Raw genomic sequence first — 53538 nt, 5'->3', positions numbered from 1 at the left:
CGGCGCCGACGGAGCAGGTGGCGATGTTGATGCGCCCGCCGTCCAGGCCCTTCATCGCTATCTTGAAGCCTTCGCCCTCGCGGCCCAGCAGGTGGCTGGCGGGGATGCGCACGTTGTCAAAGCTGATGGTGCGCGTGGGCTGGCTGTTCCAGCCCATCTTTTCTTCCTTCTTGCCGTAACTGATGCCCGGCAGGTGGGCCGGAACGACGAAGGCGCTGATGCCGCCGGCACCCGATTGCGCATCGCCCGTGCGGGCCATGAGCACCAGGACGTCGGTCGAGCCGGCGCCGCTGATGAAGGCCTTGGCGCCGTTGATGACGTATTCATGTCCGACCCGTTCGGCGCGGGTCTTGATGGAAGCGGCATCCGAGCCGGCGCCGGGCTCGGTCAGGCAGTAGCTGGCCAGCTTTTGCCCGCTGGTCAGCGGCTCGCCCCATTCGGCGCGCACTTCATCCGTGGCCCAGGTGCCCAGCATCCAGGTGGCCATGTTGTGAATGGTGATGAAGGCCGTGGTGCTCGGGTCCACGGCGGCCATTTCCTCGAACACCAAGGTGGCGTCGAGGCGGGGCAGCGCCAGGCCGCCGGCGTTCTCGGGCGCGTACAGGCCGCAGAAACCCAGCTCGCCCGCCTTTTGAATCGCCTCGCGCGGGAAGATGCCCTCGGCGTCCCAGTGCGCGGCGTGCGGCGCCAGCTCCGCCTGCGCGAACTGCCGCGCCGCGTCGGCAAAGGCGCGCTGGTCTTCGGTCAGGTCAAAGTTCATGCGCGAAGGTCTCCTCGGATACTCATGTTTTTGTAGCTGCCAGCGCTTGTCCAGTAAGCGCTGGAGGCCGATTTGGTGCCCAACGGCAAAACCTGGGCGCGCACCCAGGCCAGCAGACGCTGCGCAAGGGCCGCCCCGCAGCACTGGCGTCGTCCCCCTTCCAAGTCGCGCAGCGACGCCAGGGAAGGGGGAAGGCGCGACAGCGCCTCAGGGGGATGTCACTTCAGACTAATCGTCGTATTGACGCCATGGTGCAGCGTGCTGTCGTCAAACCAGCGGGCGGTGACGGTCTTGGTCTGCGTGTAGAACAGCACGACCTGCTTGCCGTAGGGACCCAGGTCGCCCAGCTTGGACGCGCGGCTGCCCGTGAAGGAAAACAGCGGGACCGGCACCGGCACCGGCAGGTTGATGCCGACCTGGCCGACGTCGATCTCTTCCTGGAACATGCGCGCGGCGGCGCCGCTCTGCGTGAAGATGGCCGTGCCGTTGCCGTTGGGGTTGGCGTTGATGAACTCGATGGCCTGCTCCAGGTCGTCGGCTTCGACGATGGCCAGCACCGGGCCGAAGACCTCCTGGTCATAGATCGTCATGCCGGGCTTGACGCCGCTGAAGATCGTCGGGCCGACGAAGTTGCCCTTCTCGAAGCCTTGCACCTGCGGGTTGCGGCCGTCCAGCTCCAGCGTGGCGCCTTCCTGCACGCCGCGCTCGATCAGGCCCTCGACCCGCTCGCGCGCCTGGCACGAAATCAGCGGGCCCAGGTCCGCGCCCGGCGTGGTGCCGGCGGACACCTTCAGGCCCTTGGTCTTCTCGACGATCTCGGGGATCCACTTGCGGGCCTCGCCCACCAGCACCAGCACCGAAATCGCCATGCAGCGCTGGCCGGCCGCGCCGAAGGCGGCGCCCAGCACGGCGTTGAGCGACTGCTCCTTGTTCGCGTCGGGCATGACGATGGCGTGGTTCTTCGCGCCCATCATGCATTGCACGCGCTTGCCGGCCAGGCTGGCGCGGTTGTAGACATGCGTGCCGACCTTGGTGGAGCCGACGAAGCTGATGGCCTTGATGTCCGGGTGGTCGCAGATGGCGTTGACCACGTCCTCGCCGCCGTGCACCACGTTCAGCACGCCGGGGGGCACGCCGGCTTCAAGGGCCAGCTCGCACAGGCGCATGGTGACCATGGGGTCCTGCTCGGAGGGCTTGAGCACGAAGGTGTTGCCCGTGGCGATCGCCATGGGGAACATCCACAGCGGGATCATGGCGGGGAAGTTGAACGGCGTGATGCCGGCGCACACGCCCAGCGGCTGCATGACGGTGTAGGTGTCGACGCCGTTGGCCACGTTGTTGGCCAGCTCGCCCAGCTGCAGGTTGCCGATGGCGCTGGCGTGCTCCACCACCTCCAGGCCGCGGAACACGTCGCCCTCGGCGTCGGGCAGGGTCTTGCCCTGTTCGGCCGTCAGCAGCGCGGCCAGCTCCTTCATGTTCTCGCGGATCAGCTGCTGCAGCTTCAAAAAGATGCGCGAGCGGGTACCGATGGGGGTCTTGCGCCAGGTCTTGAAGGCTTCTTTGGCGTTGGCCACGGCGGCGTTGACTTCCTCGGGCGTGGCGAAGGGCACGCGCGCCAGCACTTCCTGCGTGGCGGGGTTGACCACGTTGCGCCACTGGGTGGTCTTGGATTCGACCAGCTTGCCGTCGATCAGCAGCTTGACCGTCGGGGCCTGCACGTTCTGGGTGGTGGATGCGTCCATGGCGCGTGTCTCCTTGAAAGAGGGGTGGGAAGGGTGATGCAAAACGGCGTCTATGGTAGGCGTGCAAAATTACAGGGGCAATAGATAATCGCGCACCTTGGCTTTGCAAATTTGCACAACCGGCACTGAGGCACCATGGACTGGGACAACCTGCGCTACTTCCTGGAGCTGGCCCGTACCGGCACCCTGGCCGCTGCCGCGCGCCGCTCGGGCGTGGAGCACACCACCGTGGCCCGGCGCATCCAGGCGCTGGAAAAGCAGATGGGCGCGCCGCTGTTCGCCCGCGACGCGGCCGGCCACCGGTTGACCGAGGCCGGCCGCCAGCTGCTGCCATCGGTCGAGGCCATGGAGGCCGCCGTGCTGGGCGTGGAGCGCGCGTCGCCCGCCAACGCCGCCGCCGGCGGCCCCAGCGGCCTGGTGCGCGTGGGCGTGACGGAGGGCTTCGGCACGCTGATCCTGGCGCCGCACCTGGCGCACCTGGCGCGCCAGCACCCGCATCTGTCCATCGACCTGCTGGCCGTGCCGCGCATGCTGCACCTGTCGCGGCGCGAGGCGGACATCGTGATTTCGCTGGAGCGGCCCAAGCGCGGCTCGGTGCTGGTCACCAAACTGGCCGACTACACGCTGCACCTGTACGGCCAGCGCGAATACCTGGCGCGCCGCCCGCTGGTGGCGCGGCGCGAGGACCTGCGCCACCATGACTTCGTCAGCTACGTGGACGACCTGCTGTTCTCCAAGGAGCTGCAATTCATCGACCAGCTCTGGCCGCCCGAGCGCTTTGCCCTGCGCAGCACCAGCGTGACCGCGCAATACGAGGCCGTGCGCGCCGGCGCGGGCCTGGCCGTGCTGCCGGCCTTCCTGGCCGACCGCGACCCGACCCTGGCGCGCGTGCTGCCGGCCGAGGCGCGCTTCGTGCGCACCTTCTGGATGAGCATGCCGGCCGAGGCCAAGCACCTGGCGCGCACGCAGGCCGTGTGGGCCTTCCTGAAGGACGTGGGCCAGCGCGAGGCGGCGCGGCTGCGGCCGAGTGGATGAGCGCAATGGATGAGCGCAATGGATGGGCACCAGGCTTCACACGCGGGGTGCTGTCGCAAACAAGGGGCGCACGGGTGGCTGGGGGTGCTTCATGGCTTGCGCCAGGTCGTAGTTGGCCTGCATGGCAAGCCATGCACGGGCCGTGCTGACGCCTGCCCGTTCCAGCCTGATGGCCAGGTCGGGACTGACGGCAGCCTTGCCGTTCAGTACCCGCGAAAAAGCCACGCGGGACATGCCCAGGCGCTCCGCCGTCTCGGTTACGGACAGGCCCAGCTCGGCTACCACATCCTCGCGCAACAGCTCTCCGGGGTGAGGGGGGTTCTTCATCATCTTTCGCACTCCTTGTCAGTGGTAATCCACATAATCGACCAGCTCCACATCGGCCGCCCCGGCAAAACGGAAAATCACGCGCCAATTGCCGTTCACCGTGATTGACCAGAAGTCTTTGAGCTCTCCTTTCAGTGGGTGAAGCCGAAACGCTGGAAAGCTCAGGTCTTCCGGCCCCGCGGCTACGTCGAGCGCACCCAGGATGCGGCCCAGCTTGGCTGCATGGGTTGACTGGATACCCTTCGTCGTGCCGGTGCGGTAGAAGGCTTCAAGGCCCTTGTGCCGAAATCCTGTAATCATTTCCGTGTTGTATCGTGCATCGTTGCTAGATGCAATCGGGCGTCTGTGCTGCAGTGCAAATCCGATAGCTGAAAGTCAAGGCCCTGCAACGCGAAGGAGCCTTTTTCATGCAAACTGCCCACCCTGAGGAGTCCCGATCGCTGGAGCGTTTCCTCCAGGCCCAGCAGCGCGACTACGACCAGGCCCTGGCGGAGCTGCGGGCCGGCGCCAAGCGCACGCACTGGATCTGGTATGTGCTGCCGCAGCTGCGCGGCCTGGGGCGCAGCCACATGGCCTGGCACTATGGCCTGGCCGACGGCGCCGAGGCTGCGGCCTACGCCGCGCATCCAGTGCTGGGCGCGCGCCTGCGCGAATGCGTGCGCGCCCTGCTGGGCCACCCGGGCCGCAGCCCCGGGCAGATGCTGGGCGCGGTCGATGCCCTCAAGCTGCGCTCGTGCCTGACCCTGTTCGCCCAGGTGGCCCCGGAAGATCCGCTGTTCGCCCAGGCGCTGAACGCCTTGTACGGCGGGGTGCCCGACGAGGCCACGCTCGCCCTGCTGCAGCCGCAGCGCTGACCTGCCGGCGCGCGTACGCAGTTCTGCGCAAGGGTTCTCCCCAGTGCCGGCGGCGCCGGGCTGGGGCACGATTGCTGCACTGCAACATTTGCCGTGCCGCCCGCTTCCGCCCCGCCTCGGCGCCCCGCCGCAGCCACCGCCCTCCCTCGCCATGCGCCCCTTCCTGCCCACCCGTCGCCAGTTCGTCCAGGCCGCTGCCGCCGCGGCGCTGCCCGGCGCGGCCTGGGCGCTCAGGCCCCTGGCCGGGGGCATGGCGGATGGCCCCGCGGCCGGCGGTGGCGGCGCACCCATCCGCGTGGCCGTGGGGGCGCAGGCCACCCTCTACCACCTGCCGCTGCTGGTCGCGCAGGAGCTGGACCTGTTCGCCGCCGAGGGCCTGTCCGTGCAGGTCACCGATTACGCCGCAGGTGCGCAGGCGGCGCGGGCGCTCGCGGCGGGCGCGGCCGATGTCTGCTGTGGCGCCTATGAGCATGTGGTGCGCGGCCAGTTGCGCGGCGACGACTGGCGCAGCCTGGTGCTGCTGGCGCGCGCGCCGCAGATCGCGCTGACGGCCCAGGCCCGCTACGCCAGCGCCGAAGGCCTGTCGCGCCTCAAGGGGCTGCGCGTGGGCGTGACCGCGCCCGGCTCGTCCACGCACTACCTGGCCAGCCTGTGGCTGCGCGAGGCGGGCATCGCCCCCGGCGACGTCAGGTTTCTGGCTGTGGGCAACGGCGCCGCGGCCGTCGATGCGCTGCGGCAGACGCGCGTGCACGCGGTGTGCCATGCCGATCCGGTGATCACCCTGCTGGAGCAGCGGCTCGATGCGCGCGTGCTGGCCGATGCGCGCTCGCTCAAGGGCTCGGCCCAGCTCTACGGCGGGCCCATGCCCGGCGCCTGCCTGTTCGCCCCGCAGCTCTTCGTGCAGCGCCAGCCACGCGAGGCGCAGGCGCTGGTACACGCCATGGCGCGTGCGCTGCGCTGGCTGCAGACCGCCAGCCCCGCGGACCTGACGCGCGTCGTGCCCAAGGCCTATCTGCTGGGCGACCGGGGCGCCTACCTGGCCGCGTTCGAGAAGGTGCGTGAAACGCTTTCGCCCGACGGGCTGATGCCGGCCGACGGCCCGGCCACGGCCCTGCGCGCCGTCACGCGCGCCGAGCCCGCCGCCGCCCAGGCGCGGGTGTTGCTGGAGAAAACCTACAGCAACAGCTGGGCGCAGCGGGCGCAGCAGCGGCTGGAGCAGGTCTAGTTTTATCCCGCGCCCTCTGTGGGGACCACGTCTTGCTCCTTCCCCCTCTGGGGGAAGGTGGGGATGGGGCGGCTGGCGGTGGGAGCCGGCGCCGCAGTGCAGGGAGGGTTGGCCCCCACCCCAACCCTCCCCCGGAGGGGGAGGGAGTAATAGGCGAAACGGCCGATAGCCCGCGCCGGCTATGGAGTTTTAGCTATTAAATTTGATTTCAACGCCGCTTGGGCTGCGCACGCACCTTGGCCGGTGCGCGGGCGCTGGCGGCGGCCGGGCGGGCGGCGCCCGGGCGCGAGGCCGCCGTGCGCGTGCTGGGGGCGGGTGCTGCCACGGGCTGCCTGGGGCTGGTGCGCGCCAGCGACTGCGCCGTCAGGCGCACGGGCAGGTACATGGTGACGCTCTCGCCCGGCTTGAAGCGGCTGCTGGTCTTCAGGTCGTTCCAGTCGGCCACGTCGGCGGCGCTGACCTTGTAGCGCTGGGCGATGCTGGCCACCGTGTCCCGCTTGCCCGCGCGCACGGTGGTGCGGCGCGTGACCACCTCGGGGGTGAAGGCGATCTGGCCGTTGTCGGCCAGGTGGCTGGACACGTCCTGCCGCGTGGTGGCCGCGCGCGGCACCATGAGGGCCGAGCCGGCCTTGATCATCATGCGCGGCGGGATGCCGTTGACCTGGCGCAGGTCGGCCTCGCTCATGCCGGCGTGCTGGGCGGCGGCGGCGGCGGTCATGTTGCCGGGCACGGTCCAGACCGTCCAGCTGGCGTACTGGCCTTCGCTGTAGGCCTCCAGGTTGCGGCGAAAGACCTGGGCGTTGTCCCAGGGCAGCAGGATGCGGGGCATGCCCGCGGCCAGGATGACGGGCCGGTGCAGCGAGGGGTTGAGCGCGCGGAAGTCCTCCTCGCGGATGCCGGCCAGGCTCGCCACCAGCGAGACGTCGATGTCGCGCGTGATCTCCACGCTCTGGAAATAAGGGTGGTTCAGGATCAGCGGCAGCTCGGCGCCGAAGCGCTCGGGGTCGGCCACGATGTTCTTCACCGCCTGCAGCTTGGGCACGTACATGCGCGTCTCGGCGGGCATGGTCAGCTCCGGGTAGGTGGTGCCCAGGCCCTGCTTCTCGTTCCTGGCGATGGCGCGCGAAACGCTGCCTTCGCCCCAGTTGTAGGCGGCCAGGGCCAGGTGCCAGTCGCCGAACATGTTGTGCAGCTTCTGCAGGTAGTCCAGCGCCGCGCGGGTCGAGGCCAGCACGTCGCGCCGGTCGTCGCGGAAGGCATTCTGCTTCAGGTCAAAGTAGGTGCCCGTGGCCGGCATGAACTGCCACATGCCCGCAGCCTTGGCGCTGGAGACGGCCTGCGGGTTGAAGGCGCTCTCGATGTAGGGCAGCAGCGCGAGTTCGGTCGGCATGCCGCGGCGCTCCAGCTCTTCGACGATGTGGAACAGGTACTTGCGCGAGCGCTCGGTCATGCGCTGCATGTAGTCGGGGCGGCTGGCGTACCACTGCTCGCGGTCGGCGACCAGCTCGCCGTCCAGGTCGGGCATGGCAAAGCCGCGGCGGATGCGGTCCCACAGGTCGGCTGGGGCGTCGATGCCCGCCACCATGCGCCCGCCGGTCGAGCCGGCGGTGATGGGCCGCAGCGGCCCGGCCGGGTAGAGCGGGGTGTGCGCGAGGTCGGTGCCGGAGGAAGAAGCGTCGCCAGGGGCAGTGGTGGCGCAGCCGGTCAGCCACAGCAGGCTGGCAAGCATCAGCAGGTGCAGGAATCTCATCGGAACTCGTTCTTCCATTGGCGCAGTGCCGCGAACACGGACACGGGCGAGGCAGGGTCCACGCGGGCGTCGTAGCGGCGTGCGGCCTCGGCCACGGCTGCTTCGCGCGTGCGCAGGAAAGGGTTGATCTGGCGCTCCAGCGCCAGGGTGGAGGGCAGGGTGGGCAGGCCGCGCTCGCGCAGCTGCTCGCAGTGCCGGCTGTGCTGGAGCAGTGCGGCGTTCGTTGGTTCCACCGCGCGGGCGAATTTGAGGTTGGACAGGGTGTATTCGTGGGCGCAGCACACCTGGGTGTCGCCCGGCAAGGCGGCCAGGCGCTCGAGCGATTGCAGCATCTGCCCGGGCGTGCCCTCGAACACGCGGCCGCAGCCGCCGGAAAACAGCGTGTCGCCGCAAAACAGCAGCGGCCCGCCCGCGCCCGCGTCGGCGCAGTGGTAGGCGATGTGGCCGGCGGTGTGGCCGGGCACGTCGATGACTTCAAAGGCCAGGCCGAGCGCCGTGACGGTGTCGCCACCTGTCACGCGCGCGACAGGCTCGGGCAGGGCCTCGCGCGCCGGGCCGTGGACGACGGCGCCCGTCTTCGCGCGCAGCTCGGCCACGCCGCCGGTGTGATCGCCATGGTGGTGCGTGACTAAAATCGCCGCCAGCGGCAGCCCCGAGCTGCCCAGCGCCGCAAGCACGGGCGCAGCGTCACCCGGATCCACCACCACGGCGCCCCGGGCGCCTTCGAGCATCCAGATGTAGTTGTCGGCGAAGGCGGGCAGCGGCAGCAACTTCATGAGCGGCGAGATTATAGGTTTGCACCACTGGCTGGATACCCCCCCCGGCCGCCATCTGCTGGCCTGGGAGCAGGCGCGCCACGACGAGCTGGTCGCCGACGTCTTCGGCTTTCACGCGCTGCAGCTGGGCCTGCCGGCGCTGGACGGCCTGCGCGCCAACCGGATGCCGCACCGCTGGCTGGCGCTGGGCGAGGCCGAAGGCCAGGCTTTTTCTGCCGATGGTCTGGCGGGCACGACGCCCGGGCTGATGGCCGAGCCCGTGATGCTGCCCTTTGCCGAGGCCAGCGTGGACCTGGTCGTCATGCCGCACACGCTGGAGCTGAGCGTGGACCCGCACGCCGCGCTGCGCGAGGTGCAGCGCGTGCTGGTGCCCGAGGGGCGCGTGGTGATCAGCGGCCTCAACCCCTGGAGCCTGTGGGGCCTGCGCCAGCGGCGCGCGCGCCTGTACCAGAGCGTGGGCGCGGGCGGGCGGCGTTATCTGCCCGAGGCGGGCGAGTTCATCGCGCCCGGGCGGCTGCGCGACTGGCTGCAGCTGCTCGATTTCGAGCTGGAGAGTGTCAGCTACGGGTGCTTTCGACCGGCTGTGCAGAGCGAGCGCTGGCTGGCGCGCTGGGAATGGATGGACGGCCTGGGCGCGCGCTGGTGGCCGGTGTTCGGCGCGGCCTACATCACGGTGGCCGTCAAGCGCGTGCATGGTGCGCGGCTGCTCGAGCCGGCCTGGCGCAGTGCCAGCCCGGCCGTGGCGGCGCAGGCCCAGGTGGCCCGGCGTCAGGCGCGGCGCTGAAGGCGGCGCCCCGGTTATTCGCATTGGTTTTTTCTGGAGAGTGTTCTTGACCGAAGTGGTGATCTATACCGATGGCGCCTGCAAAGGCAACCCCGGCCCTGGGGGCTGGGGCGTGCTGCTGCGCGCGGGCGACCTGACCAGGGAGTTGTTTGGCGGCGAGCGCGAAACGACGAACAACCGCATGGAGCTGATGGCGGTCATCCAGGCGCTGTCCGCGCTCAAGCGGCCCTGCCGCGTGCAGCTGTACCTGGACAGCCAGTACGTGCGCCAGGGCATCACCTCGTGGATCCACGGCTGGAAGAAGAAGGGCTGGCGCACCGCCAGCGGCCAGCCGGTGAAGAACGCCGAGCTGTGGCGCCAGCTCGACGGCCTGGCGCATGGCGCGGGGCATGAGATCGACTGGCACTGGGTACGCGGCCACGCGGGGGACGCGGGCAACGAGCGGGCCGATCAGCTGGCCAACCGGGGGGTGGAGCAGGTGCTGGCTGGGGTGTGAGGCGCCGCTTCTCATTCCCACGGATGCTGGCTTTTCGCTCCCTCGCCCCCTTCAGGGGGAGAGGGTAGGGGTGAGGGGGCGTTCAGGCGCAGCGCCCGCGCCCGGCGCCCTCACCCCGGCCCTCTCCCGCTAGCGGGAGAGGGGGAGGCAGCCGGGGGTCAGGGGCAAGGCTGAAGGACGAGCCGGGGCTGGCCCCCACCCCGGCCCTCCCCCAGAGGAGGAGGGGGCAAGAGGGGGGCGTCCGCCGCTTATGCCTGCAGCGCCGCCAGCGCCTCTTCCAATTCCTGCGCCGTTTGCGGCCGCACCACGCGTGCCACTTCCTGGCCGTCCCGCAGCACGACCAGCGTCGGCCACAGCTTGACGCGGTAGCTGCGCCCCAGCGGCCGGCCGGGGCCGTCCTCCACCTTGATGTGCTCGACCTGGGCGCGGGGCTGCAGCGCCTGCTCGATCAGCGGCTGCGCGCGCTGGCAGTGGCCGCACCAGGCCGTGCCGAACTCGAGCACGGCCTGGCCCTTGAGGGCGTCAACGGCTTCGCGCGTGGGCGGGGTGGCGAGGTGGGTGGCGGCGTAGGGCATGGGGCTCTCCTGGTGAAAATCGTTTTTTATAGCAGGTGATCAAGGCCTGACAAGGGCTACAGGCCTTTTCCCCTCTCCCTCCCCCTTTGGGGGAGGGCCGGGGTGGGGGCCAGCGCCGCCCGGGTCACAGCTTGAGATTCTCGACGTGTCCACGCCGTCAGCCGCCATGCTGCCCCCGCGCCAGCATTTCCAGCGCCCGCAGCTCCTCCAGGGTATTGGCATTGGCAAAAGCCCGTGCGTCGTCGTCCGGGCGGTTGAACGTGGCGACGGCCGGGCCGTGCTGGCGCGTCCATTCCTGCACGCGGCGCCCGCCCGCGGCGATGAAGCGCTCCAGATCCGGCAGCAGCGTGGTGCGCAGCAGGCAGAACACAGCGTGGATGCGTGGCTCGCCGGCCTCGTCCGGCGCCGCCGCCATGGCCAGCGGCGCGCCGGCCTGGGCCGCGGCGGCCGCCAGGCGCGTGGCCAGGTCGGGCGGAAACAGCGGCGTGTCGCACGGCAGCGTGAGCAGCCAGGGCGTGGGGCAGTGCGCCAGCCCCGCGGCAAAGCCCGCCAGGGGCCCGGCGAAATCGGCCTGGGCGTCGGGCCAGACGGGCAGATCCCAGGCAGCGTAGCTGTGCAGGTGGCGGTTGGCGTTGAACATCACGCCCGCCACCTGCGGGGCGATACGCCGCGCCGCGTGCAGCGCCAGCGGCGTGCCGAGAAAGGGCTGCAGGCCCTTGTCGACGCCGCCCATGCGCGAGCCGCGCCCGCCGGCCAGCACCAGGGCCGTGATGTCTTGGGAGTCGATCATGGCAAGCGCCCTGGCGGCGGCCGTCAGCCGCCGATGTAGCTCATCTCGATGCGGCGCCCGCCGCCGCCGGCCTCGGGCGGCAGGCTGGCGCGCAGCTCGGAATAGCGGTCGCTGCGCTGGCGCCAGATGGCGGCGATGGCCGCCTCGAGCTGCGCGTCGGTGGCGCCGCCGCGCAGCAGCGTGCGCAGGTCCCAGCCCTGGCTGGCGAACAGGCACAGGTAGAGCCGGCCCTCGGTGGACAGGCGCGCGCGGTTGCAGTCGCCGCAGAAGGCCTGGGTGACGCTGCTGATCACGCCGACCTCGCCCAGCGCCGGGTCGTGCCGGCCGTCGGCGCCGGCCCAGCCCCAGCGTTTGGCAGTCTCGCCGGGGGTGCTGGCGGCCAGCGGCACCAGCGGCAGCTCGGCCTGCAGGCGGGCGATGACCTCGGACGAGGGCAGCACCTCGTCCATGCGCCAGCCGTTGGTGGCGCCCACGTCCATGTATTCGATGAAGCGCAGCGTAATGCCGGTGCCGCGAAAGCGCCGCGCCATGGCGGTGATCTCGTGGTCGTTGGTGCCGCGCTTGACCACCATGTTGACCTTGATGCGCTCCAGGCCCGCAGCCTGCGCGGCCTCGATGCCGGCGAGCACGTCGGCCACGGGAAAGTCCATGTCGTTCATGCGCCGAAAGACCGCGTCGTCCAGGCTGTCGAGGCTGACGGTGACGCGCGACAGGCCCGCGTCCTTGAGCGCGCGGGCCTTGCGCGCCAGGATGGAGCCGTTGGTGGTGAGCGTGAGGTCGGGCGCGCGGCCGTCCACGGTGGGCAGCGCGGCCAGCTGCTCGACCAGGCGCTCCAGGTTCTTGCGCAGCAGCGGCTCGCCACCGGTCAGGCGGATCTTGTGCACGCCATGCGCCATGAACAGGCGCGCCACGCGGGTGATCTCCTCGAAGCTCAGCAGGTCGCTGTGCGGCAGGTAGCGGTAGTGCTTGTCGAACACCTCCTTGGGCATGCAGTAGCCGCAGCGGAAGTTGCACCGGTCCGTGACGCTGATGCGCAGGTCGCGCAGGGGCCGCGCCCGGGTGTCGAACAGCTCGCCCGTGGCGCGCTCGGCGGCGCCGGGGGCGGGGACGGGGGGCGTCAGGGCCCGGGAGCGCTGGTCCACCAGCGGGATGACACGTTCAGCCATGGCGCAAATTGTGACGCATGCCCCCGGTAGGGGTATGGCTGGGGACTCTGCCGCGCGCGGCGCGGCCTGCGCCCGTCAGCCGTGGCGTATGGCCACCGTCTTCAGGGTGGTAAAGCCGTAGAGCGCCTCGAAGCCCTTCTCGCGCCCGTGGCCGCTCGACTTGACGCCGCCAAACGGCAGCTCCACGCCGCCGGCGGCGCCGTAGTTGTTGATGAACACCTGCCCGGAGGCCAGGCGCCGCGCCATGCGCAGCTGGCGCGCGCCGTCGCGCGTCCAGACGCCGGCGACCAGGCCGTAGCGCGTGCCGTTGGCCAGCTGCACGGCGTGGTCCTCGTCGTCGAAACGCATGGCGGCCAGCACCGGGCCGAAGACTTCTTCCTGCGCCAGGCGGTGCTGCGGCGGCACGTCGCGCAGCAGGGCGGGGGCCTGGTAGAAGCCGGTCTCGGGCGCCTCGTCCACCACCGTGCCCTGGGCCACCAGGGGGATGCCGGCGACTTGCGCGTCCGACAGGAAGTCCCACACGCGCTGCTGCTGGCTCTGGCGGATGAGCGGGCCCACGTCCAGGTCCATGGCGGCCGGGCCCACGCGCAGCGCCTCGAAGGCGGACCCCAAGCGCTCGAGCAGGGGCTCGTAGATCATGGCGTCGATCAGCACGCGCGAGCCGGCCGAGCAGGTCTGGCCGGCGTTCTGGATGATGGCGCTCACCAGCACCGGCACGGCCGCGTCCAGGTCGGCATCGGCAAAGACGATCTGCGGGCTCTTGCCGCCCAGCTCCAGCGTCACCGGGCAGTGGCGCTCGGCGGCGGCCTGCTGGATCAGCGTGCCGACCTTCGGGCTGCCGGTGAAGCTGATGTGCTGGATGCCGGGGTGGCGCGCCAGCGCGTCGCCCACCTCGTGGCCGTAGCCGGTGACGATGTTCAGCGCCCCGGCCGGAAAGCCCGCCTCGGCGGCCAGCTGCGCCACGCGCAAGAGCGACAGGCAGGCATCCTCGGCGGGCTTGACCACGCAGACGTTGCCCGCGGCCAGCGCCGCGCCCACGCAGCGCCCGAAGATCTGCATGGGGTAGTTCCAGGGCACGATGTGGCCTGTGACGCCATGCGGCTCGCGCCAGGTCAGCACGCTGTAGCCGTCGGTGTAGGGAATGGTCTCGCCGTGCAGCTTGTCGCAGGCCCCGGCATAGAACTCGAAGTAGCGCGCCAGCGCCAGGGCATCGGCACGCGCCTGGCGCGTGGGCTTGCCGCAGTCGCGCTGCTCCAGCGCCGCCAGCTCGTCGGCATGCTCGGTGATCTTCAGCGACAGGCGCTGCAGCAGCCGGCCGCGCTCGGCCGGCGCCATGCGGCTCCAGACACTGTCGAAGCACTCGCGCGCGGCGTGAACGGCGGCGTCGATGTCCTCGGCCGTGCCGCGCTGGATCTCGTCGAAGGGCTGGCCGTCGGAAGGGTCGATCATGGCGATGGTGCGCCCGGAGGACGAAGCCACGCCGGCATTGGCGATGTAGTGGAGCTGCATGGCCGCGATTGTGCGGCAGCGGCGCGCAGATTGCCGGCCGTTTGGCGCCGGCTGCAAGCCGCGTGCAAGGGCCTGAGCCTAAAATCCCGGGCCGCGCCGCCTGCGTGCGCGCCCTGTTTCCATTCATCCAGAACCCAACCATGTCGCTCAACAACGTCACGCCCGGCTCCAAGCTGCCCGAAACTTTCAACGTCGTGATCGAGATCCCGGCCGAGGCCGATCCCATCAAGTACGAAGTGGACAAGGACTCGGGCGCCGTCTTCGTGGACCGCTTCCTCACCGTCTCCATGCGCTACCCCTGCAACTACGGCTACGTGCCGCAGACCCTGTCGGGCGACGGCGACCCGGTGGACGTGCTGGTGCTGACCCCCTATCCGCTGCAGCCGGGCGTGGTCGTGCCCTGCCGCGCCCTGGGCATGCTCAAGATGGAGGACGAGGCCGGCGTGGACGGCAAGGTGCTGGCCGTGCCCACGGTCAAGATCCTCAAGGCCTACGAGCACCTCAAGAGCGTGGACGACGTGAATCCCGCGCTGATCAAGTCGATTACCCACTTCTTCGAGCACTACAAGGACCTGGAAGAAGGCAAGTGGGTCAAGGTGCTGGGCTGGGAAGGCATCGACGCCGCGCACAAGGAAATCACCGACGGCGCGGCCAGCCACAAGGCACAGGCCTGATCTCGAAAAAGAGAGCAACAACCCAAGGCAGGGCGCGGGCTGGCGCCCTATTTTCTTATGATTTGAAGGGCGACCCGCCCGCGCCCGCCAGCAGGCGGCGGCCAATTGTCAGCATCGGTAACTGCCAGCTGCTATGCTGCCGCCCAGAAAAGCGATTGCAGGAGCCCACGCCATGACGACTTCCTTCTCCCAGCGCCCCTCGGCGGCAGCGCCTGCCGCGCCCGCTGCCGAGTACCTCACCTTCCGCCTGGGCCAGGAGGAGTACGGCATCGACATCCTGCGCGTGCAGGAGATCCGCTCCTATGAGCAGCCCACGCGCATGGCGCACGCGCCCGAGTTCATCCGCGGCGTGATCGACCTGCGCGGGGTCATCGTCCCCATCGTGGACCTGCGGCTCAAGCTCGGCTGCCCGGCCGAGTACACCTCGTTCACCGTGGTCATCATCCTGAACGTGGGTGGCACGGTGCTGGGCGCGGTGGTGGACGCGGTGGCCGACGTGGTGGCGCTGCCGGCCGACGCCATCAAGCCGGCGCCGCAGTTCCAGGGCCCGATGGACGCGGCCTTCGTGCGCGGCATCGCCACCACCGGCGAGCGCATGCTGATCGTGGTGGACATCGCCTCGCTGCTGAGCGGCGCCGAGATGGGCCTGGTCAAGGCCGTCGCCCACGGCTGATTCGTTCAGCCCGGCCGGCGAAAGGGGCTGCGCCCCTGCAGCTCCTGCAGGTAGCCCTCGACCGCCGCGCCCTCCCGCTCCAGGAAACGCTCCACCGCATCGGCGAACGCCGGGTGCGCCAGCCAGTGCGCGCTGCTGGCCTGCACGGGCAGCAGGGCGCGCGCCATCTTGTGTTCGCCCTGCGCGCCGCCCTCGAAGCGCTGCACGCCCTGGGCGATGCACCACTGCAGCGGCTGGTAGTAGCAGGCCTCGAAGTGCAGGCAATCGACGCGTTCCAGCGCCCCCCAGTAGCGGCCGTAGGCCACCTGCCCCTCGACGGCCACCAGGCTGGCAGCGATCGGCGTGCCCGCCCGCTCGGCGATGAACAGCACCCAGGGCTCGGGCAGCTCGCGGGCCATGCGGGCGAAGAAGTCGGGCGTCAGGTAGGGGGCGTTGCCATGCTCCAGATAGGTGCGCTCGTAGCAGCGGTAGAAGAACGTCCAGTCCGGCGCGCCGATCTCGCGCCCGCGCAGCACGCGGAAAGTGACGCCCGCCTCCTGCACGCGGCGGCGCTCCTGGCGGATCTTCTTGCGCTTGTCCTGCGACAGGCTGGCAAGGAAGTCGGCAAAGTCGGCGAACGCGCCGCCGCCGTCCGGCCGCGCATTGCGCCAGTGGAACTGCACCGTGTGCCGCAGCAGCAGACCCGCGGCCTGCGCCGCGGCCAGGTCTTCGTCGGCGCCAAACAGCAGGTGCAGCGACGACAGCTCCTGCTCGCGCGCCCAGGCCAGCAGCCCCTGCAGCAGCGTGGCGCGCGCGGCCTCGTCGGTGGCCAGCAGCCGCGTGCCTGGCACGGGAGTGAAGGGCACGGCCAGCACCGCCTTGGGGTAGTAGGCCAGGCCGTGGCGGGCGTAGGCATCGGCCCAGCCCCAGTCGAAGACGTATTCGCCGCGCGAATGCGTCTTGAGGTAGAGCGCGCAGGCCGCCCGCAGCGCGCCGCCCCGGCGCAGCGTGAAGTACACCGGCGTCCAGCCACTGCGCGGCGTGGCGCTGCCGCTGGCCTGCAGCGCCGCCAGGTAGGCGTGGCGCATGAAGGGCGTGGGCTGGCGCTGGGTGGCCAGCAGCGCATCCCAGGCGGCGGCGTCGAGCTCGTCGGCGTCGCCGGCCAGGTGCAGCTCACAGGCGGGGGCGGTTGGCTCCTGCGCGGGCAGGCGGGGCGGGGGCATGGGTCTCCTTGGACAGGACGGGGCGACCGTCCATGATAGGGAGGGCCGACGCCTGCTGCCGGCGTGCGGGAACGCGGGGCTGCATTGCACAAAAATGAGGCAATACCAAGTGGTTCGAGACAGATCAAGCACTTGCGTGCCAAGTACAGCGGCATGCGCAAGTTGTCCACAGACCTGTCCAGGGCTGGCGGGGATAAGCGCAGGTCCCGGCCAGGCAAGGGGATGGCGCGCGCATAATCGGGCGCCCCGGTATTCAGCCACCACCCTTACCAGCCCTGTCTGCCCACGCAGCGCGGGCGTTCCCGCCAGGAGTTTTTCGCCATGCACATGATCACCGCCGTCATCAAGCCCTTCAAGCTCGAGGAGGTGCGCGAGGCGCTGGCCGAGTGCGGCGTGACGGGATTGACGGTGACCGAGGTCAAGGGCTTCGGGCGGCAGAAGGGCCACACCGAGCTCTACCGCGGCGCGGAATACGTGGTGGACTTCCTGCCCAAGGTGAAGATCGAGGTAGTGGTGCGCGGCACCGACGTGGAGCGCTGCGTGGACGCCATCGTGGCGGCCGCGCGCACCGGCAAGATTGGCGACGGCAAGATCTTCATCAGCCCGGTCGAGCGCGTGGTGCGCATCCGCACCGGCGAGCTCGACGACGCGGCAGTCTGACCCGCAGCCTGTTCAGCCTCTCAGATCACGCTGCGCAGCGGCGGCCGGGGGCGGTCCGGGCCGCCCGCCTCCTCAACCAGGGTGGCCAGCAGGGCATCGACATCGGTGCCGGTGTGCACCAGCCCCATCTGCCACTCGCCCATCAGGCCCTGTTCGATGCTGTGCTGCAGGAACTGGAGCAGCGCGCCGTAGTAGCCATCGACGTCGAGCAGTCCCACGGGCTTGTCGTGGTAGCCGAGCTGGCGCCAGGTCCAGACCTCGAATAGCTCCTCCAGCGTGCCGATGCCCCCGGGCAGGGCGACAAAGGCGTCGCTGCGCTCGGCCATCATGGCCTTGCGCTCATGCATGGTCTGCACGATGTGCAGCTCGTCGCACAGGTGGTTGGCCAGCTCCTTGTCGACCAGCGACTGCGGGATCACGCCCACCACGCGCCCGCCGGCCAGGCGCGTGGCCTCGGCCACGGTGCCCATCAGGCCGCTGCGCCCGCCGCCATAGACGAGCTGCCCGCCGTGGCGGCCAATGAAGCGCCCGACAGCGGTGGCCGCCTCGGCAAAGCGCGGATTGCTGCCGGGGCGCGAGCCCAGATACACGCAGACGGAAAAAGCGGGGGAGGCAGGGGTGGAAATATCAGCCATGCGAGGCAATCCTTTGGAGGAGGGCGGCGGCCCAGGTGCCGCCGCACAGCAGCAGGCTCAGCAGCACGGCGGCGCTGCCCATGTCCTTGGCGCGGCGCGACAGTTCGTGCCATTCGGGGCCGATGCGGTCGATGGCCGCCTCGATGCCGGAGTTGAGCAGCTCCACGATGAGCACCAGCAGCACGGTGCCTGCCAGCAGCGCGGTCTGCACCCACCCATCCCCCAGCCACAGGCTGGCCGGCAGCAGGAGGAAGGCGAGGCAGGCCTCCAGCCGGAAGGCCTTCTCGGCCCAGCCATCGGCCAGGCCCTGCAGCGAGTGGCGCGTGGCGTGCAGCAGGCGCGTGAGGCCGGTGCGGCGCTTGTGCTGCGCGGCGGCGTCGGCGCGGTCCATCGCGGGTTCAGGCATGGGGCCCGGCCTGGCGTTTGCGCGGCCTGCGCGGGCCCACCTCGTGGTGCACCAGCCGCGTGCCGGCCAGGGCGTCGTGCAGGAACTGCCGCTCGGGGTGGAAGCGGCTGAGCAGTGCCCACACCGCCACCCAGCCGGCCAGCAGCAGGGCGGTCTCGCCGGCCGGCAGGTCGAACGGCGCCACGGCGGCCAGCGGCGGCAGGAACCATAGCCAGCTCAGCACGTAACGCCCGAGCGCGCGGGACTGGCTCAGCGGCCGGCCGGTGCGGTCCACCACGCGGATGTGCCAGGTTTTCATGGCCAGCGTGTGGCCACGCGACCAGAACCAGGTGAAGTAGATCCCGAAGACCAGGAACAGGAAGGCCTGCAGCGCGTGCCGGTTGTCCAGCGCGTGCCGCGTCTGCGTGAGCGTACCGAACAGATAGGCGGCGATGAAGACCACGCCGAACATCAGCATGCCCTCGTAGAGCCAGCAGGCCATGCGCCGGCGCAGGGGCGGCGCCATCAGCGGCGGCATGGTGGCTGCAGGGGAGGGTGGCGGCGGCCCCTGGAGTCGGGATGCGGGCATGCGGTGTCGGGGTGCAACGAAGAAGGCGCGCCTCCTCAGGGGCGGGTGCGCCAGGGTGCGCTCACTGCGGGGGGTGCAGCGGCTCCATGCTGCCGCTGACCGGCTCGCGCTGCTGCGGCTCGTCGGCAGGCAGTGGCGGCAGCGGCTGGGGCCGGGCCGAGGGAATCTCGACGGGCCTGGTTTCTACCACAACCGGCGCGGGCACGGGCAGCGCCTGGGGCACGTGGGGCTCCACGGGCCGCGCGATCTTGGGTGGATTGGGCACGGTGGCCGGGGCGTTGTTGGCCGCGGGCACGCGTGCGAGCTTTCTGGCAAGCGGTGGATGGGCGGCCGGTGCGGCGCCCGTGGGGGCGGGCTTGACGGCCTTGACCGCCAGGCGGCGCTTCTCCTCGTCGCTCAAGGCCTGGTAGGCCTCCCAGCGGGCGCGCCGGGCGTCAGGCGCCACCACGGCGGCGGCCGCGGCGAAATTCAGGCGCGCCTGGCTGCGCTGCTGCGCGCTCAGGCTGGCCCAGTCGGTCAGGCGGGCCAGCAGCCGGGCCTGTTCCTCCGGCGCCAGGGCATGGAAGCCGGCCGCCATCTGCAGCCAGCGGCGCTTCTGCGCCTCGCTCAGCACGCTCCAGCGATTGGCCAGGGGGTAGAGGGCTTCCTTCTGCGCGGTGGTCAGCTCGCTCCAGGGCGGGTGTGCCTCCAGCAGGGCCAGCAGGGAGCGGTCGCCGCTCTGCAGCCGCAGGCGCGCATCGGCCAGCACCTCGGCGGGCACCGGCGTGCCGGGCACCATGCGCAGGGCGCCCAGGACGCGCACCCCCGTCACCGCGAAGCCGCCGAGCAGGGCGATGGCCAGCACGAAGGCGGGCAGCAGGGTGGCGGAGCGTGGCGGGGGCGGGAGATGCATGCAGCGGCGGAAACGGGCGCGAGGGGACAGTCGCTGGAATTTCAGGGCGCGCGCCTGCACAGGCGCGCGTCGGCGGCAGGTCAGTGATTCTGACCGGGACTGCGCAGGTACTGCACGAAGCCCGGATCGGCGTAGGCCGAGGGCGGCAGGTCGTCGGCGAGCAGGGCGGCATCCACATCCGAGCCGTCGCTGCCCAGCACCTGCTCGTGTGAGAGGTTGATGAACACCAGGCCCGCCAGCAGCGCCGTGAGCGGCACGGCCGACGCGAGGGCTCGCCACCAGCCGCCGCGCCCGTCGCCCCCGCTGCCCGAGGCGGCCGCGCCGGCGTACAGCAGCGACAGGCTGGAGACGGGCTGCAGCACGGCCTGGGCTTGCGGGCGCCGGCGCCGCTCGAGGGCCTGCATGCGGGCGGCGCGCAGGCGCTCGGTGATGTCGTGGGGCAGGTCGTCGCCCGTCTCGTTCAGCCGCGCGGCGAGGCGGCGGGCGTAGGCGTCCATGGCGAGGGAGGCGTCGCGGGTCGGTTCGGCGGGGGTCATAGGGAGATTCCTTTGGCTTTCAGTGCCCGGCTGAGGGCTTGCACGGCCCGAAAGCAGTGGGTCTTGACGCTGCCTTCGGAGCAGCCCATGGCGGCAGCGGTTTCGGATACATCCAGTTCCTCCCAGTAACGCAATAAAAACGCCTCGCGTTGACGGGGAGGGAGGGCTTCGACCTCGGTTTCGATGTTCTTGAGGACCTGGCGGCGCCGCACCACGTCTTCGGCGCTCTGGCTGGGTTCGCCCTCGGGCGGGCCGGCATGGATCTCGAGCAGGTCGAAATCGCCGCCCTCGCCGTCCGGGCCTTCGAAGTCGCCCAGGTTGGAAAACAGCGCGTTGCGCGTCTTCTGGCGCCTGAACCAGTCCAGCGTGGTGTTGCCCAGGATGCGATGGAAGAGCATGGGCAGTTCGGCCACCGGCTTGTCGCCGTAGTTTTCAGCCAGCTTCATCATGCTGTCTTGCACGATGTCCAGCGCCGATTCCTCGTTGCGCACGTGGTAGTACGTGCGCTTGAAGGCGCGCCGCTCCACGCTCTTGAGGAAATCGGACAGCTCTTGCTCGGTGGCCAATGGCAGCAGGCCCCGCTGCCGGGGCAAGAAAAAGAGGGCGGGGCGGGCGACGGGGCCCCGGGTGGACGAAGCTGCCAATTATGGCACCCGGCAAAAATATTTCGTCACAGTCCGGCCGGTGCCATATTGCAGTGCAATAATCGCCGGTCCGACACAAGGCAAACGGGTCCCGGTCCGGCGCAGCACTCCTGGCGTCCATGGCCGAGGCCTCAAGTCCCGAACCGGCTCCACAAGAGCACGTGCAAGGGGCACCCAAGGTTTTTCGTCAGAGAAAATCGCAAAGGTTGATCATGGAAATCTCCAAGGCCGAACTCGCATCGGCAGCCGCTGCCGCACGCAGCAACACCCCCCCCGAACCCGCCCAGGAACTGATGGGCGCCGAGGTCCTCGTCAAGGCCCTGCAGGCCGAAGGCGTGCAGTACATGTGGGGCTACCCCGGCGGGGCCGTGCTCTACATCTACGACGCGCTGTACAAGCAGGACAGCATCCAGCACGTGCTGGTGCGCCACGAGCAGGCGGCGGTGCACGCGGCCGATGGCTATGCGCGCGCCACGGGTGACGTGGGCGTGGCCCTGGTGACCTCGGGCCCCGGCCTGACCAACGCGGTCACCGGCATCGCCACGGCCTACATGGATTCGATTCCCATGGTCATCATCTCCGGCCAGGTGCCTACGCCCGCCATCGGGCTGGATGCCTTCCAGGAGTGCGACACCGTCGGCATCACCCGCCCCATCGTCAAGCACAACTTCCTGGTCAAGGACGTGCGCGATCTGGCAGTGACGCTCAAGAAGGCTTTCCACATCGCGCGCACCGGCCGCCCGGGCCCGGTGGTGGTGGACATCCCCAAGGACGTGTCGTTTCGCAGGACCGCCTGGGAGGGCTACCCCGAGCGCGTGGAGATGCGCTCCTACAACCCCGTGCGCCGCGGCCACGCCGGCCAGATCCGCAAGGCGCTGGCGCTCTTGCTGAACGCCAAGCGTCCCTACATCTACACCGGCGGCGGCATTCTGCTGGGCAACGCCTGCGCCGAGCTGCGCACGCTGGTGGACATGCTGGGCTATCCGGTCACGCACACGCTGATGGGCCTGGGCGCCTATCCGGCCTCCGATCGCAAGTTCCTCGGCATGCTGGGCATGCACGGCACCATCGAGGCCAACAACGCCATGCAGAACTGCGACGTGCTGCTGGCCGTGGGCGCGCGCTTCGACGACCGGGTGATCGGCAATCCCAAACATTTCGCGCAGAACGACCGCAAGATCATCCACGTGGACATCGACCCCTCGTCGATCTCCAAGCGGGTGAAGGTGGACATTCCCATCGTCGGCGACGTGAAGGAAGTGCTGACCGAGCTGATCTCCATGATCCGCGAGACCGCCACGCGCCCCGACGCCGGCGCTCTGGCCGCCTGGTGGGACCAGATCGAAGCCTGGCGCAGCCGCGACTGCCTGAAGTACGACCGCGGCAACACCGAGGTCATCAAGCCGCAGCACGTGGTCGAGACGCTGTGGAACATGACCAAGGATGTGGACACCTACGTCACCTCCGACGTGGGCCAGCACCAGATGTGGGCCGCGCAGTACTACCGCTTCGACGAGCCGCGCCGCTGGATCAACTCCGGCGGCCTGGGCACCATGGGCGTGGGCATTCCCTACGCCATGGGCATCAAGCTGGCCAAGCCAGAGTCTGAGGTGTTCTGCATCACCGGCGAAGGTTCGGTGCAGATGAACATCCAGGAGCTGTCCACCTGCCTGCAGTACAACACGCCGATCAAGGTGGTGTCGCTGAACAACCGCTACCTGGGCATGGTGCGTCAGTGGCAGGAGATCGAATACTCCGGCCGCTACAGCCACAGCTACATGGACGCGCTGCCCAACTTCGTCAAACTGGCCGAGGCCTACGGCCACGTGGGCATGCTGATCGAGCGCCCGCAGGACGTGGAGCCCGCGCTGCGCGAGGCGCGCAAGCTGAAGGACCGCACGGTCTTCATGGACTTCCGCACCGACCCCACCGAGAACGTGTTCCCGATGGTGCAGGCGGGCAAGGGCATCACCGAGATGCTGCTCGGGTCGGAAGACCTCTGAGCCGCAGGCAAATCAGGCCGTGGCCCTTGTCTGGCAAGGGCTTTCAGCTATCTTTTTAGATAGCGTTCATTTCGACGAATCTATTGCCTGCCAAGCCTGGCGCTTACCGGCGCCAGGGGAGGGCAGCGAAAAACGACAGTTTTCTGCGACCACTTGTTGATCGTGCTGTCGTCGCAAAAAGAGGAATCCGCACCCATGAAACACATCATTGCCGTTCTGATCGAGAACGAAGCCGGCGCGCTGTCGCGCGTCGTGGGCCTGTTCTCCGCGCGGGGCTACAACATCGAGTCGCTTACCGTGGCGCCTACCGAGGACCCCTCGCTGTCGCGCATGACGATACAGACCGCCGGCTCCGACGACGTGATCGAGCAGATCACCAAGCACCTCAACCGCCTGATCGAAGTCGTCAAGGTGGTGGACCTGACCGAAGGCGCCTACACCGAGCGCGAACTGATGATGGTCAAGGTGCGCGCGGTGGGCAAGGAGCGCGAGGAGATGAAGCGCATGGCCGACATCTTCCGCGGCCGCATCATCGACGTGACCGAAAAGAGCTACACCGTCGAGCTGACGGGCGACCAGTCCAAGAACGACGCCTTCCTGCAGGCCATCGACCGCACCGCCATCCTGGAAACCGTGCGCACGGGTGCCAGCGGCATCGGCCGCGGCGAGCGCATCCTGCGCGTGTAGGACAATTCCCGCTTTCCCCCGACCTCTACAGAATTTCAACCGGAGCAATTCAGACATGAAAGTTTTCTACGACAAGGACTGTGACCTCTCCCTGATCAAGGGCAAGACCGTGGCCATCATCGGCTACGGCTCGCAGGGCCACGCCCACGCGCAAAACCTCAACGACAGCGGCGTGAAGGTCGTGGTCGGCCTGCGCAAGGGCGGCGCCAGCTGGGACAAGGTGGGCAAGGCCGGCCTGACGGTCAAGGAAGTGAACGAGGCGGTCAAGGAAGCCGACGTAGTCATGATCCTGCTGCCCGACGAGCAGATCGGCGACGTGTACAAGAACAACGTCGAGCCCAACATCAAGCAGGGCGCTTCGCTGGCCTTCGCGCACGGCTTCAACGTGCACTACAACCAGGTCGTGCCGCGCGCCGACCTGGACGTGTGGATGGTCGCTCCCAAGGCCCCGGGCCACACCGTGCGCAACACCTACACCCAGGGCGGCGGCGTGCCGCACCTGGTGGCCGTGCACCAGGACAAGTCGGGCAAGGCGCGTGACCTGGCCCTGTCCTACGCCATGGCCAACGGTGGCGGCAAGGCCGGCATCATCGAGACCAGCTTCAAGGAAGAGACCGAGACCGACCTGTTCGGCGAGCAGGCCGTGCTGTGCGGCGGCGCCGTCGAGCTGATCAAGATGGGCTACGAGACGCTGGTGGAAGCCGGCTACGCCCCCGAGATGGCCTACTTCGAGTGCCTGCACGAGCTCAAGCTCATCGTGGACCTGATCTACGAAGGCGGCATTGCCAACATGAACTACTCGATCTCGAACAACGCCGAGTACGGCGAGTACGTGACGGGCCCCGAGGTCATCAACGAAGAGTCGCGCCGCGCCATGCGCAATGCGCTCAAGCGCATTCAGGACGGCGAATACGCCAAGATGTTCATCCAGGAAGGCCGCCTGAACTATCCCAGCATGACGGCGCGCCGGCGCAACCTGGCCGACCATAGCATCGAGCAGGTCGGCGGCAAGCTGCGCTCCATGATGCCCTGGATCGCCAAGAACAAGCTGGTGGACCAGTCGCGCAACTGATGCCCCGCGCGGCCTGCCGGCCGCGCCATGCAAGCACCCCAAGGCCACCCCCGCGTGGCCTTTTTTGCGTGCCGGCAAGGCGGCTACACTTCCGGCTCTGCGGCGGAAGGCTCTGCCAGAAACCACCAAAACAATAGCTACAAGACGCGCAGTGACGCGGGCTCAAGGACTTTTTCATGCATGAAGACGAGGCGGCGCACGAGCGTGGCGTGCTGGTGCGCAAACGCCGCAAGGGCATCTACATCCTGCCCAACCTGTTCACGCTGGCGGCGCTGTTTGGCGGCTTCTTCGCCATCGTCATGGCTGTGGACGGGCGCTTCGACCTGGCCGCGGCCGGCATCTTCTGCGCCATGGTGCTGGACAGCCTGGACGGCCGCGTGGCGCGCATGACCAACACGGCCAGCGCCTTTGGCGAGCAGATGGATTCGCTCTCCGACATGGTGTCGTTTGGCGCCGCCCCGGCGCTGGTGGCCTATGTGTGGGCGCTGCAGGGCCTGGGGCGCTGGGGCTGGTTTGCCGCCTTCGTCTATTGCGCCTGCGCGGCGCTGCGGCTGGCGCGCTTCAACGTCAACACCGGCGTGGTGGACAAGCGCTATTTCCAGGGCTTGCCGTCGCCCGCCGCCGCCGCCCTGGTGGCCGGCTTCATCTGGCTGATGACGGATGCCGGCGTGCGCCCCGGTGAGGACGGCTGGCTGGCCTGGAGCACGGTGACGTGGATCGCCTTTGCCTTCACGCTGTACGCCGGCCTGACCATGGTGACCAACGTGCCGTTCTACAGCTTCAAGGACGTTCGCATGAAGAAAAGCGTGCCGTTTGCTGCCGTGGTGCTGATCGCCCTGGCCATCGCCGTGATCAACATCGACCCGCCCAGCGTGCTCTTCAGCGTCTTCGTGCTCTACGGCCTGTCGGGCTACGCCGTCTATGCCTGGCGCCGCGCCAAGGGCCAGCACACCAGCGTGATCAGCACCTCCACCGACGAGCCCGACGAGCGCGGGCTGCACGACTGACGGCGGCGCACCTGCGATGTGTGCTACATTTTCGCGCATGCAAAACCGTGCCCTGGCCCTACTGCTAACCCCCTTCGGGCGGAGAAGGTAGAGCGCGCGCGCACGCTTTTCGTACTTCAAAGGCCCGTATGCACCCGCAGCGGGCCTTTTTGTTTTGGGCGCCAGACACTTTCCACGCTGCGGGTCCACCCACCCATCAGGAGCACACCATGGCAGACAAACTCATCATTTTCGACACCACCTTGCGCGACGGCGAGCAGTCGCCCGGCGCCAGCATGACGCGCGACGAGAAGCTGCGCATCGCACGCCAGCTCGAGCGCCTGAAGGTCGATGTGATCGAGGCCGGCTTTGCCGCCAGCTCCAACGGCGACTTCGAGTGCGTGCAGGCCATCGCCCGCGCGGTGAAGGATTCGACCATCTGCTCGCTCTCGCGCGCCAACGACCGCGACATCGCCCGCGCCGCTGAGGCGCTCAAGGACGCCAACCGTGCGCGCATCCACACCTTCATCGCCACCAGCGCGCTGCACATGGAAAAGAAGCTGCGCATGACGCCCGAGCAGGTGCTGGAGCAGGCCAAGCAGTCCGTGCGCTTCGCCCGCAACCTGCTGCAGGACATCGAGTTCAGCCCCGAGGACGGCTACCGCAGCGACCCGGACTTCCTGTGCCGCGTGATCGAAGCCGTGATTGCCGAAGGCGCGACCACCATAAACGTGCCCGACACCGTGGGCTACGCCATTCCCGAGTTGTATGGCAACTTCATCAAGACGCTGCGCGAGCGCGTGCCCAACAGCGACAAGGCTGTCTGGAGCGTGCACTGCCACAACGACCTGGGCATGGCGGTGGCCAACTCGCTGGCCGGCGTGAAGATCGGCGGCGCGCGCCAGGTGGAATGCACCATCAACGGCCTGGGCGAGCGTGCGGGCAACTGCTCGCTCGAAGAGGTGGTGATGGCCGTCAAGACGCGGCGTGACCACTTCGGCCTGGACGTGGGCATCGACACCCAGCACATCGTCGCTGCCAGCCGCATGGTCAGCCAGATCACGGGCTTCATCGTGCAGCCCAACAAGGCCGTGGTGGGCGCCAACGCCTTTGCCCATGCCTCGGGCATCCACCAGGACGGCGTGCTCAAGGCGCGCGACACCTACGAGATCATGCGTGCCGAGGACGTGGGCTGGAGCGCCAACAAGATCGTCCTGGGCAAACTCTCGGGCCGCAACGCCTTCAAGCAGCGCCTGCAAGAGCTGGGCGCGGAGCTGGAGAGCGAAGCCGACATCAACGCGGCGTTCGCGCGCTTCAAGGAGCTGGCCGACAGGAAGAGCGAAATCTACGACGAGGACATCCTGGCGCTGCTCAACGACGAAAGCCTGGCTGGCGCCCACGAGCAGTTCGGCTTCGTGTCGCTGTCGCAGCGCAGCGAAACCGGCGAGCAGCCGCACGCCGAGATCGTCTTCACGGCCGAGGGCCGCGAGGTGCGCAGCAGCGCGGGCGGCAACGGCCCGGTGGACGCGTCCCTCAAGGCCATCGAGGCGCACGTGAAGAGCGGCGCGGAGATGGTGCTGTACTCGGTCAACGCCATCAGCGGCTCGACCGAGAGCCAGGGCGAGGTGACGGTGCGCCTGCAAAGCGCGGGCCGCGTGGTCAACGGCGTAGGGGCCGACCCCGACATCGTGGTGGCCTCGGCCAAGGCATACTTGAGCGCCTTGAACAAGTTGCAATACAAAGGCGAGCGGGTGGCGGCGCAGGGCTGAAACCGGCAGCTCTAAAGTTCAAGCAACTTGACAATAAATCCGTGCAAGGCCTTGATCTTGCGCGGATTTTCTGGTTTTCGTACACTCGCGCACAGTTTTTTCGTTTGGAGCCCCTGATGCCTGTGCAACTTCGCATCGCCGCCCGTCTCACCCGTGTGGTAGGGCTGTCCGTCATCGCAGCAGCCTTGTCGGTCCCGGCGGCGCAGGCGGCCCCCAAGGGCAAGGGCGCCCAGCCTGCCAAGAAGCAGGCCAGCAGCGCCGTGGTGGCCAAGCGCCCGGCTGCGGCGTCTGCGCGTGCCACGCCGCGCAAGGCCACGGCCGGCGCCACGCGCACGGCTTCCCGCAGCGCCCGTGCGCCGGTGCGCGCCGCCGCGGTGGCGGCTGTTGCGGCAGTGCCTGCGCGCCTGTCCTTCGGCCAGATGGCCGGGCTGCACAAGGTCTCCGACCCGCTCGACCTCAAATCCAGCGTGGCCCTGGTCATCGACCAGGACACCAAGGAGGTGCTGCTGAGCAAGAACGACCGCGCCGTGCTGCCGATCGCCTCGCTCACCAAGTTGATGACCGGCCTGCTGATCTCCGAGGCGCACCTGCCCATGGACGAGCTCATCACCATCACGCAGGACGATGTGGATACGGAAAAGCACAGCGGCTCGCGCCTGGCCGTGGGCAGCACGCTCAGCCGCGGCGAACTGCTGCACCTGGCCCTCATGTCCAGCGAGAACCGCGCTGCCCATGCGCTGGGCCGCACCTATCCCGGCGGCATGTCGGCCTTCGTCGAGCGCATGAACGCCAAGGCCCGCCTGCTGGGCATGACCGACACGCGCTACGTCGAGCCCACGGGCCTGTCCAGCCTGAACCAGTCCAGTGCCCACGACTTGGCGGCCCTGGTCAACGTGGCGCACGCCGACCCGCTGCTGCGCGAGCTGTCGACCTCGCCGGGGCACGAGGTGGCCGTGGGCCAGCGCGTGCTGCAGTACCGCAATACCAACCGGCTGGTGCAGAGCCCGTCGTGGGACATCGGGCTGCAAAAAACCGGCTACATCTCCGAGGCCGGGCGCTGCCTGGTCATGCAGGCCGAGGTGGCCGGGCGCAAGGTCATCATGGTGTTCCTCGACTCCGCCGGCAAGTTCAGCCGCCTGGGCGATGCCGAGCGCGTGCGCTCGTGGGTGGAAGGCCTGCAGAACGCCGGCGGGCGCATGCTGCACGCCGGGGCCGGCGCGGCCACGGGCTTTCGCCGCTGACGCGGCCCGGCCCCGAGGGCACGCGGCGCTTGCCCGCAAACACAACGGCGCCCTTGGGCGCCGTTGGCGTCTTCGCAGCAGGCAGAAAGGGGCGGGGCAGCGTGCCCCGCGGCTTTAGCGCAGCGGCGCGTGCAGGGCAGTGCGCAGCCCGGTGCTGTAGCCGAGCGCCGTGGAGATCTCCTGCGCCGTGGCCTGCAGCTTGGGCAGCCAGCCCTCGTCGAGCCGGTCGGCCGGCGCCGAGATCGACAGGCCGGCCACCAGCTGGCCCTGGTCGTCGAAGACACCGGCGGCCATGCAGCGCACGCCCAGCTCCAGCTCTTCGTTGTCGTGCGCCACGCCCCACTGGCGTGCGCGCGTGAGCTCACGTTCGAGCAGCGGCAGCTGGGTGATGCTGTTGCGCGTGTGGCCGGGCAGGCCGGTGCGCGTGGCGTAGGCGCGCACGCGCTGCGGGTCGTCGGCGGCCAGGAACAGCTTGCCGGTGGACGTCAGGTGCAGCGGCGCATGCCCGCCGATGGCGCGCACCACCTGCATGCCCGAGCGCTCGCTGTAGGTGCGCTCGATGTAGACGATCTCATCGCCCTGGCGCACGCTCAGGTTCACGGGCTGCTGGATCAGCTTGTGCAGCTGGCGCATGGGCGCCAAGGCGGCGTCGCGCACCGACAGGCGCGCCTTGACCAGGTTGCCCAGCTCCAGCAGGCGCATGCCCAGGCGGTAGCTGCCGGATTCGGGCCGGTCCACGAAGCGGCCCAGGGTCAGGTCGTTCAGGATGCGGTGCGCGGTGGAGGGGTGCAGGCCCGTCTTTTCGCTGATCTCCTTGAGCGAGATGGCCTCTTCGCGCGAGGCCAGCACGTCGATCAGGTGGAACATCCGCTCCAGCACCTGGACGCTGGGCTTGGGCGGCGCATCCGCGGGGCTTTTCTTCATGATTTTTTGTGGGTGCTGAAAGCGGGCGATTTTATGTAATGAAAAACGGGCGCGAAGTGCGCCCGTTGTTTATCCCTTGTCGGGGGTGTGCGCTCAGCTGCCGCGCGTTACCGGCACGGGCTCGCCCTTGCCGTAGCTGCCCCACTTGCCCAGCTCCCACTTGGCAATGGCATTGCGGTGCACCTCGTCGGGGCCGTCGGCGAAGCGCAGGGTGCGGGCATTGGCGTAGGCATAGGCCAGCGGGAAGTCGTCGCACATGCCGCCGCCGCCGTACACCTGCATGGCCCAGTCGATGACCTGGCACGCCATGCTGGGCGCAACCACCTTGATCATGGCGATCTCGGCCCTGGCGACCTTGTTGCCCACGGTGTCCATCATCCAGGCGGCTTTCAGCGTGAGCAGGCGCGCCATGTCGATGCGGCAGCGCGCCTCGGCGATGCGCTCCTGCGTCACGGTCTGCGCGGCGATCGGCTTGCCGAAGGCCACGCGGCTGCTGGCGCGCTTGCACATCAGCTCCAGCGCGCGCTCGGCCTGGCCGATCAGGCGCATGCAGTGGTGGATGCGCCCAGGGCCGAGGCGCCCCTGGGCGATCTCGAAGCCGCGGCCCTCGCCCAGCAGAATGTTGTCCACCGGCACGCGCACATTCTCGAACAGCACTTCGGCGTGGCCGTGCGGCGCATCGTCATAGCCGAAGACGTTGAGCGCGCGCACCACGGTGATGCCGGGGGTGTCGGCAGGCACCACGATCATGCTCTGCTGCGAGTGCCGGGCGGCTTCGGGGTCGGTCTTGCCCATGGTGATGAAGACCTTGCAGCGCGGGTCGTTGGCACCCGACGTCCACCACTTGCGGCCGTTGATGACGTAGTGGTCGCCGTCGCGCTCAATGCGCGTGGCGATGTTGGTCGCGTCGCTCGACGCCACGTCGGGCTCGGTCATGGCAAACGCCGAGCGGATGCGGCCCTCCAGCAGGGGCTTGAGCCACTCGGCCTTGATGGCCTCGGAGCCGTAGCGGGCGATGGTCTCCATGTTGCCGGTGTCGGGCGCCGAGCAATTGAAGACCTCGCTGGCCCACAGCACGCGGCCCATGATCTCGGCCAGCGGCGCGTATTCGGCGTTTGTGAGGCCCGCGCCGTGGTAACCCGAGGCCTCGGCCGTGTCCACCGGCAGGAACAGGTTCCACAGGCCGGCGGCCTGGGCGCGGGGCTTGAGGTCCTCCACGGTGCGCAGGGGCTGCCAGCGGTTGCCGGCGGCGGTGTTGGCGGCCATCTCCTCGGCGTACTGCTTCTCCGCCGGGTAGATGTGCTCGTCCATGAACCGGGTGAGCCGCTCGCGCAGCTCCTGCGTCTTGGGGGAATAGTCGAAATCCATGGAGGTTCCTTTCGTGGGTGAGCCAGGGGAGGGTGTCAGCTGCGCTGGGCGAAGGCCCATGCCAGCTCGGCCATGGGCCGCGCCGTGGCGCCGGCAGCCCTGGCCTGCGCGCTGGCGGCCGTGCCGGCCTCCACGCGCTTGGCGATGCCTTGCAAGATGGCCGCGATGCGGAACATGTTGTAGGCAAGGTAGAAGTTCCAGTCCGCCTCCAGGGCGGCGGGGTCGGCGGTGCCGGTGCGTTCGCAGTAGCGCGCGATGTAGTCGCGCTCGGCCGGGATGCCCAGGGCCGTCAGGTCCAGGCCGCCGATGCCGCGCCCGAGCTCGGCCGGGATGTGCCAGCTCATGCAGTGGTAGGCGAAGTCGGCCAGCGGATGGCCCAGGGTGGACAGCTCCCAGTCCAGCACGGCGATCACGCGCGGCTCGGTGGGGTGGAACATCAGGTTGTCCAGCCGGTAGTCGCCGTGCACGATGGAGACGCGACTCTCGTCACGGGCGCTGGCCGGCATGTGCGCGGGCAGCCAGTCCATCAGCCGGTCCATCTCGGCGATCGGCTGGGTGACGGAGGCCTGGTACTGCCGGCTCCAGCGGCCGATCTGGCGCTCGAAATAGTTGCCCGGCTTGCCGTAGCCGGCCAGCCCGCGGGCTGCGAAATCCACCGTGTGCAGCGCGGCGATCACGCGGTTCATCTCGTCGTAGAGGGCGGCGCGCTCGTGCGGCTGCATGCCGGGCAGGGCCTGGTCCCACAGAACGCGGCCTTCGATGAACTCCATCACGTAGAAGGCGCGGCCGATGACGGATTCGTCCTCGCACAGCGCCAGCATGCGCGGCACGGGCACGGTGGTGGAGGCCAGGCCCTGCATCACGGCGTATTCGCGCTCGATGGCGTGCGCCGAGGGCAGCAGCTTGGCCACCGGCCCCGGCTTGGAGCGCATGACGTAGGTTTGCGCCGGGGTCACGAGTTTGTAAGTCGGGTTGGACTGGCCGCCCTTGAACATCTCCAGCGACAGCGGCCCTTCGAAGCCCGCCACGTGGGCGGCCAGCCAGCGGGCGAGGACGTCGGTGTCGAGGGCGTGCTGGCCGGTGACGGGCCGGGTGCCGATGAAGTGATCGAATGGGCTCATGGGGCAGGGTCCGCCTGTTCAGTTATCAAAAAAGGGAGCAATGCCTCGGCCTGCATCTTCGTTTTGCAAGTCATTTTTACCAGAAAACGTTGGCTGGCAAGGGCATGTTGCTACGCTAATGCTAGCGCTCCGACTCGGCAGTGCGCAACAGCGCCGGCCGGTCGCACACCACCAACCCGGCCGGCTCGATGCGGATGGTGCCCTCGCGCTCCAGGCTCTTGAGTTCCTGGTTCACGCGCTGGCGCGAGGCGCCCAGCAGCTGCGCCAGCTCCTCCTGCGCCAGCTGCAGGCTGATGCGGATCTCGTCGCCGTTGGCCAGGTTGGGCACGCCGTAGCTGCGCACCAGGTGCAAGAGCTGCTTGGCCAGGCGCGCGCGCAGGGGCAGGGTGTTCAGGTCCTCGACCAGGCCGAACAGCACCCGGATGCGCCGCGCGTGCAGGCGCAGGAGCGCCTCGTACAGCTCGACGTGATGCGTCAGGATTTTCTTGAAATCGCCCCGCGCCACGCACACGATGGTGGTGTCGCCATGCGCATAGGCATCGTGGGTGCGCTGCTCGCCGTCGAAGAAGGCCACGTCGCCGAACCAGATGCCCGGCTCCACATAGGTCAGCGTGATCTGCTTGCCCGAGATCGAGGTCGAGCTCACACGCACGGCGCCGCGGGCGCAGGCGATCCACTCGTCGGGTGGGTCGCCCCGCGCCGCAATGAGCGCGCCGTCCTTGAAACGCTTGACGTAGGAGCATCGCAATATGTCGTGCCGCAGCGACGGGGAAAGGGAGGAAAACCAGCGACCGCTATTGATCGCCTCACGTTCTTCGATCGTAAGAATGGGTTCGTTCATGGTCTGTCTTATGGGTGACTGGGGCGCCCGGGATTGTCGCGTGCGGGACCGGCGCGGGCACGATCGGCCCACAGCCGCTACAATGGCGGGCTCAAGGCAACACCATACAAGGGCGAGAAAGGCACTTTCGGTTATGACACCGCGAACTACCACGGAGACATCCACCAGCCTTTGATGGCTGGACGTTCGCGCCTGCACGAGAGACCCCTTCCTTCTCCAACACCTCGAAAAGCGCGGACCGTGTTCCGCGCTTTTTGCGTTCCGGCGAAGAAATGCCGGCTTGCACGCCGGGCGCGGCCGATCCGCTCTTCGATCCTTCCGATACCGACCAAGGAATCCCGACCATGATCCAGATCACGCTGCCCGACGGTTCGCAACGCGAATTTCCCGGCCCCGTCACCGTCGCCGACGTGGCCGCCTCCATCGGCTCGGGCCTGGCCAAGGCGGCGCTGGCCGGCAGGATCGGGCAGGGCGATGACGCCCGCATCGTCGACACCAGCCACCTGATCGAGCGCGACAGCGCCCTGGCCATCGTCACGGCCAAGGACGCCGAGGGCCTGGACGTCATCCGCCACTCCACGGCCCACCTGCTGGCCTATGCGGTCAAGGAGCTGTTCCCGGAGGCGCAGGTCACCATCGGCCCGGTCATCGAAAACGGCTTCTATTACGACTTCGCGTACAAGCGCCCCTTCACGCCCGAGGACCTGGCTGCCATCGAAAAGCGCATGGCTGAACTGGCCGCCCGCGACGAGCCGGTGACGCGCCGTGTGCTGCCGCGCGATGCGGCGGTGGAATATTTCAAGGGTCTGGGCGAGCACTACAAGGCCGAGATCATCGCCAGCATCCCGGCCAATGAGGACGTGAGCCTGTACCGCGAGGGCAGTTTCGAGGATCTGTGCCGCGGCCCGCACGTGCCCAGCACGGGCAAGTTGAAGCACTTCAAGCTGATGAAGGTGGCCGGGGCGTATTGGCGCGGCGACCACCGCAACGAGATGCTGCAACGCATCTACGGCACGGCCTGGGCCAGCAAGGACGACCTGCAGAAGTACCTGACGCTGCTGGAGGAGGCCGAAAAACGCGACCACCGCAAGCTCGGGCGCGAACTCGCCCTGTTCCACATCGACGAGCACTCGCCCGGCACGGTGTTCTGGCACCCCAAGGGCTGGCAGCTGTGGCAGCAGGTCGAGCAGTACATGCGCCGCGTGTACAACGACAACGGCTACCAGGAGGTCAAGGCCCCGCAGATCCTGGACAAGTCGCTGTGGGAGAAGACCGGGCACTGGGACAAGTACCGCGAGAACATGTTCGTCACCGAAAGCGAAAAGCGCGACTACGCGCTCAAGCCGATGAACTGCCCGGGCCACATCCTGATCTTCAAGCAGGGCATCAAGAGCTACCGCGACCTGCCGCTGCGCTACGGCGAGTTCGGCAACTGCCACCGCAACGAGCCCACGGGCGGGCTGCACGGCATCATGCGCGTGCGCGGCTTCACGCAGGACGACGGCCACATCTTCTGCACCGAAGACCAGATCCAGCCCGAGGTGCTGGCCTTCACGCGCCTGCTGCAGAAGGTCTACGCCGACTTCGGCTTCACCGACATCATCTACAAGGTCGCCACGCGGCCCGAGGCGCGCATCGGCTCCGACGAAAGCTGGGACAAGGCCGAGGCGGCGCTGATCCACAGCCTGGAGGCATCGGGCTGCGCCTACGAGTTGTCGCCGGGCGAGGGCGCCTTCTATGGCCCCAAGATCGAGTACACGCTGAAGGACGCTATCGGCCGGCAGTGGCAGTGCGGCACCATCCAGGTGGACTTTTCCATGCCCGAGCGGCTGGAGGCCGAGTACGTCGGCGAGGACGGCGCGCGCCACCGCCCGGTCATGCTGCACCGCGCCATCGTCGGCAGCCTGGAACGCTTCATCGGCATCCTGATCGAGCAGCACGCCGGCGCCATGCCCACCTGGTTGGCGCCGGTGCAGGTGGCGGTGCTGAACATCACCGATGCGCAACAGGATTACTGTCGCGAAATAGCCGCAAAGCTGCAAAAAGCATTGCCGAATCAAGACCTTAGGGTGGTGACGGATCTGCGCAACGAAAAGATCACGTATAAAATACGCGAGCATTCGCTGCAAAAGCTGCCCTATATCCTCGTCGCCGGCGACAAGGAAAAGGCGGCCGGAACGGTGGCGGTGCGTGCCCGGGGTGGCAAAGACCTCGGTGTGATGTCCTTCGACGCATTCGTCGAACTGATCGCACGGGACATCGCCTCCAAAGCCTGATTCTTTTTGGGTCAAATACCGCTTGGAAGCGCACGGGTTGTGCGTAAGCAGCTATGCTTTTCGTAGCTTTTTTGATTAAGGGTGAGAACCATCGCTACCGAATTTCGTGACCGCCGCCACCGCGAGGAGCGCAAGCACCGCCTGAACCGGGAAATCATGGCGCCTGAAGTGCGCCTGTCCGGCCCCGAGAACGAGCCCCTGGGCATCGTCAGCTTGCAGGACGCCCTGCGCATGGCTGGCGAGCTGGATGTGGACTTGGTGGAAATTGCCGCCACGGCCAATCCGCCCGTCTGCCGCCTGATGGACTATGGCAAGTTCAAGTACCAGGAGCAGAAGAAGGCGGCCGAGGCCAAGGCCAAGCAGACGGTCATCGAGATCAAGGAAGTGAAGTTCCGCCCCGGCACCGACGAGGGCGACTACCAGATCAAGATGCGCAACATCCGCCGCTTCCTGGCCGAGGGCGACAAGGTCAAGGTCACGCTGCGCTTTCGTGGCCGCGAGATCACGCACCAGGAGCTGGGCCTGGCCCTGCTCAATCGCCTGCGCGACGAGCTGGCCGACAGCATCCTGGTCGAGCAGTTCCCCAAGCTGGAAGGCCGCCAGATGATCATGATGATCGCGCCGGCGCGCAAGAAGGCCGTGGCTGCGGCCAAGCCGGCCGCCGAAGGCGCCTCGCAGGCGGCGGACTGACGCGGGAACGACCTATTTGAAGAGTCCGGCCGGTGGCCCTTTCGGGGCGGCTGGCCAGAAGGCGGCGCCCTGGTGCGCTGCCCCGCGGCGGGAATGACGCCCCGCCGCACCCAAGAAGTGGCTCGGGGCCTGCAAGGTTGCACAGCGGTGTGCAAACGCCTCACGAGCACAATGTCAAGGAGCATTTCAATGCCCAAAATGAAGACCAAGAGCAGCGCGAAGAAGCGTTTTCGCGTTCGTCCGGGTGGCACCGTCAAGCGCGGTCAAGCCTTCAAGCGTCACATCCTGACCAAGAAGACCACCAAGAACAAGCGCCACCTGCGTGGCATTGTGAACGTGCACGAAGGTGACATGGGCTCCATCGCCAAGATGCTGCCCATGGCCGGCCTGTAATTCACACTGACGAACAAGGAGAAAACACATGCCTCGCGTCAAACGTGGTGTAACGGCACGCGCCCGTCACAAGAAGGTTCTCGCACTGGCCAAGGGTTTCCGCGGCCGTCGTGGCAACGTCTACCGCATCGCCAAGCAGGCGGTGATGAAGGCGGGCCAGTACGCCTACCGTGACCGCCGCGCCAAGAAGCGCGTGTTCCGCCAACTGTGGATTGCCCGTATCAACGCCGCTGCCCGTGAACTGGGCCTGACCTACAGCCAGTTCACCAACGGCCTGAAGAAGGCAGCCATCGAGATCGACCGCAAGATGCTGGCCGACCTCGCGGTGCACGACAAGGCTGCCTTCGGCAGCATCGTGGAGCAAGTCAAGGCCAAGCTGGCCGCTTGAGTTGAGTCTACGAACCGGCCGCTATCGTTTGCATAGCTGCCGGCGCGCCAACAGCAAGGGCTAGGGCTTGAAAGGGCACTAGCCCTTGTTTTTTCGCAAAGAGCAACATGAACGAGTTGGATTCCCTGGTGACGAGTGCGCGCGAGTCGTTCGCGCGCTGTGCAACCCCGGCCGAGCTGGAAAACGCCAAGGCCCAGTTCCTGGGCAAGTCGGGCCGGCTGACCGAGCTGATGAAGGGCATGGCGCAGCTCTCGCCCGAGGAGAAGAAGACGCGCGGCGCGGCTATCAACGTGGCCAAGCAGGGCGTGGAATCGGCCCTGGCCGAGCGCCGCCAGCAGCTGCAGGACGCCGAGCTGGAGCGCCAGCTGAAGGCCGAAGCACTGGACGTGACCCTGCCCGGGCGCAGGCGCGGCGCGGGCGGCCTGCACCCGGTCTCGCTCACCCTGGAGCGCATCGAGCAGATCTTCGGCTCCATGGGCTTTGACGTGGCCGACGGCCCGGAGATCGAGACCGACTGGTTCAACTTCACTGCGCTCAACACGCCAGAGGACCATCCGGCGCGCTCCATGCACGACACCTTCTACGTCGAGGGCGGCAGCGCGTCGGCGCCGCACCTCTTGCGCACGCACACCAGCCCCATGCAGGTGCGCTACGCCGTGCAGCACGTCAAGCGCCACCGCCACCTGATCGACGCCGGCCAGGCCATGCCCGAGATTCGCGTCATCGCCCCGGGCCGCACCTACCGCGTGGACTCGGACGCCACGCACTCGCCCATGTTCCACCAGTGCGAGGGTCTGTGGATCGGCGAGAACGTGAGCTTCAAGGACTTGAAGGTCGTCTTCACCGATTTCTGCCGCACCTTCTTTGAAAGCGATGACCTGGTGCTGCGCTTTCGCCCCAGCTTCTTTCCCTTCACCGAGCCCAGTGCCGAGATCGACATCCAGTTCCAGACCGGGCCGCTGGCCGGCCGCTGGCTGGAGGTGTCGGGTGCGGGCCAGGTGCACCCCAATGTGGTCCGCAACATGGGGCTGGACCCCGAGCGCTACATCGGCTTTGCCTTCGGCATGGGCCCGGACCGGCTGACCATGCTGCGCTATGGCGTGAACGACCTGCGCCTGTTCTTTGACGGCGACATCCGCTTCCTGTCGCAGTTTCAGTAAGGCCAGCCGCCTTTTTCTATCAAAAGCAGAGCACAAGGTCAGCAGCATTCAAGGTTTTCCGGGTGTTTTCATCCTGAAATCCTTTGCTCGCGCCGAGATGATGCTCTGTTTTCAAGAGCAAAACGCCGAAAGTCCCGAACATGCAATTTCCTGAATCCTGGTTGCGCGAGTTCTGCAACCCGCCCCTGTCCACCCAGGAACTGGCCGACACCCTGACCATGGCCGGCCTGGAGGTCGAGGAGCTGCGCCCGGTCGCGCCGCCGTTCACCAAGATCGTCGTCGGCGAGATCCGCGAGGCCGTGCAGCACCCCAACGCCGACCGCCTGCGCGTGTGCCAGGTGGACGTGGGCGGGCCCGAGTTGCTGAACATCGTCTGCGGCGCGCCCAATGCGCGCGTGGGCATCCGCGTGCCCTGCGCGCTGGTGGGCGCCGAGCTGCCGCCGGGCGACGACGGCAAGCCCTTCGTCATCAAGGTCGGCAAGCTGCGTGGCGTGGAAAGCCGCGGCATGCTGTGCTCGGGCCGCGAGCTCGGCCTGTCCGACGACCATGGCGGCCTGCTGGAGCTGGCCGCCGACGCGCCCCTGGGCCAGGACATCCGCCAGCACCTGCTGCTGGACGACACCCTGTTCACCCTCAAGCTCACGCCCAACCTGGCGCATGCCCTGAGTGTCTTCGGCGTGGCGCGCGAGCTGGCGGCGCTGACCGGCGCGCCGCTCCTGCGCCCCGAGTTCCCCCGGCTGGCCACGCAGATCGACGACCGCCTGCCCGTGGACGTTCAGGCGCCCGACCTGTGCGGGCGCTTTTCCGGCCGCATCGTGCGCAGCGTCGACCCGCGCGCGCGCACGCCGCAGTGGATGGTCGAGCGCTTGGAGCGCTGCGGCCAGCGCAGCGTGGGGCCGCTGGTGGACATCTCCAACTACGTCATGTTCGAGCTGGGCCGGCCCTCGCACATCTTCGACCTGGACAAGATCCATGGTGGCCTGGAGGTGCGCTGGGGCAGGGCGGGCGAGCAGCTCAAGCTGCTCAACGGCAACACCATCACGGTGGACGAGAAGGTCGGCGTGATCGCCGATTCCGCCCAGGTGGAGTCGCTGGCCGGCATCATGGGCGGCGACGCCACGGCCGTGGGCGATGACACGAAGAACATCTATGTCGAGGCCGCCTTCTGGTGGCCGGCAGCGATCGCCGGGCGCTCGCGCCGCTACAACTTCTCCACCGACGCCGGCCACCGCTTCGAGCGCGGCGTGGACCCGGAAGGGACGGTCGAGCACATCGAGCGCATCACGCAGCTGGTTCTGCAGATCTGCGGCACCGACGAGACGTGCTGCGGCCCGGTGGACGACCAGCAGGTCAACCTGCCCCGGCCCGAGCCCGTGCGCATGCGCGTGGCGCGCGCCGCCAAGGTCATCGGCATGCCCTTGAGCGAGGCGCACTGCCTGCAGGCGCTCGAGCGCCTGGGCCTGGACGTGCGCGCCGAGGAGGGCGGGGTGCTGGTGGTGCTGCCGCCGGCCTACCGCTTCGACCTGCGTCTGGAGGAAGACCTGATCGAGGAAGTGGCGCGCATGGTGGGCTACGAGCAGTTGCCGACCACGCCGCCGCTGGCGCCCATCACCGCGCGCGTGCGGCCCGAGGCACGCCGCAGCAGCTTTGCCGTGCGCCGCGCCCTGGCGGCGCTGGGCTACCAGGAAACCATCAACTTCAGCTTCGTCGAGGAGCGCTGGGAGCGCGAGCTGGCTGGCAACGACGCGCCCATCCGCCTGCTCAACCCGATCGCCAGCCAGCTGAGCGTGATGCGCTCGTCGCTGCTGGGCTCGCTCATGCAGGTGCTCAAGTTCAACCTTGACCGCAAGGCCCCGCGCGTGCGGGTCTTCGAGCTGGGCCGCGTGTTCGCGCGCGACGCCGGCGTGCCCGCCAGCGACACCACGGTCGAGGGCATCGCCCAGCCCATGCGCGTGGCAGGCCTGGCCTACGGCCCGGTCGATCGCCTGCAGTGGGGCGAGCGCGCCCGCGCCGTCGATTTCTTCGACGCCAAGGGCGACGTGCAGGCGCTGCTGGCGCCGCTGCAGCCCACGTTCGAGGCGGCAGAGCACCCGGCGCTGCACCCGGGCCGCTGCGCGCGCGTGCTGCTGGATGGCCAGGCCATCGGCTACGTGGGCGAGCTGCACCCGCGCTGGCGCCAGGGCTGGGAGCTGCCCGCCGCACCCGTGCTGTTCGAGCTGGAGCTGGACGCCGTGCTGCGCCGCCCCGTGCCGCAGTTCGCCCCGGTGCCGCGGCGCCAGGACGTGGAGCGCGACATCGCCGTGGTGGTGGCCGAGCGCATCACGCACGACCAGGTCATGCAGGCCGTGCGCGGCGCGCTGGCGCCCGGCCTGCTGCGCTCGGCCGTGCTGTTCGACGTCTTCCGCCCCCAACCCGAGCGGGCCGGGCAGCCGGGCGGCACTGGCGGGCTGGCCGCGGGCGAGAAGAGCCTGGCCATCCGCCTGACGCTATCGAGCGACGCAGCCGCGCTGCAGGACGCCGAGATCGACGCCGCCGTGCAGCGCGTGCTGCAGGCGCTGGCCGAACACGTGGGGGCGCGGCTGCGATGACCGGCACCCGAACCCCGGGCGCCACGGGCGCCGACACCGGGCCAGAGCTGGGGCTGGAGCTGCACAGCCTGGAATCGCCCGCGCTCACCAAGGCGCAGCTGGCCGAGCTGCTGTTCGAGCAGATCGGCATGAACAAGCGCGAGGCCAAGGACATGGTGGACGCCTTCTTTACCCTGATGGGCCAGCGCCTGATCGAGGGTGAGGACGTGAAGTTGTCGGGTTTTGGCAACTTCCAGATCCGCACCAAGGCCGCGCGGCCGGGGCGCAACCCGCGCACCGGGGAATCCATCCCCATCAAGGCGCGGCGCGTCGTCACCTTCCATGCCAGCAGCAAGCTCAAGGAGCAATTGCAGGAGGGCGGGGACGACAAGCTGTGATCAGCCCGGGGGGCGCCGGCGCGCCTTCTGCGCTACCCTTGTCGCTTCGGCCGCTGCCCTGACTCCCTGTTTGTGCCATGAGTGACGTGCTGCCTCCCATCCCTGCCAAGCGCTACTTCACCATCGGTGAGGTGGCGCAACTGTGCGGTGTCAAGCCGCACGTGCTGCGCTACTGGGAGCAGGAATTCACCCAGCTGCGCCCCATGAAGCGGCGCGGCAACCGGCGCTACTACCAGCACCACGAGGTGCTGATGATCCGGCGCATCCGCGAGCTGCTGTACGAGCAGGGCTTCACCATCAGCGGCGCGCGCAACCGCCTGCAGGAGCTGGCCCAGGCGGGCCGCGCCGCCGCCGCCGAACCCCTGCAGGCAGCGGTGGCCACGCCCCCACGCATCGAGCCTTTGCAGCTGGCTGATGGCCCCGCGCTGGCGGGCTGCGCCACCGACGCGGTCGCGCTGCGCCGCGAGCTGGAAGAAATTCGGGCCATTCTTTTTTGAGGCCGTTTTTTCGATATATACTCTTGGTCTTGTCGGCGTGTAGCGCAGCCTGGTAGCGCACTTGCATGGGGTGCAAGGGGTCGCGAGTTCGAATCCCGCCACGCCGACCATTTTTTCGTAGAAATTGCTGATTCCTTTGGGAGTCAGCAATCAAAAGACCCAGGCGCGTAGCTCAGCTGGTTAGAGCACCACCTTGACATGGTGGGGGTCGTTGGTTCGAGTCCAATCGCGCCTACCAACTTTTCCCTCTGGAAGTGACCAGCTTCCAGATTTTCAGGGAACTGCTGGGGAACTTCTCAGGTTCTCAAATTGATCAAGCCGCCCCGCGTTGGGCGGCTTTTTCTTTTGAGGAGCGCGCAACACCGATCGGCTCAGTCGATGTCTAGCGTCAGGTGTCTGTCCAAGAGCAAGGCCACTGCTTCATGGGGTGTGCTTGCGATCATTTGATCGATGATGGCGTCTTCGTCCACGCTGGAGAAGGCCATGGACCAGTGGGGATAGCGTCTGCCCGTGTGCAGGGGCTCGTGGAGCAGGGCAGTCACATGCTGGTGACGCGGGTCCCGGTGGATGCGTTCCGCCAGCGCATTGATCGTGGCCGACTCGCCCTCGACATACTGAAAAAAGCGTTCGCCATCGAACAGCAGCACGCCGGTGATTCCATGCAGGGCGTTGAAGACCCGGGCGGCCTTGATGATGGGGCCCACGCAGTTGACGTCGTAACCGTTGGCCAGCTTGCTGTGGTAGGCGAACTGGTTCAGCGCCTGGTTGTTCATCGCAATCCTTTGAAGGGGGTCGGTACCGGCCCCTGAGAGAACACTGTAGCAGGAGCGGGCGGCGCAGGTTTCGTCATGAAATCCATTCCTGCACCCCTCTACGCTGCAGGGCGACGTCCGGATGGCCGCCGCGACCAGCTTGCCCAGTGCTTTAGCACGGGGGCCGCGCTGGCAATCCCAGCCTGCCCCCGTGCGAGAGCCGCCGCGGGCCCGCACCTGCCTTTAGCCAGCGCGGGGCACGGGCAGGCTTGGCGCAATTGCCTGCCAGGCCCGCACGGCTGCCAGTGTGGACTGCATCTGCACCGTGTGGGCAAAGCGGAACGCTTCGCCCTGCAGGGTCTCGTCCGGAAACTCGGTGATCAGGGTAACCGGCGCATCGCGCGTGGTCTCGGCCTGCATGCAGGCGATGCCGTCGATCACCTCGAATGGCAGCGCGCCGGCATGGAACTCATACAGGGCGCGCTGGCGTGCGTTGAAAGCCGCCAGGCCCGGCACCCGCGCCAGCTGCGCGCACACGGCCAACAGTAGGGCGCGTGCGGGCTGCTCCCAGCCCGGGTGGTGGCGCAGGATCAGGAAGAACCCCTTGGGCAGCATCCAGTGCTCGAAGCCGCGCGGCACGTAGCCCGACAGCGGTCGCGTCCAGTCATGCGCGGGGTAGCCGTGCAGGTTGACGTGCAGCTGCGCGCCCGACAGGCGCAAGGCCGTCTCGCGCGCCTCGCGTTCGAGCAGAGGCACGGTCTCGCGGTATTCCACGTCGTCGCCCAGGGCCGTGTAGCGCGCCGCGTGCTGCATGTGGCCCGGGTGGTGGGCGCACAGCTCGCGGTGCAGGGCATAGCCGTCGGGGTTTTCCAGCGCGATGAGGGCAAAGTGCGCGCCCGGCTCCGATTGCAGCACGCCGGCCGCGCGCAGTGCGCCGACGATGCCCGAGGTCTCGTTGGCGTGCTGGCCGGCGCTGATGAAGACCGGATGCTGCGCGCCGGCGCGGTACAGGCCGTGCACGGTGCGACCCTGGCGCGTGGGCGCGGCAAAGCGCTGCGTGGCGGGCCAGCCGTGCAAGATGCGTTCGATGTGCTCGGGCGTGGGGGTGGCGTCCAGCAGCGCCAGGGGGGTGGGTGCCTGGGCCCGCGCATCACGGCCCGCCGGCAAAGTGGCAGGCAGCGGCAGGAGCGCCACGCGCAGGCGCGGCCCGGTGGCGCCCAGGCGCACGTCGGGCACGATCTGGCCGGGCTGTAGCCGCCGGTCGCCGGGCGCGCGGCCGCTGCGGAACTGGAAGTGCTCCAGCAGCGAGAAGTACAGGTCCTCGTGCAGGGCCTCGACCGTGCTCAGCGTCTCGCCTGCCCAGGGCAGGGGCTCCTCGTAGCCGGGCAACTCCGCACGCAGCTCCAGCCGCTCGAAATAAGGCTCGGCCGTGCCGAAGGGGTGCTCGCGCACGGCCTGCAGGGCCTGCTGGTGGAGCAACTCGTAGTCGGTGGTGACGGCGCAGTCGAGCAGGTCTGCCGGGCCGGCCTGCGTGCCCACGCGCAGCCAGCCGGTCGGGGACAGAGCCGGGGCGCCGGTCTCGTCCGGGTGCTGGCGGTTGGGGGCGTGCACGCGCGCTTGGTGGCTGCGGCCATCGTGCAGCGTCAGCTCCAGGTCGTACCAGGGCTCGTGATCGGCGCGCGGCTCCAGCACCAGGGCGCCCTCGGCCAGCCAGGCGCCCAGGGGATAGGCCTCCAGCGCGAAGCGCCGGGCCGGGCCCACGGCCGGGGTGGGGTAGCGCACCTGCGCGCGGGCGACCTGAGCAGCGTCCAGCCCGGCGTCAAGGATGTATTGCACCAGCGGCTTGTAGGCGCTGTGCAGGCGCGCCTGCACTCCGGCCGCGGCCAGCCGGGCTTCGGCCGCGCGGCGCGCATCGCGGCCCTCGAACAGCCAGCCCTCCAGGTGGCAGCCGCGCCAGCGCGGCTGGGTGAAGCGCTGCAGCCAGGCGTCCAGGGTGCGCTCGATGCGCAGGTCCAGCAGCACCTGGGCCGGGGGCGATGTCCGTTCGTCGTGCATGCCGCAAAGGTCTCCCCGCCGGGGCGTGGTTTCAGATGAAAAAGTGCCTTTTGCCCTGACTGGGCAATGGCTTGTAGCTATCTTTTTGGCTGACGGTCCAGCCTTCAGGAATCGCGGCCTTCCTGGTGCCCGGGGCCGACCACGCGGCTCAGGCTGGGCGGCACCGGCTCACCCAGGCGGCGCGCACGAAACAGCGCCGCGCGCATCAGGAAGATGGTGGTCACCGGCACGGTGACGGCGACGAACAGGGCGATCAGCAGCGAATGCAGGGCCAGCCGGTCGATGGCCGAGAAATAGATCAGCGTGGCGTGCATGACGCACCAGCAGGCCAGCGTGGCGATGATGGAAGGGGCGTGCACGCGCTCGAAATAGGTCTTCAGGCGCAGCAGGCCGAAGGAGCCCATGAAGGCGATGAAGGCGCCGACCAGCACCAGCACCGAGATGGTGATGTCCAGCCACAGCGGCAGGGCGGCGGCGCTCACTCGATCACCTCGCCGCGCAGCAGGAACTTGGCCAGGGCCGTGGAGCTGACGAAGCCCAGCAGCGCGATCAGCATGGCTGCCTCGAAATAGTTGGCGCTGCCGTACTGGATGCCCAGCACCAGCATGAACAGCATGCCGTTCAGGTACATGCAGTCCAGCGCCAGCACGCGGTCCTGCGCATGCGGGCCCCAGGCCACGCGCGCCAGGCACAGCACCATGGCCAGCGCCAGCAGCACCAGGGCCGCGGGCACGGCCCAGGAAAGGACCGGACTCGTCATCATGATTCGAAGATCTCCATCAGCGGGCGCTCGTAGCGCGTCTTGACGTGCTCGATGATGGCCTGGCGGTCGGCCACCTCCAGCACGTGCAGCATCAGCAGCGAGCGGTCCAGCGACAGCTCGGCCCAGGACGTGCCGGGCGTGATGCACACGATCATGGCCAGCACCGCCAGGGCGTTGGGGTCGCGCAGCTCCAGCGGGATGGTCACGAAATCGGCAGCGTGCTCGGGCGGCCCGGACCGCAGCAGCGCGCGCAGCACGGCGATGTTGGACTCGGTGGTGTCCACCATGACGATCCAGCACAGCCGCAGTATGGTGAGCGGGCGGTGTACGCTCACGCGCTGCGGCCGCAGGCTGCGAAACAGCACCGGCAGGACCAGCGCCAGGATGAGCGCCAGCAGCAGGTGGCCCGGGCTCACCGAGTGGTTGAGGATCAGCCACATCAGGAACAGGCCCACTGAAACCAGCGGCGCCGGCAGCAGCTTGTCCCTCATGGCGTCTCCTTGACCGTGCCGGGCCGGATCTGGCTGCCCGGCGGCGTGACCGGCCCGGGGATGGGCTGGGCCTGCAGCACGGCGCGCACGTAGTTGGCCGGCGCGTGCAGGCCGTTGGCCGTGGCCTCGGTGTAGGCCATGACCAGCTCGGCGCGCAGCGCCAGCGCCACGCAGGCGGCCAGCAGCGCCGCCAGCGGCAGGCCCTCGAACACGTGCAGGCGCGGCGGCTGGCGATCGTGCGCGGCCCAGAAGTGGCGCATGCCGGTGCGCGTCAGTGCAATGAGCGAGAGCAGACCCGTGCCGATCAGCAGCGCCAGCAGCGTCCAGCCCCAGCCGCCCGGCTGCGTGCCGGCCGACGATTCGAGGCCCAGCGGGTTGAGCACGGCGTTCAGCATGGCGAACTTGCCGACGAAGCCCGACAGCGGCGGCATGCCGGCGATGACCAGGGTGCACACCAGGTAGGCCAGCCCCAGCACCGCCGCCCCTGCGGGGATGGCGCGGCCCACCAGCACCTGCTCTTCGTCGTCCAGGTTCAGCCCCGGCGTGGGCACCAGCTCGGGCGTGAGAAAGGGCGCCTCGTCGCCATCGTGGCCGCGCAGGTCCGTGCCGTCGGTGCGCCAGCGCTCGATCAGGTCGGCCAGCAGGAACAGCGCGCCGATGGCCAGCGTCGAGCCCGGCAGGTAGTACAGCATGGCCGCCGTGAGCTGGTTCTGCCCCAGGCCGGAGGCCGCCAGCACCGTGCCCGAGGACAGCACGGCAGCAAAGCCCGCCAAGTGCGCCAGGCGCTGCGAGGCCAGCATGCCGATGGCGCCAAACGCCATGGTCGCCATGCCCGCGCCCACCAGCCACAGGCCGCCGAACAGGGCCGAGGCACCGGCCTCGCTGCCAAACAGCAGCGTCCACAGCCGCAGCAGGGTGTAGACGCCGACCTTGGTCATGACGGCAAACAGGGCGCCCACGGGCGCCGTGGCGGCGCTGTAGGCGGGCACCAGCCAGAAGTTCAGCGGCCACACGGCGGCCTTGATGAGAAAGGCCGTGGCCAGGATGGCGGCTGCCGCATGCAGCAGCCCGCGGTCGGCGGCAGCCACGTGGGGCACCTGCTGGGCCAGGTCGGCCATGTTGAGCGTGCCGGTGATGCCGTAGAGCATGGCCGCGCCGATCAGGAACAGCGAGGACGCGGCCAGGTTCACGGCGATGTAGTGCAGGCCCGACTGCACCCGCGCGCGCCCCGAGCCGTGCAGCAGCAGGCCGTAGGAGGCGGCCAGCATGATCTCGAAGAAGACGAACAGGTTGAACAGGTCGCCCGTGAGGAAGGCGCCCGCCAGGCCCATCAGCTGCAGCTGGAACAGGGCATGGAAGTGCACGCCCGCGCGGTGCCAGCGCGTGCCGGCAAAGACCACGCAGCACAGCGCCAGCACCATGGTCAGCACCAGCATCAGGGCCGACAGGCGGTCGAGCACCAGCACGATGCCGAAGGGGGCGATCCAGTTGCCCTGCAGGTACACGCCCATGTCGGCGGGGGTGTCCACGTGGTGCGCCCAGCGCAGCAGCGCCACCGCCACCAGCAGGCCCAGCGCGGTGGAGACGATGTTCAGCGCGAGCTTGACGCGCTGGCGCTCCTCGCCCATGAGCAGCGTCAGCGCCGCGGTCAGCAGCGGCAGGCCGATGGGCGCCAGCATCAGGTGCGGCATGCAGCGTGCCGCCAGTTCGGACAGCAGGGCGCTCATGGCATCTCCTGCTCGTCGCGTCCGTGCACGCCGTCCACGTGGTCGGTGCCGCTGACGCCGCGCGAGGCCAGCAGCACCACCAGAAACAGCGCCGTCATGGCAAAGCCGATCACGATGGCGGTGAGCACCAGGGCCTGGGGCAGCGGGTCGGTGTAGTGCTGCAGGTCGAGAGGCACGCCGGGCTGGATGACGGGCTCCTTACCCACCTCCAGGCCCAGGCGCCCCATGCTGAAGATGAACAGGTTGACGGCATAGGACAGCAGCGACAGGCCCATGATGACCTGGAAGGTACGCGGGCGCAGCAGCAGCCACACGCCCGAGCCGGTGAGCGCGCCGATGGCGATTGCGAGGATGGCTTCCATCAGCGCGCCCCCGCCGCCGCAGGGGGATGCGGCTCGTCGTCATAGCTCACCAGTGCCGCCATGGCCAGCTGCTCTTCTTCGAGCATGCGCGCATGCCAGCGGTGGCTGCGCACCGACTGATGGGCGATGGCGGTGAGGATGACCAGCGTGGCTCCCACCACCAGGGCGAACACGCCGATGTCGAAGAAGATGGCACTGGCCACGTGCAGCTCGCCCAGCACCGGCAGCTGCAGCACGGCCGTGTGGCTGGTCAGGAAGGGGTAGCCCAGCGCCACGGCGCCCAGGCCGGTGGCCAGGGCCAGCAGCAGGCCGGTGGCGATCCAGCGGCGCGGCAGGATGTTCATATGCGCCTCGACCCAGGAAGTGCCCGAGACGATGTACTGCAGCACCAGCCCGACCGCGAACACCAGACCGGCGACGAAGCCGCCACCCGGCCGATCGTGCCCGCGCATGAAGAGGTACAGCGCCACCAGCGCCGTGAAGGGCAGCAGCAGGCGCACCAGCACCGCCGGCACCATCAGGTAGCCGATGGCGGTGTCGGCGGCGTTGCGCGGGTTGAGCAGGTCGGTCTGCAGGTCGGCGGGCAGGTAGCGCTGCTGCTCGGGCAGGTCCATGGCCTCGCCGGCCGGGCGAAAGCGCCGCAGCAGCGCATACACCGTGATGGCGACGATGCCCAGCACGACGATCTCGCCGAAGGTGTCGAAGCCCCGGAAGTCCACCAGCATGACGTTGACCACGTTGGTGCCGCCGCCCTGGCTCAGGGCGCGCTCCAGGAAGAAGGTCGAGGTGCTCTCGGCAAAGGGCCGGCTCATCATGGCAAAGGCCAGCCAGGCCATGCCGCCGCCGGCCGCGGCGGCAATCACCAGGTCGCGCAGCCGCCGTGCGCGCGTGGCCAGGGCATTGGCGTCGCCCGGCGGCAGGCTCTGGTCGCGCCGGGGCAGCCAGCGCAGGCCGAGCAGGATCAGCACCGTGGTCACCACCTCGACGGCCAGCTGGGTCAGTGCCAGGTCGGGCGCGGAAAACCACAGGAAGGTGACGCACACGCACAGCCCGGCGCCGCCCATGAAGATCAGCGCCGCCAGGCGGTGGTACTTGGCCTGCCAGGCCGCTGCCAGCGCGCACAGCGTGCCGATGGTCCACAGCAGTACGAAGGCCGCAGGCAGCGGCAGCTGCGGGCGCCCGCCGTGCTGCAGGCTGCCGCCCAGCACGAGGGGCAGGGCAGCGGCGACCAGCGTGGCCAGCACCAGCCAGAGCATCTGCCACTGCAGTCGCGTGGTGGACAGCAGCCGGCGCAGCCTGCGCGCCCCGGACGTGAGCAGTGTGAGCGCCACCTCGAAGTGCTCCTTGCCGGTGACGCGGGGCAGCAGCGGGGGCGCGGCGCCAGCGTCCAGCCGGTGGCGCTGGCGGCGCAGCATCAGGTACAGCAGCGTGCCGCCCGCGAGCGCCACCACGCTCATGATGAGCGGGGCATTGACGCCGTGCCACACCGCGAGACTAAAGGCGGGCAGCTCGCCGCCCACCACCGGCAGGGCGGCCGCGTCCAGGTAGCGGCCCACGGCCCAGCCCGGGAAGACGCCCACCACCAGGCAGGCCAGCACCAGCAGCTCCACCGGCACGCGCATCCAGTGCGGCGGCTCGTGCGGCTCGTGCGGCAGGTCGGTGGCGCGCGGGCCGCCGAACACGTCCAGTACGAAGCGCAGCGAATAGGCGACGCTGAACATGCCGCCGATGGTGGCCGCCACCGGCAGCGCCATGGCTACCAGGGGCGATGCGTTGAGATAGACGGTCTCGGCGAAAAACATCTCCTTGGACAGGAAGCCGTTGAGCAGCGGCACCCCGGCCATGGCGGCGCTGGCCACGGTGGCCAGCGTGGCAGTAATCGGCATCATGCGGCGCAGGCCCGACAGGCGGCGGATGTCGCGCGTGCCGGTTTCGTGGTCCACGATGCCCGCGGCCATGAACAGCGAGGCCTTGAACGTGGCGTGGTTCATGATGTGGAAGACCGCCGCCACCGGCGCCAGCGGGCTGTTCAGGCCCAGCAGCAGGGTGATCAGGCCCAGGTGCGAGATGGTCGAATACGCCAGCAGCCCCTTCAGGTCGTTCTGGAACATGGCCGCATAGCCGCCCAGCAGCAGGGTGCAGGCACCCGCGCCGCCCACCAGCCAGAACCAGGGCCCGGTGTCGCCCAGCACGGGCCACAGGCGCGCCAGCAGGAAGACACCTGCCTTGACCATGGTGGCCGAGTGCAGATAGGCCGACACCGGCGTGGGCGCGGCCATGGCGTGCGGCAGCCAGAACTGGAACGGGAACTGCGCGCTCTTGGTGAAGGCCCCCAGCAGCACCAGCACCAGCACCGTGAGGTAGAGCGGATCGGCGCGCACCAGCTCGCCGGCCACCAGCACCTGGTCGAGCTCGTAGCTGCCGACGATGTGGCCCAGCACCAGCACCCCCGCCAGCAGGCACAGCCCGCCCGAGGCCGTCACCGTGAGCGCCATGCGCGCACCCCGGCGTGCGTCGCGCCGGTGGTGCCAGTAGCCGATCAGCAGGAAGGAAAACAGGCTGGTCAGTTCCCAGAAGAAGACCAGCACGATGAGGTTGCCCGAGAGCACCACGCCCGCCATGGCACCCATGAAGGCCAGAAAGAACGAGAAGAAGCGCGGCACCGGGTCGGCAGGCGACATGTAGTAGCGCGCATACAGCACCACCAGCGTGCCGATGCCGAAGATCAGCATGCAGAACATCCAGGCGAAACCGTCCATGCGCACTGACAGGTTCAGGCCCAGGGCGGGCAGCCACTCGATCTCCTCGCGCAGCACGCCGCCGTTTTCGATCCGCGGAAAGGCCAGGGCCGCCTGCACAGTGCAAAACAGCGCGACCACGCCAGCCAGCGTGGATTCGGTGTTGCGTGCGTTGGACGGCAGCACGGCTGCCAGCAGGCTGCCGACGAAAGGCAGCAGGATCAGGAAAACCAGGGACATGGGCCGGCCATTTTAGGGGGAAGGTGGTATTCCCCTGCTATGGAAAACCGAGCGCCAGGCGGGCTATGCACGCCGCCCTGCGGACGCACGGGGCCGCGTCAGCGGGCCGCGGGCGCGGTGGCCGGCGCACGGGCCGCGGGCGGGGCGGCGTAGGGCGCGCCGCCGATGCGCAGGCCTTCGTCGGACAGGCGCGCCGCCGTGGCCGGGCCGATGCCCCTGACGCGCGCGATGAAGTCGTTCCAGTCGGCAAAGGGGCGCTCGCTGCGCGCGGCCAGGATGCGCGCGGACGTGGCGGGGCCTATGCCCTTGATGCCGTCGAGCTGCGCTTCGCTGGCGTGGTTGGCGTCCACGCGGGCCAGCGCCGCGCCGCAATGGACGAGCCCCGCGAAGGCCAGGGCGATGAAGGCGGCGGGACGTGGAAGCAGGCGCATGACCGGACCCTTTGCAAATGTGTGGCGTCGGTACTGTGCAGCAGAACCCCCCGGCCCGCAACTAGAGTTCTTCCACCCGCCGGGCGGGGTAGCTGTCCCAGCTCTGGCAGCCCGGGCACTGCCAGAAATGCTGGCGCGCCTCGAAGCCGCAGGCGGCGCAGCGATAGCGCGTGAGCGGCTTGCAGGCATGCTCCAGGGCGCCCTGCACCTGGGGGTGGTGCTGCTGGCGGCCCAGCGTTTCGCCGGCCAGCCATTGCGTGGCTGCCACCAGAGAAGGTTCATGGTCCAGGTGGCGCAGCCACCAGTGGCGCGCCTGCGCAGCGCCGGCTTCGCCCGCGGACTCCAGCGCCACGATGGCCTGCACCAGGTCGAGCGAGGGCATGGCCTCGTAGTGGCGCACCAGCAGGGTGTGGGCCAGGCTGGCCTGGCCGCTGCGGGCCGCCGTCTCGGCCAGCAGGGCGGCTGCCAAGGGCAGGGCGGCGGGGGCGGCCTCGCTCAGGGCGCGCAGGTGTTCCAGCGCCTCTGCGTCCCGGCCCATACGCTGGGCCAGGCGGGCAAGCTCGATGCGCGCGCGCCCGGCCTGCGGGGCCTTGGCGACGGCCTGCTCGAACAGAGTCCTTGCGGCCTCCAGCTCGCCATGCGCGGCATGCGCCAGCGCCTGCTCGCACAGGTAATGCGCCTGGCGGGTGCTGAAGTCGCCCTGGTGCGCGTCCTGCATGCGCTGGGCGATGTCGCTGGCGCGCGCCCAGTCGCGCGAGCGCTCGTAGATGGCCAGCAGCGCCATGCGCGCCTGGGACTCGAAGGGCGAACCTTCCAAGCGCAGCAGGGCGTCTTCGGCGCGGTCGAGCAGCCCGGCCTTGAGAAAGTCCAGCGCCAAGGCGTGCTGCGCGCGGTCGCGGTCGGCGCGCCCCAGGTCGCCGCGCGACAGCAGGTGCTCGTGCACACGCACGGCGCGGTTGTATTCACCCCGCCGGCGAAACAGGTTGCCCAGGGCGAAGTGCAGTTCGGTGGTGTCGGGGTCGCTCTGGACGGCCTCGATGAAGGCGTCGATGGCCTGATCCTGCTGCTCGTTGAGCAGGTAATTGAGCCCCTTGAAGTAGGCCTTGGGCGCGCGGCGGCTGTCCTCGCGCATCTGGCGCAGGTCCAGCCGCGAGGCGAACCAGCCCAGCGCGAACGCCAGCGGCAGGCCCAGGACGATCCAGCTCAGTTCAAATTCCATGCAGGGGGGCGCCAAGCGCGCCGTCGGGTTCGGCCGGGGGGGATACGGCCGCCTGGTCGGTCGCTGCGGGTGCGGTCTGCGCGCGGCGCGCAGCGTTGCGGTGGTGCCACCAGCGCGGCACCATGCCCAGCACTCCCACGGCCACGCCGAGGGCGAAGGCGCTCAGCACCACCAGCACCAGGGGTGCCGTCCAGGCCGTGCCGAAGAAGAAATGTACGGTGGCGCTTTGCTGGTTGTTCAGAGCAAAGGCGAAAAGGGTGAAAAAAATGGCTGCCTTGAGCAGCCAGAGAAAATATTTCATGCATCGTCCCCCGGGCCGGCGCCATTCTAGGAGCTTGTGCGTGCCCGCCGCCGGTCATTGATCGTTTTGGCGTCAAACCAAGGCGGGGCAATGAGATTTAGCTATGGTTTTTGTCAGGCCCGGCGGGCTGCTGGTCCACTGCCTCGCGCAGGGCCTTGCCGGGTTTGAAGTGCGGCACGCGCTTTTCCGGAATTTGCACCGCCTCGCCCGTGCGCGGGTTGCGGCCCAGGCGGGGTGGGCGGCGGTTGACGGAAAAGCTGCCAAAGCCGCGGATCTCGATGCGGTGGCCGCGCACCAGCGCGTCGCCCATGGCATCCAGGATGGTCTTGACGGCGTACTCGGCATCGCGCTGCGTGAACTGGGCAAAGCGCGCTGCAAGTTCTTCAACGAGGTCGGATCGGGTCATGGCAGGCGGAAGGCGAGAGGAAGAAAAGACAACGGGCGCCGTGGACGCCCGTTGTCTTGGTTTTGAGCGGTCCGCGCCGCCTCTCAGGGGCGGCAAGGACCGGGGCGCAGGCAGCTGCGTCCGTGGCGCGGATTACTTGTCCGAGCCATCCAGCTTGGCGCGCAGCAGGGCGCCCAGGCTGGTCGTGCCGGCGTTCTCGCGCGAGGACTGGGCCGACAGGTGGGCCATGGCTTCATGCTGGTCGGCCTGGTCCTTGGCCTTGATCGACAGCTGGATGTTGCGGCTCTTGCGATCCACGTTCACCACCACGGCGGTGATCTCGTCACCTTCCTTGAGCACGTTGCGGGCGTCTTCCACGCGGTCGCGGGAGATTTCCGAGGCACGCAGGTAGCCCACGATGTCCTGGCCCAGGTCGATCTCGGCGCCACGGGCGTCCACGGTCTTGACCGTGCCGCTGACTGTCTGGCCCTTGTCGTTGACCGTCACGAAGGTCGTGAAGGGGTCCTGGTCGAGCTGCTTGATGCCCAGCGAGATGCGCTCGCGGTCCACGTCCACGGCCAGCACGATGGCTTCGACTTCCTGGCCCTTCTTGTAGTTGCGCACGGCGGCTTCGCCGGGCTCGTTCCAGGACAGGTCGGACAGGTGCACCAGGCCGTCGATGCCGGCAGCCAGGCCCACGAACACGCCGAAGTCGGTGATGGACTTGATCGGGCCCTTGACGCGGTCGCCGCGCTTGGTGTTCTGCGCGAATTCCTGCCAGGGGTTGGCCTTGCACTGCTTCATGCCCAGGCTGATGCGGCGCTTGTCTTCGTCGATGTCCAGCACCATGACTTCGACCTCGTCGCCCAGGCTGACCAGCTTGGAGGGGGCCACGTTCTTGTTGGTCCAGTCCATCTCGGAGACGTGCACCAGGCCTTCGATGCCGGGCTCGAGCTCGACGAAGGCGCCGTAGTCGGCGATGTTGGTGATCTTGCCGAACAGGCGCGTGCCCGA

The 53538-nt window shown here is 68.8% G+C and carries 57 protein-coding genes and 2 tRNA genes; 24 read left to right on the top strand and 35 right to left on the bottom strand.

Features of this window, described 5'->3' with window-relative positions:
- Positions 1 to 760, bottom strand: a 760-nt coding sequence (locus tag RT051_RS04945; protein ID WP_313072842.1) for an acyl-CoA dehydrogenase family protein, incomplete at its 3' end; no start/stop codon positions are given.
- Between the two features lie 218 nt (positions 761 to 978).
- A complete protein-coding gene (locus RT051_RS04940) occupies positions 979 to 2502 on the bottom strand; it encodes a CoA-acylating methylmalonate-semialdehyde dehydrogenase (RefSeq protein WP_313072839.1) in 1524 nt (507 codons plus the stop codon).
- A gap of 135 nt (positions 2503 to 2637) precedes the next feature.
- Here RT051_RS04940 and RT051_RS04935 point away from each other — a divergent pair, with 135 nt between their 5' ends.
- Positions 2638 to 3537, top strand: coding sequence for a LysR family transcriptional regulator (locus RT051_RS04935; protein WP_313072836.1), 900 nt, complete (start codon positions 2638 to 2640; stop codon positions 3535 to 3537).
- Positions 3538 to 3573: 36 nt separating this feature from the next.
- Here RT051_RS04935 and RT051_RS04930 read toward each other — a convergent pair whose 3' ends face one another.
- A complete protein-coding gene (locus RT051_RS04930; protein WP_313072832.1) occupies positions 3574 to 3867 on the bottom strand; it encodes a HigA family addiction module antitoxin in 294 nt (97 codons plus the stop codon).
- 15 nt (positions 3868 to 3882) lie between these two features.
- Entirely contained in the window at positions 3883 to 4164 is a 282-nt protein-coding gene (locus RT051_RS04925; RefSeq protein WP_313072829.1) for a type II toxin-antitoxin system RelE/ParE family toxin, read from the bottom strand.
- A 107-nt stretch (positions 4165 to 4271) separates the two neighbouring features.
- Between RT051_RS04925 and RT051_RS04920 the strand changes: the two genes are divergently transcribed.
- Positions 4272 to 4718, top strand: a complete 447-nt coding sequence (locus RT051_RS04920; RefSeq protein WP_313072827.1) for a DUF1810 domain-containing protein — start codon at positions 4272 to 4274, stop codon at positions 4716 to 4718.
- 151 nt (positions 4719 to 4869) lie between these two features.
- On the top strand, positions 4870 to 5943 hold the full coding sequence (locus RT051_RS04915) for an ABC transporter substrate-binding protein (RefSeq protein WP_313072823.1): 1074 nt from the start codon (positions 4870 to 4872) through the stop codon (positions 5941 to 5943).
- Between the two features lie 208 nt (positions 5944 to 6151).
- On the opposite strand, the gene RT051_RS04910 is transcribed toward RT051_RS04915, so the two are convergent.
- Both RT051_RS04910 and gloB read right to left on the bottom strand, forming a co-directional pair.
- On the bottom strand, positions 6152 to 7693 hold the full coding sequence (locus RT051_RS04910) for a transglycosylase SLT domain-containing protein (RefSeq protein WP_313072819.1): 1542 nt from the start codon (positions 7691 to 7693) through the stop codon (positions 6152 to 6154).
- Positions 7690 to 8469 (bottom strand): hydroxyacylglutathione hydrolase, encoded by a 780-nt coding sequence (gene gloB, locus RT051_RS04905; RefSeq protein WP_313072814.1) that lies wholly within the window; start codon positions 8467 to 8469, stop codon positions 7690 to 7692. Before gloB ends, RT051_RS04910 begins: the two co-directional genes overlap by 4 nt.
- On the opposite strand from gloB, the gene RT051_RS04900 reads away from it, so the two are divergent.
- Both RT051_RS04900 and rnhA read left to right on the top strand, forming a co-directional pair.
- The gene (locus tag RT051_RS04900; RefSeq protein ID WP_313072809.1) at positions 8468 to 9253 is read left to right on the top strand and encodes a methyltransferase domain-containing protein; all 786 of its coding nucleotides are present in this window, start codon (positions 8468 to 8470) and stop codon (positions 9251 to 9253) included. The two genes, gloB and RT051_RS04900, sit on opposite strands and share 2 nt — an antisense overlap.
- 46 nt (positions 9254 to 9299) lie before the next feature.
- Positions 9300 to 9749: a ribonuclease HI gene (gene rnhA / locus RT051_RS04895; protein WP_313072805.1), complete on the top strand. Its 450-nt coding sequence runs from the start codon at positions 9300 to 9302 to the stop codon at positions 9747 to 9749.
- A gap of 248 nt (positions 9750 to 9997) precedes the next feature.
- Here rnhA and RT051_RS04890 read toward each other — a convergent pair whose 3' ends face one another.
- From RT051_RS04890 to RT051_RS04875, 4 genes are all read right to left on the bottom strand, one after another.
- Positions 9998 to 10324: a thioredoxin family protein gene (locus RT051_RS04890; protein ID WP_313072801.1), complete on the bottom strand. Its 327-nt coding sequence runs from the start codon at positions 10322 to 10324 to the stop codon at positions 9998 to 10000.
- Between the two features lie 157 nt (positions 10325 to 10481).
- Positions 10482 to 11114 (bottom strand): molybdenum cofactor guanylyltransferase MobA, encoded by a 633-nt coding sequence (gene mobA, locus RT051_RS04885; RefSeq protein WP_313072798.1) that lies wholly within the window; start codon positions 11112 to 11114, stop codon positions 10482 to 10484.
- Positions 11115 to 11137: 23 nt separating this feature from the next.
- A complete protein-coding gene (moaA, locus tag RT051_RS04880) occupies positions 11138 to 12280 on the bottom strand; it encodes a GTP 3',8-cyclase MoaA (protein ID WP_313072794.1) in 1143 nt (380 codons plus the stop codon).
- A 75-nt stretch (positions 12281 to 12355) separates the two neighbouring features.
- Positions 12356 to 13789 carry an aldehyde dehydrogenase family protein gene (locus RT051_RS04875; protein ID WP_313072791.1) on the bottom strand — a complete coding sequence of 478 codons (1434 nt, stop codon included), beginning with the start codon at positions 13787 to 13789 and terminating at the stop codon, positions 12356 to 12358.
- A 140-nt stretch (positions 13790 to 13929) separates the two neighbouring features.
- Here RT051_RS04875 and ppa point away from each other — a divergent pair, with 140 nt between their 5' ends.
- Both ppa and RT051_RS04865 read left to right on the top strand, forming a co-directional pair.
- Entirely contained in the window at positions 13930 to 14463 is a 534-nt protein-coding gene (gene ppa / locus RT051_RS04870; protein WP_313072788.1) for an inorganic diphosphatase, read from the top strand.
- A 172-nt stretch (positions 14464 to 14635) separates the two neighbouring features.
- Positions 14636 to 15136, top strand: a complete 501-nt coding sequence (locus tag RT051_RS04865; RefSeq protein WP_313072784.1) for a chemotaxis protein CheW — start codon at positions 14636 to 14638, stop codon at positions 15134 to 15136.
- Between the two features lie 5 nt (positions 15137 to 15141).
- Here the strand turns inward: RT051_RS04865 and RT051_RS04860 are convergent, their stop codons facing one another.
- Positions 15142 to 16338 (bottom strand): GNAT family N-acetyltransferase, encoded by a 1197-nt coding sequence (locus RT051_RS04860; protein WP_313072781.1) that lies wholly within the window; start codon positions 16336 to 16338, stop codon positions 15142 to 15144.
- 321 nt (positions 16339 to 16659) lie between these two features.
- On the opposite strand from RT051_RS04860, the gene RT051_RS04855 reads away from it, so the two are divergent.
- Entirely contained in the window at positions 16660 to 16998 is a 339-nt protein-coding gene (locus RT051_RS04855) for a P-II family nitrogen regulator (RefSeq protein ID WP_313072778.1), read from the top strand.
- A gap of 20 nt (positions 16999 to 17018) precedes the next feature.
- Here the strand turns inward: RT051_RS04855 and RT051_RS04850 are convergent, their stop codons facing one another.
- The 6 genes from RT051_RS04850 to RT051_RS04825 all read right to left on the bottom strand — a co-directional run bounded on the left by RT051_RS04850 (position 17019) and on the right by RT051_RS04825 (position 20601).
- Entirely contained in the window at positions 17019 to 17633 is a 615-nt protein-coding gene (locus RT051_RS04850) for a TIGR00730 family Rossman fold protein (RefSeq protein WP_313072774.1), read from the bottom strand.
- The gene (locus RT051_RS04845; protein WP_313072769.1) at positions 17626 to 18039 is read right to left on the bottom strand and encodes a diacylglycerol kinase; all 414 of its coding nucleotides are present in this window, start codon (positions 18037 to 18039) and stop codon (positions 17626 to 17628) included. Before RT051_RS04845 ends, RT051_RS04850 begins: the two co-directional genes overlap by 8 nt.
- A complete protein-coding gene (locus RT051_RS04840; RefSeq protein ID WP_409520545.1) occupies positions 18032 to 18607 on the bottom strand; it encodes an RDD family protein in 576 nt (191 codons plus the stop codon). The genes RT051_RS04845 and RT051_RS04840 overlap by 8 nt, the downstream gene beginning before the upstream one ends.
- A gap of 61 nt (positions 18608 to 18668) precedes the next feature.
- Positions 18669 to 19499, bottom strand: a complete 831-nt coding sequence (locus RT051_RS04835) for a DUF3106 domain-containing protein (RefSeq protein ID WP_313072764.1) — start codon at positions 19497 to 19499, stop codon at positions 18669 to 18671.
- A gap of 80 nt (positions 19500 to 19579) precedes the next feature.
- Positions 19580 to 20035, bottom strand: coding sequence for a DUF3619 family protein (locus tag RT051_RS04830; protein ID WP_313072761.1), 456 nt, complete (start codon positions 20033 to 20035; stop codon positions 19580 to 19582).
- Positions 20032 to 20601, bottom strand: a complete 570-nt coding sequence (locus RT051_RS04825) for an RNA polymerase sigma factor (RefSeq protein ID WP_313072848.1) — start codon at positions 20599 to 20601, stop codon at positions 20032 to 20034. The genes RT051_RS04830 and RT051_RS04825 overlap by 4 nt, the downstream gene beginning before the upstream one ends.
- 290 nt (positions 20602 to 20891) lie before the next feature.
- On the opposite strand from RT051_RS04825, the gene RT051_RS04820 reads away from it, so the two are divergent.
- From RT051_RS04820 to RT051_RS04795, 6 genes are all read left to right on the top strand, one after another.
- On the top strand, positions 20892 to 22682 hold the full coding sequence (locus tag RT051_RS04820) for an acetolactate synthase 3 catalytic subunit (protein ID WP_313072756.1): 1791 nt from the start codon (positions 20892 to 20894) through the stop codon (positions 22680 to 22682).
- A gap of 195 nt (positions 22683 to 22877) precedes the next feature.
- On the top strand, positions 22878 to 23369 hold the full coding sequence (gene ilvN, locus RT051_RS04815; protein WP_313072752.1) for an acetolactate synthase small subunit: 492 nt from the start codon (positions 22878 to 22880) through the stop codon (positions 23367 to 23369).
- A gap of 4 nt (positions 23370 to 23373) precedes the next feature.
- The gene (ilvC, locus tag RT051_RS04810) at positions 23374 to 24441 is read left to right on the top strand and encodes a ketol-acid reductoisomerase (protein ID WP_409520546.1); all 1068 of its coding nucleotides are present in this window, start codon (positions 23374 to 23376) and stop codon (positions 24439 to 24441) included.
- Positions 24442 to 24617: 176 nt separating this feature from the next.
- Positions 24618 to 25448: a CDP-diacylglycerol--serine O-phosphatidyltransferase gene (gene pssA / locus RT051_RS04805; protein WP_313072744.1), complete on the top strand. Its 831-nt coding sequence runs from the start codon at positions 24618 to 24620 to the stop codon at positions 25446 to 25448.
- Positions 25449 to 25657: 209 nt separating this feature from the next.
- The gene (locus tag RT051_RS04800; protein WP_313072740.1) at positions 25658 to 27196 is read left to right on the top strand and encodes a 2-isopropylmalate synthase; all 1539 of its coding nucleotides are present in this window, start codon (positions 25658 to 25660) and stop codon (positions 27194 to 27196) included.
- Positions 27197 to 27312: 116 nt separating this feature from the next.
- Positions 27313 to 28437, top strand: a complete 1125-nt coding sequence (locus RT051_RS04795) for a serine hydrolase (protein WP_313072737.1) — start codon at positions 27313 to 27315, stop codon at positions 28435 to 28437.
- Positions 28438 to 28551: 114 nt separating this feature from the next.
- On the opposite strand, the gene RT051_RS04790 is transcribed toward RT051_RS04795, so the two are convergent.
- The 4 genes from RT051_RS04790 to RT051_RS04775 all read right to left on the bottom strand — a co-directional run bounded on the left by RT051_RS04790 (position 28552) and on the right by RT051_RS04775 (position 32691).
- Entirely contained in the window at positions 28552 to 29361 is an 810-nt protein-coding gene (locus RT051_RS04790) for an IclR family transcriptional regulator (protein ID WP_313072733.1), read from the bottom strand.
- 93 nt (positions 29362 to 29454) lie between these two features.
- Positions 29455 to 30729, bottom strand: a complete 1275-nt coding sequence (locus RT051_RS04785; RefSeq protein WP_313072729.1) for an acyl-CoA dehydrogenase family protein — start codon at positions 30727 to 30729, stop codon at positions 29455 to 29457.
- A 35-nt stretch (positions 30730 to 30764) separates the two neighbouring features.
- Positions 30765 to 31850, bottom strand: a complete 1086-nt coding sequence (locus RT051_RS04780; protein WP_313072725.1) for a phosphotransferase — start codon at positions 31848 to 31850, stop codon at positions 30765 to 30767.
- A gap of 121 nt (positions 31851 to 31971) precedes the next feature.
- A complete protein-coding gene (locus RT051_RS04775) occupies positions 31972 to 32691 on the bottom strand; it encodes a Crp/Fnr family transcriptional regulator (protein ID WP_313072720.1) in 720 nt (239 codons plus the stop codon).
- 344 nt (positions 32692 to 33035) lie between these two features.
- Here RT051_RS04775 and thrS point away from each other — a divergent pair, with 344 nt between their 5' ends.
- The 5 genes from thrS to pheS all read left to right on the top strand — a co-directional run bounded on the left by thrS (position 33036) and on the right by pheS (position 37598).
- Entirely contained in the window at positions 33036 to 34967 is a 1932-nt protein-coding gene (gene thrS / locus RT051_RS04770) for a threonine--tRNA ligase (protein ID WP_313072716.1), read from the top strand.
- Positions 34968 to 35048: 81 nt separating this feature from the next.
- Positions 35049 to 35657, top strand: coding sequence for a translation initiation factor IF-3 (gene infC, locus RT051_RS04765; RefSeq protein WP_313072713.1), 609 nt, complete (start codon positions 35049 to 35051; stop codon positions 35655 to 35657).
- A 189-nt stretch (positions 35658 to 35846) separates the two neighbouring features.
- Positions 35847 to 36050: a 50S ribosomal protein L35 gene (rpmI, locus tag RT051_RS04760; protein WP_312305291.1), complete on the top strand. Its 204-nt coding sequence runs from the start codon at positions 35847 to 35849 to the stop codon at positions 36048 to 36050.
- Positions 36051 to 36078: 28 nt separating this feature from the next.
- On the top strand, positions 36079 to 36438 hold the full coding sequence (rplT, locus tag RT051_RS04755; protein ID WP_312305290.1) for a 50S ribosomal protein L20: 360 nt from the start codon (positions 36079 to 36081) through the stop codon (positions 36436 to 36438).
- Between the two features lie 107 nt (positions 36439 to 36545).
- Complete coding sequence (pheS, locus tag RT051_RS04750) at positions 36546 to 37598, top strand: phenylalanine--tRNA ligase subunit alpha (RefSeq protein WP_313072705.1); 1053 nt, start codon at positions 36546 to 36548, stop codon at positions 37596 to 37598.
- Positions 37599 to 37617: 19 nt separating this feature from the next.
- On the opposite strand, the gene RT051_RS04745 is transcribed toward pheS, so the two are convergent.
- Positions 37618 to 37740 carry a hypothetical protein gene (locus RT051_RS04745; RefSeq protein ID WP_313072700.1) on the bottom strand — a complete coding sequence of 41 codons (123 nt, stop codon included), beginning with the start codon at positions 37738 to 37740 and terminating at the stop codon, positions 37618 to 37620.
- Here RT051_RS04745 and pheT point away from each other — a divergent pair.
- From pheT to RT051_RS04720, 5 genes are all read left to right on the top strand, one after another.
- Positions 37739 to 40186: a phenylalanine--tRNA ligase subunit beta gene (pheT, locus tag RT051_RS04740; protein ID WP_313072697.1), complete on the top strand. Its 2448-nt coding sequence runs from the start codon at positions 37739 to 37741 to the stop codon at positions 40184 to 40186. The two genes, RT051_RS04745 and pheT, sit on opposite strands and share 2 nt — an antisense overlap.
- A complete protein-coding gene (locus RT051_RS04735; RefSeq protein WP_313072693.1) occupies positions 40183 to 40563 on the top strand; it encodes an integration host factor subunit alpha in 381 nt (126 codons plus the stop codon). The genes pheT and RT051_RS04735 overlap by 4 nt, the downstream gene beginning before the upstream one ends.
- Before the next feature lie 77 nt (positions 40564 to 40640).
- Positions 40641 to 41060 (top strand): MerR family transcriptional regulator, encoded by a 420-nt coding sequence (locus tag RT051_RS04730; protein WP_313072690.1) that lies wholly within the window; start codon positions 40641 to 40643, stop codon positions 41058 to 41060.
- Positions 41061 to 41093: 33 nt separating this feature from the next.
- A tRNA-Pro gene (locus tag RT051_RS04725) sits at positions 41094 to 41170 on the top strand.
- Between the two features lie 51 nt (positions 41171 to 41221).
- Positions 41222 to 41298, top strand: a tRNA-Val gene (locus RT051_RS04720).
- 133 nt (positions 41299 to 41431) lie between these two features.
- On the opposite strand, the gene RT051_RS04715 is transcribed toward RT051_RS04720, so the two are convergent.
- The 13 genes from RT051_RS04715 to RT051_RS04655 all read right to left on the bottom strand — a co-directional run.
- Positions 41432 to 41833, bottom strand: coding sequence for a BLUF domain-containing protein (locus RT051_RS04715; RefSeq protein WP_313072688.1), 402 nt, complete (start codon positions 41831 to 41833; stop codon positions 41432 to 41434).
- A 222-nt stretch (positions 41834 to 42055) separates the two neighbouring features.
- Complete coding sequence (locus RT051_RS04710; RefSeq protein WP_313072685.1) at positions 42056 to 43867, bottom strand: peptidase M14; 1812 nt, start codon at positions 43865 to 43867, stop codon at positions 42056 to 42058.
- A gap of 104 nt (positions 43868 to 43971) precedes the next feature.
- Entirely contained in the window at positions 43972 to 44349 is a 378-nt protein-coding gene (locus RT051_RS04705) for a monovalent cation/H(+) antiporter subunit G (protein WP_313072683.1), read from the bottom strand.
- On the bottom strand, positions 44346 to 44627 hold the full coding sequence (locus tag RT051_RS04700; RefSeq protein ID WP_313072846.1) for a K+/H+ antiporter subunit F: 282 nt from the start codon (positions 44625 to 44627) through the stop codon (positions 44346 to 44348). The genes RT051_RS04705 and RT051_RS04700 overlap by 4 nt, the downstream gene beginning before the upstream one ends.
- Positions 44627 to 45121, bottom strand: coding sequence for a Na+/H+ antiporter subunit E (locus RT051_RS04695; RefSeq protein ID WP_313072679.1), 495 nt, complete (start codon positions 45119 to 45121; stop codon positions 44627 to 44629). Before RT051_RS04695 ends, RT051_RS04700 begins: the two co-directional genes overlap by 1 nt.
- Positions 45118 to 46848 carry a monovalent cation/H+ antiporter subunit D gene (locus RT051_RS04690; RefSeq protein ID WP_313072677.1) on the bottom strand — a complete coding sequence of 577 codons (1731 nt, stop codon included), beginning with the start codon at positions 46846 to 46848 and terminating at the stop codon, positions 45118 to 45120. The genes RT051_RS04695 and RT051_RS04690 overlap by 4 nt, the downstream gene beginning before the upstream one ends.
- Positions 46845 to 47210: a Na+/H+ antiporter subunit C gene (locus tag RT051_RS04685; protein WP_313072674.1), complete on the bottom strand. Its 366-nt coding sequence runs from the start codon at positions 47208 to 47210 to the stop codon at positions 46845 to 46847. The genes RT051_RS04690 and RT051_RS04685 overlap by 4 nt, the downstream gene beginning before the upstream one ends.
- Entirely contained in the window at positions 47210 to 50188 is a 2979-nt protein-coding gene (locus tag RT051_RS04680) for a monovalent cation/H+ antiporter subunit A (RefSeq protein WP_313072672.1), read from the bottom strand. Before RT051_RS04680 ends, RT051_RS04685 begins: the two co-directional genes overlap by 1 nt.
- Positions 50189 to 50286: 98 nt before the next feature.
- Positions 50287 to 50619, bottom strand: a complete 333-nt coding sequence (locus RT051_RS04675; protein WP_313072668.1) for a helix-hairpin-helix domain-containing protein — start codon at positions 50617 to 50619, stop codon at positions 50287 to 50289.
- 61 nt (positions 50620 to 50680) lie between these two features.
- On the bottom strand, positions 50681 to 51838 hold the full coding sequence (lapB, locus tag RT051_RS04670; protein ID WP_313072664.1) for a lipopolysaccharide assembly protein LapB: 1158 nt from the start codon (positions 51836 to 51838) through the stop codon (positions 50681 to 50683).
- A complete protein-coding gene (locus RT051_RS04665) occupies positions 51828 to 52139 on the bottom strand; it encodes a LapA family protein (protein WP_313072660.1) in 312 nt (103 codons plus the stop codon). Before RT051_RS04665 ends, lapB begins: the two co-directional genes overlap by 11 nt.
- A 97-nt stretch (positions 52140 to 52236) precedes the next feature.
- Positions 52237 to 52545, bottom strand: coding sequence for an integration host factor subunit beta (locus RT051_RS04660; RefSeq protein ID WP_313072654.1), 309 nt, complete (start codon positions 52543 to 52545; stop codon positions 52237 to 52239).
- Between the two features lie 132 nt (positions 52546 to 52677).
- Positions 52678 to 53538: S1 RNA-binding domain-containing protein (locus tag RT051_RS04655; RefSeq protein ID WP_313072650.1), on the bottom strand; the 861-nt coding region annotated here is incomplete at its 5' end.

Origin of the sequence: Melaminivora sp. (assembly GCF_032059615.1) — a bacterium.
GTDB lineage: Bacteria > Pseudomonadota > Gammaproteobacteria > Burkholderiales > Burkholderiaceae_C > Melaminivora.
This window is presented reverse-complemented; position numbering and strand designations above follow the sequence as displayed.

Coding starts and splice junctions, on each gene's coding strand:
- RT051_RS04940 (WP_313072839.1), bottom strand. CDS start 2,502: ATGGACGCATCCACCACCCAGAACGTGCAGGCCCCGACGGTCAAGCTG.
- RT051_RS04935 (WP_313072836.1), top strand. CDS start 2,638: ATGGACTGGGACAACCTGCGCTACTTCCTGGAGCTGGCCCGTACCGGC.
- RT051_RS04930 (WP_313072832.1), bottom strand. CDS start 3,867: ATGATGAAGAACCCCCCTCACCCCGGAGAGCTGTTGCGCGAGGATGTG.
- RT051_RS04925 (WP_313072829.1), bottom strand. CDS start 4,164: ATGATTACAGGATTTCGGCACAAGGGCCTTGAAGCCTTCTACCGCACC.
- RT051_RS04920 (WP_313072827.1), top strand. CDS start 4,272: ATGCAAACTGCCCACCCTGAGGAGTCCCGATCGCTGGAGCGTTTCCTC.
- RT051_RS04915 (WP_313072823.1), top strand. CDS start 4,870: ATGCGCCCCTTCCTGCCCACCCGTCGCCAGTTCGTCCAGGCCGCTGCC.
- RT051_RS04910 (WP_313072819.1), bottom strand. CDS start 7,693: ATGAGATTCCTGCACCTGCTGATGCTTGCCAGCCTGCTGTGGCTGACC.
- RT051_RS04900 (WP_313072809.1), top strand. CDS start 8,468: ATGAGCGGCGAGATTATAGGTTTGCACCACTGGCTGGATACCCCCCCC.
- gloB (WP_313072814.1), bottom strand. CDS start 8,469: ATGAAGTTGCTGCCGCTGCCCGCCTTCGCCGACAACTACATCTGGATG.
- RT051_RS04890 (WP_313072801.1), bottom strand. CDS start 10,324: ATGCCCTACGCCGCCACCCACCTCGCCACCCCGCCCACGCGCGAAGCC.
- mobA (WP_313072798.1), bottom strand. CDS start 11,114: ATGATCGACTCCCAAGACATCACGGCCCTGGTGCTGGCCGGCGGGCGC.
- moaA (WP_313072794.1), bottom strand. CDS start 12,280: ATGGCTGAACGTGTCATCCCGCTGGTGGACCAGCGCTCCCGGGCCCTG.
- RT051_RS04875 (WP_313072791.1), bottom strand. CDS start 13,789: ATGCAGCTCCACTACATCGCCAATGCCGGCGTGGCTTCGTCCTCCGGG.
- ppa (WP_313072788.1), top strand. CDS start 13,930: ATGTCGCTCAACAACGTCACGCCCGGCTCCAAGCTGCCCGAAACTTTC.
- RT051_RS04865 (WP_313072784.1), top strand. CDS start 14,636: ATGACGACTTCCTTCTCCCAGCGCCCCTCGGCGGCAGCGCCTGCCGCG.
- RT051_RS04860 (WP_313072781.1), bottom strand. CDS start 16,338: ATGCCCCCGCCCCGCCTGCCCGCGCAGGAGCCAACCGCCCCCGCCTGT.
- RT051_RS04855 (WP_313072778.1), top strand. CDS start 16,660: ATGCACATGATCACCGCCGTCATCAAGCCCTTCAAGCTCGAGGAGGTG.
- RT051_RS04850 (WP_313072774.1), bottom strand. CDS start 17,633: ATGGCTGATATTTCCACCCCTGCCTCCCCCGCTTTTTCCGTCTGCGTG.
- RT051_RS04845 (WP_313072769.1), bottom strand. CDS start 18,039: ATGCCTGAACCCGCGATGGACCGCGCCGACGCCGCCGCGCAGCACAAG.
- RT051_RS04840 (WP_409520545.1), bottom strand. CDS start 18,607: ATGCCCGCATCCCGACTCCAGGGGCCGCCGCCACCCTCCCCTGCAGCC.
- RT051_RS04835 (WP_313072764.1), bottom strand. CDS start 19,499: ATGCATCTCCCGCCCCCGCCACGCTCCGCCACCCTGCTGCCCGCCTTC.
- RT051_RS04830 (WP_313072761.1), bottom strand. CDS start 20,035: ATGACCCCCGCCGAACCGACCCGCGACGCCTCCCTCGCCATGGACGCC.
- RT051_RS04820 (WP_313072756.1), top strand. CDS start 20,892: ATGGAAATCTCCAAGGCCGAACTCGCATCGGCAGCCGCTGCCGCACGC.
- ilvN (WP_313072752.1), top strand. CDS start 22,878: ATGAAACACATCATTGCCGTTCTGATCGAGAACGAAGCCGGCGCGCTG.
- pssA (WP_313072744.1), top strand. CDS start 24,618: ATGCATGAAGACGAGGCGGCGCACGAGCGTGGCGTGCTGGTGCGCAAA.
- RT051_RS04800 (WP_313072740.1), top strand. CDS start 25,658: ATGGCAGACAAACTCATCATTTTCGACACCACCTTGCGCGACGGCGAG.
- RT051_RS04795 (WP_313072737.1), top strand. CDS start 27,313: ATGCCTGTGCAACTTCGCATCGCCGCCCGTCTCACCCGTGTGGTAGGG.
- RT051_RS04790 (WP_313072733.1), bottom strand. CDS start 29,361: ATGAAGAAAAGCCCCGCGGATGCGCCGCCCAAGCCCAGCGTCCAGGTG.
- RT051_RS04785 (WP_313072729.1), bottom strand. CDS start 30,729: ATGGATTTCGACTATTCCCCCAAGACGCAGGAGCTGCGCGAGCGGCTC.
- RT051_RS04780 (WP_313072725.1), bottom strand. CDS start 31,850: ATGAGCCCATTCGATCACTTCATCGGCACCCGGCCCGTCACCGGCCAG.
- RT051_RS04775 (WP_313072720.1), bottom strand. CDS start 32,691: ATGAACGAACCCATTCTTACGATCGAAGAACGTGAGGCGATCAATAGC.
- thrS (WP_313072716.1), top strand. CDS start 33,036: ATGATCCAGATCACGCTGCCCGACGGTTCGCAACGCGAATTTCCCGGC.
- rpmI (WP_312305291.1), top strand. CDS start 35,847: ATGCCCAAAATGAAGACCAAGAGCAGCGCGAAGAAGCGTTTTCGCGTT.
- rplT (WP_312305290.1), top strand. CDS start 36,079: ATGCCTCGCGTCAAACGTGGTGTAACGGCACGCGCCCGTCACAAGAAG.
- pheS (WP_313072705.1), top strand. CDS start 36,546: ATGAACGAGTTGGATTCCCTGGTGACGAGTGCGCGCGAGTCGTTCGCG.
- pheT (WP_313072697.1), top strand. CDS start 37,739: ATGCAATTTCCTGAATCCTGGTTGCGCGAGTTCTGCAACCCGCCCCTG.
- RT051_RS04745 (WP_313072700.1), bottom strand. CDS start 37,740: ATGTTCGGGACTTTCGGCGTTTTGCTCTTGAAAACAGAGCATCATCTC.
- RT051_RS04735 (WP_313072693.1), top strand. CDS start 40,183: ATGACCGGCACCCGAACCCCGGGCGCCACGGGCGCCGACACCGGGCCA.
- RT051_RS04730 (WP_313072690.1), top strand. CDS start 40,641: ATGAGTGACGTGCTGCCTCCCATCCCTGCCAAGCGCTACTTCACCATC.
- RT051_RS04715 (WP_313072688.1), bottom strand. CDS start 41,833: ATGAACAACCAGGCGCTGAACCAGTTCGCCTACCACAGCAAGCTGGCC.
- RT051_RS04710 (WP_313072685.1), bottom strand. CDS start 43,867: ATGCACGACGAACGGACATCGCCCCCGGCCCAGGTGCTGCTGGACCTG.
- RT051_RS04700 (WP_313072846.1), bottom strand. CDS start 44,627: ATGACGAGTCCGGTCCTTTCCTGGGCCGTGCCCGCGGCCCTGGTGCTG.
- RT051_RS04695 (WP_313072679.1), bottom strand. CDS start 45,121: ATGAGGGACAAGCTGCTGCCGGCGCCGCTGGTTTCAGTGGGCCTGTTC.
- RT051_RS04690 (WP_313072677.1), bottom strand. CDS start 46,848: ATGAGCGCCCTGCTGTCCGAACTGGCGGCACGCTGCATGCCGCACCTG.
- RT051_RS04685 (WP_313072674.1), bottom strand. CDS start 47,210: ATGGAAGCCATCCTCGCAATCGCCATCGGCGCGCTCACCGGCTCGGGC.
- RT051_RS04680 (WP_313072672.1), bottom strand. CDS start 50,188: ATGTCCCTGGTTTTCCTGATCCTGCTGCCTTTCGTCGGCAGCCTGCTG.
- RT051_RS04675 (WP_313072668.1), bottom strand. CDS start 50,619: ATGCGCCTGCTTCCACGTCCCGCCGCCTTCATCGCCCTGGCCTTCGCG.
- lapB (WP_313072664.1), bottom strand. CDS start 51,838: ATGGAATTTGAACTGAGCTGGATCGTCCTGGGCCTGCCGCTGGCGTTC.
- RT051_RS04665 (WP_313072660.1), bottom strand. CDS start 52,139: ATGAAATATTTTCTCTGGCTGCTCAAGGCAGCCATTTTTTTCACCCTT.
- RT051_RS04660 (WP_313072654.1), bottom strand. CDS start 52,545: ATGACCCGATCCGACCTCGTTGAAGAACTTGCAGCGCGCTTTGCCCAG.